A 57,671-nucleotide genomic window follows, 5' to 3' on the forward strand; every position below is an offset into this window, starting at 1 on the left:
CGGTCTGAGCTACACCACCTTTGACTACAGCGACATCACTCTGTCTTCTGACACTCTGAAGATGGAAGACGACGAGCTGTCTGTATCTGTTACCGTCACTAACTCTGGTGACTTCGCAGGCGAAGAAGTTGTTCAGCTGTACACCCGTCAGCTGGTTGGTTCCAGAACCCGTCCGGTTAAAGAGTTGAAAGGCTTCCAGAAGATTCACTTCGAAAAAGGTGAATCCAAAGACGTAACCTTCACTCTGACTGCAGAAGATCTGTCATTCTACCGTGGTGACATGACCTGGGGTCCTGAAGCAAGCAACTTCCACGTATTTGTGGGTACTGCTTCTGACAACGTTCAGAAGGCTGAGTTCAAGCTGGTTGACTGATTGGTCTTAAACCGGTTTTGAATGACTGGCCCCGGCATTGTTGATCAATGTTGGGGCTTTTTTTGTGGCATGTGGCACTTTCATGAAAAGAAAGTTGGTTCCTTTGGTGCAGGTTTCCCTGCACTTTTTTTTGACGACTCGTCAGGAGTTGGTCTGAAATTCCAGAATCCTCTGGAGCATTCCTCTAACTTCAGTTATATCCAGCTTCATAACCATTACGTCAGTCTCTGGTCTGCCCAATTTTTCAGAGTTCTGTATAGTTAGAAGATTTCTTCCGCGTCCGACAGCCTCTCAGACCGGTTTTGGCGAGGTGGTGTTGAAGTATCTTTTACGGAAAAACCAGCTTTATCAGAGAGGATGGGTATAGTTTCAAGGTGGCAGGCAGTCATGTCGCTCCCGCATCTTAATGCGAGAGCAACGACGGGAGAATGTCTTAAGGGATTGTAACCAGTCGGATATTACCAACTTTATACATCATTCCATGCAATGAGTGAGGCTTCTGTACAGGTTGAGGCTGCAGAATTAAACCGCGATCAACGTTTTTGAGTGAGTTGAAGTCAATTCTGCCATTGGCGTGAGTGAACAGGGATTTTAGAGGCACTATCGCTTTTACAGGCCCTTCTCCACCCATCCCAGGTGCCAGGGCAACGTTCTGGGAATTTGGCATGCCTGTAATGGTTTCCATCCGGACGTTCATAATCTGGGTTGGGTGGTTGGCGTAGTCTTCTACCTCAAACTCAATCTCCAGTGCACCGGTATTGATATATCGACTTAAATCTTTCGGCAGTTCATCTTTGGTCAGGCGGAATGAAATACCGGAGTTTTGTCCGGGCTCCGCTTCAGGATAATGAACCGTCTGCCTGACATTTGGGAATCCATAAGATTGTGCCGCTCCCCAGCGACCAACGTTGGTTGCCCAGCCGGTATTGTCTGCACCAGCAACAGGGGTGAAAACTTCTTTGTCTTCAGCTTTGTACAGGTCTAGTACATGGCTTATAGGCTCCACGCTATCGCACTGGAGATCAATATTGCTGTTTGTTGAGTTGCTGACAATACGAACATTGCCAAAGTCAAAGTTAATATCTTTATCGGACTCAAAAGAAAAGGCCGTCAGGGTCTCGCTAAAGTTGACACCTGCATCCTGGAAACAGGCAAGAGGTATTTTAACGTTCTGAAGACCGCTGCCTAGAGAGGTATGCGCAACACTGGAAATATCAACAGAGGCTGAGTGTATAGTTGAAGTAGGGCTGACAGAAAGGGAGTCAATGCTCAGTTCAACGGTTACTTTACCCAACTGATTGTTAAAGCGATGAACATGGAAATCAAACTTTAAAGTGGCATTGGCAGTACTGCTGCTGAGGTCGACGCCCAGTTCGTTAGCGCTTCTGGAAAATATTTTTGCAGGCTTGCCTGAACTGGTATTTACGTTAAGCACGCCCTGATGCGTACTGGTATCGACAGGATAAGTAGAAATATTGCCTTGTCTGACATCTTAGGGTGGACATTAAGCTCAAGAAAACAGCATCCCCGGAGGCAGAACTCACCTTGAGCAGCCAAAATACGTTTGAACTACAATATCAAAGCTGAACAAGATGAGTACTGCAAATAGTAGATTAGTTGAAAAAAACTGCTGGCCTGTTTCAACCAGTCAGAACTCTTCAAGATGGCTGAACAACTGAGGTTCACTATACGACAGCGACATATACATCCTTTGGATTTTATCCTGTCACTTATTGCTGCCCTTGGTGGTGATGGAAACTCTGACATCCAGGCTGATTTACACCGTAAATTTAACGAGTTGACTGGCCTGAACGTGTCCTATCGGTCTTGGGCAAATCAGGCTAAAAAAGATGTTCTGCCCGCCCTTATTCTATGGCTATGGCTGCAATGTCTGGAAATATTTTCCCGGAAGGTCATGGCATTTGATGAAAGTAGTCCATTTTCAGAGTTTGAACATATTCTTATTCATGACGGTTCCTCACAGGCTGTCTATGATGCGCTGAAGGAAGCGTTCCCCGGACGGTTTTCAGCGGTCAGTCCGGCAGCCGTAGAACTTCACACGACACTGGATTTTCTCACTAATAATCTGGTGCGAGTGCAGCTCACAGAAGATACCCGTTCAGAAAGGAACTGCCTGCCGCCATTGCCGAGCTCAATGGCTTACGTCCTAATGCTCATGGATGCCGGTTACTTTGAACTGGAACTTTTTGCGGCTATTGATGATCGGGAAGGCTTTTTTATCTGCAAGGCACCACAAAGCATCAATCCGACGATACTCAGTGCAGTAAGAGAAGATGGGAAAAACCTTAACCGTTACAAAGGTCAAAAGCTGAAGGATGTCCTGTCTGGCTTCCCTAAAGATCAATGTCTCGACCTTGATGTGGAATGGCCTGGCTACAAGCGCTGGCCATACCGCTTGGTTGTCCGCTGGAATGAGAAGAAACAGAAGTGGGCTTTCATTGTAACGAACCTGAATCGCGCTGAGTTTACTCTGAGTGAAGTGCTTCAGGCTTATCGCCTCCGGTGGCAGATAGAGTTGATCTTCAAAGAGATCAAATCCTACTCAGGATGGCATCGCTTTAATACAAAATCAGCCACACTGGTGTTCAGCCTGATTCTGATGTCTTTTGTGGTTGTGACGTTGAAAAGGTATCTTGCCCATGCTGCACAGGCAAATCTCTACGGAAGTGGAGCCATCGAGGAAATTTCGACGCACAAGGTCATGAAAAGCGGAACCCATTTATTTGGCAATATGGTTTTATCTTTGATGGAGTCAGGTAAGCGCCTGATGGCTTGTATAAGAAAGCTCCTTTTATTCTGGGAACAGAACGCTAAGCGTGAACACCTTGCACGGGATAGCTGTTCAGGGCGCATACGACTGGGATTGTGTTTAATGGGTGGGGCTTAATGTCTACCCTAAGTGTTAGGTTTCGCTCACAAATAGAAACGTTTCGATTCGTATTGACGGAGATCATGAAAGTTGCAGATTTGTTCTGATAGCATCCAAAGCTATCAATAAAGACATTAATTTGATTAGCGGATTGACTCCCCCCATGAAGAAGATTTTAGCTACCCTGCTGATGGGCGCAGCCCTGTCGCCCCTGGCCAGCGTTGTGTCTGCCAATACCTCCAAAACTGTTGAACAGGCCGTTATTGTTGAAAAAACTGACGCTGAGATTATCGAAAAGATTTTCAAAGGTAGCTACAAATTCTGGCAGCAATCCCGTAACGAAAACGGTTCTTACGAGGACAAACTGTACTTCGAGCACAGCACTAACCGTGGCTCAATTGCTAACTCCGGTATGGGTCTGGTTGCTCTGGCCATTGGTCATGAGATGGGCTGGGAGCCGGAAGCGGAGGAGCTGGCGCTGGTTTCCCTTCGTATGCTGGCTGGTAAAGGTCCGGGCATTTCTGTACCACGTAACCCAACCAATACTTACATCCACTTCTTCGATACCGACAATGGCGATCAGATTGGTGAAGACTGGAGTCCTATCGACAGCGCAATCATGCTGAGCGGCGCTCTGTTCATCAAACGTTACTTCCCTGAGAATAAGGAAATCGCTGAGCTGGTTGATGAGTTGTACGAAACCACTGACCTGACTCAGTACATCGCTGATGTTGAACAGGGCCAGATTTATCTGGTTCAGGACAACGACGGCAACATGGGTAAATACAAAACCAAGGCGTTCAATGAATACATGATCGTTGCTGCTATTGCCAAGCAGCAGGCGGTTGATTTTGATCGTGGCCAGCAAAGTAAAGACGCAGTTGCATTCTGGGATAAATGGTATGGGACCACTGAAAATCTGCCGGTAGCTTACTACAAGGACATCCCTGTTCTGTCCGAAGGTGATGACTGGTTTACGTCCATGTTTAACTTCGTGTTCAACCATTATCTGCTAAACGATTTCTCAGCCAATGAAGAATTTCAGCAGGCTGCGGCTAAAGCGGCAAAGGCTGATTACCGGTGGTTTCAGGACCAGACACAAATTGAAGGTCTGCAGGAATACGAGTGGGGGACGGGTGCAGGACACTGCCCGGGTGGTTACTGTGTAGACCGTATCCAGATCGCTGAGCCTGACCGTCCAAACATGAATGAGTTTATGGTGGTTTCCCCCCATATCATTGCCGGTTTTATTCCACAGTTTGAGCGCGCCAAAGACGATCTGGTGGCTCTGTATCGCGATGAGAGCCAGTCCGCTGTTTACCAGCTGCCTGAAGGTGGAACCGTTCTGTGGCGTTACAGCAAGGATCAGCCAAAGTGGCGTGCTAGTGCGATAGAAGGTGTGGACTTCTCAACTATGCTGTTTGGTCTGGCTTCTTTGCCAGAGAACCTGGGTACTGAGTTCTTTAACCAGTACAACGATTACTTCAACCCGAAACCTGCTGACTACAAACGTCCTGAATAATTTATCGAGTTGACCTGTAAGCCGGCCATTGTATCCACTCAATGGCTGGCTTTTTTTATGGGCATCGATAAGGTGCCGCTTGGCTGACGCTTACTCAGAGGCTGTCTGATTAACGGGAAACTGATCGATATAAATAGGTTTCACACTTTTTTGCATCCAGAAAACGAAGAGAGAAGGATATTGTTGCCACCAGACAAACAGAAAAAATAAGTCGCCCCCAGAAGATAGTTATAAAGTCAGCACCAGTCAGAAGGATTAACAATGTGTCTTCAACCATGCTGTGAGCCAGATTCAGTAGCATGATTGAGCAAAAGATATCCCTGGGTTTAATCAGGCCTTTTTTTGCCTCGTTAATCAGCAATCCCCCACCATACGACAATCCGAGTGTCATTCCTATAATGGTCAGGTTTGTAGCCGCTCTGCTGATTCCCAGCAACTTCAGAAACGGGCTTAGTATCGCGGCCATCAAAGTCTCTATCCCCAACTTTTTCAAAATTTTCAGCACAAGCATAAGCAGGGTAATGACGGTGTAAATAATGGCCAAATTCTGTATCTGGCCCAGAGCCCATTCCATAAGGTTCGCAGGATGACTGCTTTGCTGCCATAGAATCTGAGCAGTTTGCTGGTGTGTGCCTGTTGTCTCGTAAAGGTGGTGAAGTAGAAAACCGAATATAAGGCTGCCACCTACTCTTACTGATACCGTCGACCACAATGACACTCCTGCCTGACGGGCAATTGTGCCTTCCACAGGAATTGAGTGAGCCAGCAAGATCATACTGCCAAGAACCGAGACCTGGGCAACACTCAAATCCAGATTTAAATTGACCAGCACGATTAAGGCACTATAGATGTTTACGAGCAGTGCTGTTGCCCAGACAATCCCCAGTTCAGAAGGCAGTCCTACGACAGACATGAGAGGGTTCAGAGCATGACTTAAGTACGTAATACCTCCAAGTTCATCGATACCCTTGAGAACCAGAATGGTTGGAATCATGACGCGATATAAAGACCAGCTGGTCTGAACACTTTCTTCTAATAATTCCCTGATAAATGCTGCTGCTCTTTTCATAATGACCGGGTACCCAAAGCTATTTTGTGTGCTAATGCTACCTGAGAGCTATTATTTAAGATTTGAAAAAATGGCAAATAACCTATGAAAAATTTCTTATTTTGGTAATAAAATGAAATTTTTCATATCGTTAAACGCATAAATTGAATTATGAAGCTTGACCGCACAGATCGGAAAATTCTCTCCATACTGCAGGAAAACAATAAAATACCAAATATTGAACTGGCTTCTGAAGTAGGGCTCTCTCCGCCAGCCTGCCTGAAACGGGTTAAACATCTTCGGGAAAGCGGAATCATTGTCAGGGACGTTTCGCTGATCGACCCTGTATTGGCCGGTAATAAACTGACCATGATCGTATCCGTAGAAATGGAGAGAGACAGGAAGGATATTTATCAGCTGTTTCAAAGGTCTATACAAAAGGCACCTGAAGTCACCGAGTGCTACCAGACTACCGGAAGCTATGATTTCATGCTGATCGTGTGTGTGGAGGATATTCTGGCTTACGAGAAGTTTCTTGAGAGAGTGCTGCGCGCCGATCCAAACATACGAAAATTTCAGAGTTCGGTGTCCATAAGACGAATTAAATATGCTACCGCCATTGATGTATAAGAAGGCACATTTTCGCTTCTCTGATGTAAATTAAAGTGATGCCTGAGTCGAATAATAAACGTTTCTCTTACTGGGGCGCGCATAAACAGAGAGTTGTGTCCAGTTATCTGGAAAGTTGATTCTGATAGGCTGCTTTCTCTTAAATCGTTGATTTGGCTCATATCAACCCTTGTCGAAACTGGCTGAAAATGGCCGATCTTTTTCAGCTACCCCCCCCGGACTGCCATGAAATTAAAACGCCTGGCTTATGTCGTTGCTCTCAGCAGCTCCCTGTCGATGCCATTAGCAGCATCAGAAATAAAACAAACAGGGGCCGATGAAAGTCGACAGCCCAATATTGTGATCCTGTTCGCTGATGACCTCGGCTACGCCGATGCCGGTTTTCAGAATCAGAGCAAAGATGTTCATACTCCCAACCTTGACCGCCTGGCCGCTAACGGTGTTGTTTTTACAGACGGTTATGTCACCGCGCCGGTATCCGGGCCTTCAAGAGTGGGTCTGTTGACAGGGCGTTATCAGCAACGCTTTGGTTATCACGATAACGTTGCGCCTTTTGTTCTGGAAGAGGGTATTGAACAGGGGTTGCCACTGGATATTCCCACCATTGCCAACTTTTTTAAAGACGCTGGTTACAGAACCGGAATGGTAGGCAAATGGCACGATGGTGATGACCAGAAGTTCTGGCCTTACAACCGTGGTTTTGAAGCCTTTTACGGGTTTAACAATGGTGCGACCAACTACTTTGTCGGTGCCGACAATATCAAAACCTATGTCAAAACGCCGTATTACTCGATTTATCGTGATGATGAACTGGTGGATAACTTTGAAGAGTATCTGACCGACCGCTTTGGCAGTGAAGCCGTTGATTATATTAACCGGCACAAAGACGATCCATTCTTCCTCTACATGTCGTTTAATGCTGTGCATGATCCAATGGATGCTACGGAAGAGGACCTGAAGAAGTTTGCCCATATTGAAGACGAGAATCGTCGTAAGCTGGTCGCCATGGGGTATGCCATGGATCGCAATGTTGGCCGAATTATGGATGCCATTGATGACAATGGGCTGGCTGAAGATACCCTGATTTTTTTCCTGTCGGATAATGGCGGCAAGGCGACAGGTAATAACAGCGTTAACTACTCCCTTAATACACCCCTGAGAGACCAGAAAGGCACACTCTGGGATGGTGGCATTCGGGTACCGTTTACTGTGACCTGGAAAGGTACGATTCCTGCGGGACAAACCATGAATGAACCGGTTATTGCCCTTGATATTCTGCCTACGTCACTGGCGGCGGCGAATATTCAGTCAAAGCCTGAATGGAAGCTGGATGGTGTCAATATCCTGCCTTATCTCAAGGGTGATCAGGCTCAGCTGCAGGATCGCTCCCTGTTCTGGGATAACTGGCGTTCCAGTGCGGTACGTGATCGTGACTGGAAGCTGATTATTCCGAATAAAAACATGAAAAATGCCCGCCCACAGTTGTTTAAAATTTCTGATGATATCGGGGAACAAAGGAATGTGATGGCTGATTACCCTGAAGAAGCAGCACGTTTAATGCAGAGGTTTGAAAGCTGGAACCAGAACAATAAGCCTCAGAAATGGGGATGGAACCGAAAGGCTTTTCCGGTCAATAACGGCTATCGGCACTTTGGTGAAGAAGTGAAAAAGGGTAAAGAGGTGAAAAAGCAATGAAACGATTATCTCTTGCTCCTCTGGCTTTAGCCGCAGCGTTTATGGGAGCCACTGCTGCGAATGCGGCGACAACCTTTATAAATCCCATTGATATCGAATACCAGTACGGTGAACGTATTCCGGAACAAAGGCAGTTCATCAAAGCCGAAGGGCTGGTTACAAGGCAAAGTGCTGATCCGGTGGTCGTGAGTTATGAGGTGGAGGGCGAGCATAAGGGTTACTTTATGTTTGCCAGCCAGGGACGTGGTTACTGGATGTCTGAAGACCTGATTCACTGGGATCATATTCAGCCAATCGGTGACTGGCCTGTCAGTTATTTTACGCCGGGCTCAGAGTCTGATACCACTGATAAAGACCCGGACACAGGTATGGAGTGGAAAGATATGATCGCTCCGGCGGCACTGGTGAAAGACGGCAAAATCTATCTGCTGGCTTCTCACCGCAGGGGTAGCAAGACACCGTTGTTTGTGTCTGATGATCCAGCGTCCGGTAAATGGCGTGTTGCCGATGAAGACCTTGGCTTTCCTGTCGTAGGGGATACTAACCTGTGGGACCCTGCTCTCTATTTTGAGGATGACCAGTGGTATATCTACTGGGGCTCTTCCAACCTTCACCCTTTATGGGGTGCCAAAATTAACGAGAATCGTCGTTTTGGTATGCACGTAGACCGTTTTGCCAAACCGTTGATGGCATTGCATCCGGATGTGCATGGCTGGGAGCGAATGGGGTTTGACCATACTTCTCCACGAGCGCCTTACATTGAAGGGCCGGAGATGCTGAAGCATGGAGATACTTATTATCTGTCGTATGCTGGGCCGGGTACTGATGGCAACGTGTACGGTGATGGTATTTATGTAGGTGAGTCTCCATTAGGACCTTTTTCTTATCAGGAACATAACCCTGTCACCTACAAACCCGGTGGTTATGTTCACGGTGCCGGTCATGGTAATACCTTCAGGGATGCTTACGGGAACATCTGGCGCAGTGGCTCCAACTGGTATGGCGTGAACTGGGTGTTTGAGCGTCGGAATGTGCTTCTGCCTTCTGCTGTTGATGAAGACGGGGTTATGTACTCAACAGCCCGTTTTGCCGACTTCCCTCAGTTTGCTCCAACCGCAGAATACAGTGATCCGAATGATCTGTTTACTGGCTGGATGTTGTTGTCTTACAACAAGCCTGTGACTGCAACGTCTACGCTGGCTCCGGAAAACGACCGTACTTTTGATGCAGATTTTGTCTCTGATGAGAACCCGAGAAACTTCTGGGTGGCTGCTGAAAATAATGCGGACCAGCAGTTGGTGATTGATCTGGAAAATGAGATGACCATCAAGGCGGTTCAGATTAATTATGCGGACTACCTTGTGACTGGCGACGAATACCGGGCGCCTTTGCCGCGAGACAACCGCACGGATGAATACCGTGAGCGAATTTACACCCACTATCGTTTATCCGTTTCCAGTGACAACAAAAACTGGAAGGAAGTCAGCAACAATCTCGATAAGCAGGAAAACCGCTCCAATATTTATATTGAGCTGGATGGACCTGTAAACGCCCGTTATGTACGCTTTGAAAACGTACATATTGGCGTAAAGCATCTGGCTGTTAATGGGCTGCGGGTGTTTGGTAATGCGAATGGTGATGTGCCGTCGCTACCGGAACAGTTGAATGTCAGAAGGGATTATGATCGCCGTAATGCGTTTGTCAGCTGGAAGCTGGTTGATGATGCGGTTGGTTACAATATTCGCTTTGGCATTGCGCCAGACAAGCTTTATCACACTTACCAGATCTGGGCTGATGAGTTTCAAGGTGAGAAGCAAATCCGTTCATTGAACGTTCACAGCGAATACTACTTTGCGGTTGAAGCGTTTAATGAGAGCGGGGTATCAACACTGACCGAGGCGATGCATATCGAATAAAAGCGGGCGCTCTCACCAAAGCGTGGGAGCGTATTCATGGCAACCGTTACTACTTCTGCATCCATTGCCCCAACCACGGCAATGGTTTGATTTGCCGTGGCCTGCATGGAACAAAAAAACAGGGCAGATAGAAGTACGCTGCGTTTTTTCACTGAGGTGATTGCCTGTGCCTGTGAACAGAAGATCAGGGATTCTAATAGACATCACCACATGAACGAATAGGCGTTAATATCAATCCTGAAGCTTCTCGTTCAGTTCGGCTACATTGGTGCGCTTACCCTTTTGGTAGTCGTAGTTGCGATTTTTAAAGCGCTTTCCGGTGACGTTGTCAGGTAACTGGCTGTCCCATTCGTCAAAGGTATCCTGCATCATCTGGGCTTTTTCTGGATGAACATTCGCCAGGTCATGACGCTCGCCGGGATCATTCTCAAGGTCAAACAGGCGAATGGTTTGTGGGCCGCTTTTACTGTTTCTGGTCAGCTTCCAGTCACCAATGCGAATCGCATAATCTTCATCCCGGCGCCAGTGCAGGGTTTCATGAGGGCGTTCGTCCGCAGGTTTTTTACCAGTGATATAAGGCAGCAGGTCAACGCCGTCAAACTCCAGACCCTGGCTGGGTTGCTTCATTCCCGAGCGGGCGACAAACGTTGCTGCCCAGTCATAGCTGACGACAGGATGAGGGTAAGCCTGATTGGCAGGAATGGTTCCCGGCCAGTAAGCGACCATAGGTACACGAATACCACCTTCATAGGTGTCGCCTTTGAAACCATTGAAATCGCCGGGACTGGACATGGTCGTTGTACCACGCTCCTTGCGTCGGGGTTGCTCAAAGCCCTGACCTATTGGTGTTCCGTTGTCGCTTAAAAAAACCAACAGCGTGTTTTCATCCAGCTTGTGTTTCTCCAGCGTATCAACAATTCTGCCTATGCTGTCGTCCAGCGCCAGAGCCATACCAGCAAAGAACCGGCGCTCTTCATGGTGTACTTCCAGATCTTTAACCCTTTCAAGGTAGCGATCATGCACCTGCCATGGGAAATGAACGGCATTATGGGAAAGGTACAGAAAGAATGGTTCTTTTTTATTGCGCTCAATAAAATCAACCGCTTCGTCAGCATAAATCGTGGTGAGGTAATCTCCGCGTTCCTGAATAGGGGTATCAACCTCGCCATTGCGGTATACGGGGTAAAAACGCTTCCGTTTTTCATCGTCTTTGGCACTGGATCGGAAGTAATCATGAGAACCGGTGGGGGAACCGTAGTAAAAGTCAAAGCCCCTGTTCCATGGTAAATGGTCATCTGAATAGCCAAGATGCCATTTTCCGATCATTCCGGTTTTATAGCCCAGCTCTCTCATCATCTCCGGCAGGTTCTGCTGGTCATGGGGAATCACGCTTAGTGTTTCATGGTTGCCGTAGTAACCAAATTTCTGCTGATGCATGCCGGATAATATGCCGGCTCGTGAAGGCCCGCACACAGAAGCTGTTACATAAGCCTGAGGAAACCAGGTGCCGCCTTCAGCCAGTTTATCGATGCTGGGGGTCTTGATGTCGTCAAAGCCATGATAACCAACATCGCCCCAGCCCATATCATCTGCCAGTACGATAATAACGTTAGGCGGTTGTGCGGCGGCTACACCAACGCAGGTGGCCAGGGTGGTTGCGGCAAATAGTTTTGCAATTTTTTCCTGCATAAAAATCTCATTACCAAAAAAACAAAGGTTTTATTAAAAGTGAAAAGCCACCGGAAGGTGGCTTTTCGGGAGGATTAACTCTCCATAATCATCTGGCTTACAGAGAAAGTTCCTCGACGATTAGAGCTGAAATCAAAACGCCACAGCCGTGCTGCTTTGTTCACTTCAAAACCTTTATTGGCTTCGGAGGCAGGTAAAGTAGTGAACTTCTTCCATTCACCACTGTCGTCCATATAGCTGACGGTCATTTCCAGAGAGTTAAAATAATCGGTTTGGTTCAGGCGAGTCTCGATAACAGGCGTAATGGTGCTAACCTGTTGAGAAGATCCGTAATCGATTTCAAACCCCATATTGTCCTGATGACGCGGGCTTGGAATCCATCGTGTACTGGATTTTCCATCAAGCAGTTTGTCTGCGTAATGGGCGTCTGGTGCCTGACCTTTGTCTTCAAAGACAAAGTGGCTTCTGGCGATCGGGAACTGTACGCTCAGCGGTTCTTCGCTAGATGCGTAAAAGTCAGATTCGTACAGTTCGATACCATAGAAGTCAAAGGTGCCGTTAGCGGTGGTTTCAAAACGTACTTCGGTTGTACCGGATTCGGTCAGGTCGATTTGACCAATGTGCAGGTTAAGAGGCTCCGGAAACTCTCCGGTCGCTTTCAGGGTAAACGGATAAGCCTTGTCGCCTACATACATAGTGACCTGTTGAGGTTCTTCACTGCGATAGGTGGCTACGGCATCAAAGGTTCCGGTCTGACGGGTAATGGTCGTCTCCCAGGACAGGGTTTCTTTCTGCTGGTCCAGGAATCGACGTGCGCCACGATAGACGACGGCGTCACCTTCGTAGTCTGCACTCAGCGTGTGAAGCGCGATATTACCGTCTGGTCCCTGCAGTGCATCAATCAATGGCAGAATAGTCAGTTCCCCCATGTTGATCTTGCTAAAGCCTTCTTCAGAAGGTGTGAGGGTCAGTAATTGCTTACCCGCTTTGCTGATTTTAACTTCACCGATAATGCTGGGCTTTGCGTACTTGCGGCGCATGTTGGTATCGCCACTGGCAGGAATGATAAGACTGGTTTTGTCCTCACCTACCGATAGTTGCATATGGGATTCTTCCATATTGCCGTGGAACATCTGCACGGCGTAGCGACCGGGTTCTGCAAAATCCACTTCCCAGCTGGCGGAGCCGTTAGTGTCGGTCCAGTCCATCAGGCTGTTATGCCAGTCGTTGTACTCCACGCCCTCAGCTTCAGCATCCAGTGAGCGAAGTACCATACCGTTGGCGGTCATAACACCGGTAACTTCTTCCAGTTGCAGTTCACCTTTTACTTCCAGAACAACGGTAGAGCTGTACTGGTCAGGTGCCTGTTCAGGTACTGCGATGCGAAGTGTGTTTTCACCGTGTGTCACTTTTAAAGGAGTACGCTTTTCATCGGCAAGAAGGTAAGCGCCGACTTCTTTGTTGGTGACGCCCAGTACGGTCAGCTCACCATTCTTTGGCCACTCATAAACGTGCAGATAAAGTGTTACACCGTCGTCATGGATTCTCTGGGTTGTAGCACCTCGGAATGCCTGCTGAAACAGGAAAGGTGTTGCTGTAGTTCCGTGAATGGCTTCGCCATTGACTTTCATCCATTCGCCAATATCACGCAGGCGGTCAATAGAAGGCTGAGGGAAGCTGCCGTCTGCTTTAGGGCCAATATTCAGTAGATAGTTGCCGCCTTTACTAACGACACCTGTCAGATTGTGAATCAGCTCGGAAGTGCTTTTCCAGTCGTCGTCCGACACCCGGTAGCCCCAGGTGTTGTTCATGGTCATGCAGCTTTCCCAGTAGGTTTCCAGCTGTGGAACCGGAGGAATAGACTGCTCATGGGTATCGAAATCGCCGTAATCGAAGGTGGCGCCGGTTCTGGTTAAGCGACCATTGGAGACAATATTGGGCTGGTTGCCCCAGAGAATATCTGCCAGATCCTGAGCCTGACCGTCGGTGATATTCTTGGGCATATCCCACCAGAACATATCCACTTCGCCATAATTGGTAGTGAGTTCAGCTACCTGTGGCTTGGCGATGTCTTCCATATACTGGTTGAACCGCACAGGCCATTCACTCTTGTCGCGGGAATATTCGGTGTAAGAGCGATCCCAGTGCGTACCGCCTTCATCGCCGTGGTTACCCCAGTCCAGAGACTGTGAGTAGTACATACCAAAGCGCAACCCTTCTTCATTAGCCGCTTCTTTCAATGGGGCAATAACGTCTTTGCCCCATTCGGTGTTGTTAACCCCCCAGTCGCTGACTTCAGTGTCGAACATGGCAAAGCCATCGTGATGCTTGGCAGTAATCACCATGTAAGTCATACCGGCATCCTTTGCCATTTTTGCCCATTCCACCGGATCATAGGCGACAGGATTAAAGGCTTTACCCGTGTCCATATATTCCTTAGCGGGAATACGGGCGTTATTCCAGATCCACTCTGCATATCGTGGAGAGGGTACACCCTGGTATTCCCCTTCAAACATGGAGTACACGCCCCAGTGAATGAACATGCCGAACTTGGCATCGCGGAACCAGGCCATGCGATCATCGCGGGTGGCGTTCAGATCCTGACCACCTGCCATCAGAGGTTCCTGGTCTGCCTGAAGGGGCGATGGTTGCAAGAGCAGTGAGGCCAGGCAACTGGCTAATAAGGTCAGGTGAAAAGTCGATTTGGCAGAGCTTGCAGAAAGTACTGGCTTCATGGCTGTGGCTTGACCGGTATTGCTTTAGGAGGTAACGCATCTTAAAAGCATGAGGGGTGTGTCTTTACGACGCATGTCAATAAAAGAGAAAAGAAGGAGGGGGATGAAAGTATTTGTTACGGTTCCGCAGATTAAGTTAAGTATTATGACCTGATCTGCGGTGCCGCGTCGGTTTACTTATTTCCGGCTGTTGGAATGCAGTCCCCTGAGGGCGGAATCATATTCAGCGATACGTTATTGATGATGAACTCCATACCATTCAAGGTTTAGCCTTCATTGATCATGGCTGCTGAATCATCACTGGCCGGTTGATTGTTTGAATCGAGGTAATATCAATCGCACCGCTTTCGGTCATAAAGAATGACTTCAATGGAATGTGAACCGTTTTTTCTTCCCCTTCTGCCAGTCCTTTGATTAAGTATGTTGCTGAGTGACTTTCTTCAGAGCTACCGGAACCCATGTGAACTGACATTTCCCCGGAATGACTGCCAAAGCGAGCTACTTTGATATTAAAAGACAATGTACCGGTTTCAATGTAGCGGCTGATATCCCGTTGTTTTTCATCCGCTTTTATATTCAGAATCAGTCCGCCATTTTCGCCATAACCGTCATTTTTGTATGTGGCACCGATCCCTCCCTCTGAAGGAAAGTGTAATTCTGCGGGGTGGGTAACAGATGGGTTGTTGCCCCAGCCTGTCCTGACGAAACCGCCATCCTGTCCTTTCCAGCGTCGGTAAACGTCGGAGGTTAGCCCGGTCAGGGTTTCGCTGTCGTTCGTGCAATTTAATACAGGGCTTGCGTCCGTTGAAAATGGAATCATTTGTATATTGCCGATGTCAAAACTCAGGTTAGACTCAGAAGTCAGCGCGAAAGCGATTACGCTGTTCTTGAAATCCATTCCCTGTTGTTCCAGGCAGGTGATGCCTGTAGTTCGACTTTGTGGTTCTCGTAAGCTTTATCATGTACTCGCAGGTCAAACTGATAAATTCCATCCTGGTAGGCCGAGCCGGCAATGTTGACAGCCTGACCTGAAGAGCTGGCAGTCATAAACGTTGCCGGCTTGTTGCCTCTTATATTGATGCGAAGCAGGCCCTGTTCTTCTTTGTCAATAGAAGAAGTGGAGATATTACCGAGGCTGACACTTCCTCCTGAATCAATATCCGCCAGCTGACCATCACTGTCTTTTACTTTTGCCTGAAACAGCCCTTTGGATTCAGAACCGTAAAATACCGTTGTTTCTGTTCCCGGAACCGGGGGCTTCGGCTGCTCTACCGGGCTGTCACTTTTGCTGCTGTCGTTACATCCTGCCAGCAGGCCCAGTGAGAGCGTACTGAGGGCTAAGTACCGGGAAGTCTTATTCATTGAATTGCTCAGGAATTGAGGGTTATAAATAAAACGGGCCGCCAGAAGGCAGCCCGCTAGTCATAACAGAAAAAAAGGGTTCTGTTAGGATTGAGCCTGACGGTGCTTCTGGTAATCCTGCATGTTTTTCTGACGTTCTTCACGGCCCTGAGCGTTGCGGTTGCTCTTGAACAGATCAGCTTTCAGTTTCAGGATGGCATCAGCCTGCTCCTGGTTCAGACCCATTACCTGAGTCATTTCCACTACTTCTTTTCTGAAGCGAGCCTGTGGCTCAGCAGGCAGAGTGTCGATAGCTACTGCGCTGAAAGAAGCAGCCAGTGCTGCGGAAGCTACGATGCCAGAGATTACTTTTTTCATTTTGACCTCTTGTCAAAGTCTGAGGGAGAAAGGGCTGTTTAAAAGCAGGCTTTGCAATGAAAGCCTGCTGGTTGTTTGTCAGGCTTCTGGTGTGTAATCCCAGATGAGTTTTACTTCACCCACCTTGTAACTCATGTTTCTGAGATTGTGCTTATCTGAGATGGGCTGGGGTTGGATGACCAGGGCTTTTTCAATATTCTGAAGAACAACGTGGTCAATCTGACCATCCGCTTTGGTGAACAGTTTGTTCAATGGAATGGTGTAACTCTGCTGGCTGTTATCAGCAAAACCTTCAGGCAGGGAATAAGTCATGGAGTGACCAGCAGGGCTTTCCATTCTGACATTAAGAATTTGGGTTGGGTGTTCGGCGTAGTTTTCAACTTCCAGCAAAATCTCCAGAGCGCCTTTCTCGATATAGCGACTGAAGTCTTTGTTTTGTTCGCCATTGTTTAGCCCCAGAAACAGCCCGCCGTTCTGACCATTTTCAGCAGTTTCAGAAAATGTCACTTTGCGCTATTTATCCGGATGCCCGATAGTGGCAGGTCCCCAGACGTCTCCGACAGTTGCCCACCCATCAACGCCAGGCTCTGTACGAAAAGCAGAGAAAACGACAGTATCGTTTTGCATCAATACGTGGCCAGCAGGTGTACAGGACAGATCAGTTCTTTCATCTGAAGAATTGGAAATCAGTTGAATATTGCTCAGGTGATAATTGATATCCGCTGAGTTTGTGATCGCGAATTGTGTCAGGCTTGTGCTGAAGTCAATGCCCTGATTTGTGAAGCATGACAGAGGAATGCTGAGTGTTTGAGTATCTGCGCCGGTAGAAGCATGAATCGCACTGGAAATGCGGACACCGGCTTCGTGTACTGTCGAAGTGGGTGATGCGCTCAGGGAATCTGAGGTCATTGCCAGATGGACATTGGACCCCTTGTTGTTCAGAGCGTTAACCTTGATATCGAATTGCAGGGTGCCGTCTTTTACAACGCTCAGGAGGTCTCTGGACTGCCCGGTTATTGTCGAAGATGAAATCGTAATATTGTCACGTGACCGGGTAACAACGTTAATGCCATCATCATTGTAGGGGGTATTCAGTACTTTAACGGTTGCATTGGTGAGAGTTGCAGAGCCATTGGCAACAACGTTGGCAGTAGCTGGGTGCAATTAAAAGTGTTCCCCGGTCAGCAATTTCCCAGAACTTGGCCATAATGCTAAGAGTTCATTTTTCACCCGATGCGTTCCATGTCTACTTCCAAAACCCTTGCGGAAAAACTTGCTGCCCATCCAGAGCTTGAAAAAAGAGTATCTGAATTGATCAGTCTGGTAGAAGCCAAGTCCGGTCATCTTGACCGGGCTGATGAAGCAGAGGAAGCTGTCATTGAAAACCTTAAAGAACTGGGGAATGAGCTTCTGACGGACTGGGGAGCCCATAAAGAGAAGCAAAAGTTTGAAGAGGCCCACGATCTTCACTCTGAATCAAATACTAAAAAAAAGACCTCCACTGGATGACCACTTACGGCAAAGTTCGTCTCTGTGAGCGATGCTTGACCGTTGCAGGGCATCGTATACGCCCTTTTTCCGAGAATGCCCATATCCACTGTCGTGACTACTCTTTACCGTTACAACGGCGATTGGTGGATTTTGCATCAGACAGTTCTTTTGCAACAGCTTCACAGAAAATGGAAGAGCATTATGGCGTTATCGTACCTGAGTCATCAGTACGAGCCATTACCCTGGGTCACGCCCGCTGCATGAGTGAGCAATCTAAAGCTTCCCTGAAAAATTGTCAGGAATGTGTAGGAGAAGGCAAGCAGCTGATTGGTGAAATGGACGGCAGCATGATTCCAGTGGTTCTTTTTGATGAAGAAGCTGAAGGCGACAAGCGCAAGGCCAGAAAAGTTGACTGGCAAGAGGCCAAGCTTTGCTTGGTTTATGAACAAGGAAGTTGCGATAAGCGACATCGTGTAGTTATGGGAGAGCCCGGTGAAGCAGGCGATCAGTGGTTGAGTTGCGCTATTGAGCAAGGTTTGAATCGGCAGTCATCTATTCATTGTGTAAGTGATGGGGCTAAGTGGATTGCCAGCCAGGCAGACCGCGTATTCGCATCTCAGGGAAGTTTTCTGGTGGATTACTATCACCTTTGTGAGTACATCGCAGATGCTGCTAAAGAGTGCATTGGAAAAGATGAAAAAGCCCGTAAAAAATGGACTGATGAACAAAAAACAAGAATGAAAGCAGGTGAGTCAGAGAGAGTTCTGGCAGAGCTTGAGCCTTATCGTAACGGTAAGGTTGGAAAGGAAGCCAACAAATCGGAAGAGTGTCATCGCTATATCAGGAATCGTCCCGGACAATTTGATTATCAGGCGGCAGAAGCTGCCAATTTGCCTATCGGTTCAGGTGAAATAGAGAGCTCCAATCGTTCTGTTGTTCAAACCCGGTTGAAACTTCCCGGAGCATGGTGGAAACCAGAGCATGCTCACGATATGTTGAACCTTAGAACTTTAAGGGCTAATGGTGACTGGAATAAGTACTGGAAAGCCACTGGATAGAACACTTTTAATTGCACCCGGCAGTAGCTCCCTCCTTGTCAGTTGCCTGTAACAGCGAATGCAGGTTTGAGCCTTCGCCATAAGCGACAAAGTACTGGTTTTCAGTAGAGCCGTTGTTGCCGTCTTCGCCAGCCTGATCGTCTTGTGGTGGCTTCTGGCCATCCATGCCCGGAATACCTGGTTTTCCATCAACTCCCAAAAATGGATCATCTTTTTGTCGTCGCTGCAACCTGTCAATAGAGATAATGACAGGCTTCCTAGAATTATTGATTTTACAGCTTTATTCATGGCGTATTCCAGTTGGCTCCATTGACGGTTTTGTTGTTCGAGAATTTAGCAATAAATAATCAGCATTTCGTTACACTGTGCCTTCCAGAAACGTTTCGTTACCGGAGGGGCAAGATGCGATAGTTTCTACATGAGTTCAATAGTTCACAAATCTGGCTGAGTCTGCACAAAGAGGTTCGATGTGTTCAGGTGGAAAAAGGGGTGGTCTGCACTAATTCAGAAGGTTAGAGGAATTAGAAAGAGATTAAAGCGGTTGTTTGGTAGTCAAAGTAGGCTGTAATTGATTAAGTACTGTGCAGTTTATTGAAATAAAGCCTGATCTGTATCAATAAAAGAAATATGTTTGATTGTGGGAGAAAAGTGATTAAATGCTGTGATTGTCAGGGTTTTGTGTTTTGTTACAAAGATAGGTTGCGACGCATTTTGATTAGAAACGTTTGTATAATTGTTGTGTACAGAAGCCGAAAAGAGCTTGAAAAAGCCGTTTGTAATCTGCTCCCGATCAATGAATCGCACCATTCAAAAAGCTAGTATCCGGCATTATTTTTTTGATGAAAATATAAACAATTAATGAATCGGGTATCTATGAAACTGAGAGTTCTGCCACTGGCTATCTCCTGTGTACTGGCATCATCCATGACGATGGCATCAGGCGCGGGTTCTGTCCTGAATCCTGTTAAAGCTGAAGTGTCAGCGTCTGTTGCGCACTGGAATGACGACAAAGCGGAAATGGATGCGTTCATCTCTGAACTGATTTCCAAAATGACTCTGAAAGAGAAAATTGGTCAGCTGGATCTTCAGTCCGGTAATCGTAATGTGACCGGTCCATTTATTAACGAAGCTTATGAACAGCAGATTCGTGATGGTCATGTTGGTGCAGTGTTTAATGCTTACGGCGCAGACTTTACCCGTCACCTGCAAACCATCGCGACTGAAGAAACCCGTCTCGGTATTCCTCTGATTGTTGGTCACGACATCATTCACGGTCACAAAACCATTTTCCCTCAGTCTCTGGGGGAAGTGGCCTCCTGGGATCTGAATGTTGCAAAAATGGGAGCGCGTGTAGCGGCTCGTGAAGCAACGGCTGATGGCATCTCCTGGACATTCGCGCCAATGGCAGACCTGACCCGTGACCCTCGCTGGGGTCGAGTGTCTGAAGGTGCCGGTGAAGACGTTTATCTGGCCACCAAAATGTCGGTTGCCCGGGTTCAGGGCTTCCAGGGTGAAGACCTGGGTGAAAAAGACACCATGATGGCGACCGCAAAACACTTTGTCGGTTACGGTTTGAGTCAGGCTGGTCGTGATTACCACACCACTGACGTCTCCGATTACGAGCTGTGGACCACCCAGATGCCTCCGTTCAAGGCCATGGTCGATGCAGGTGTTGCTACCTTCATGACTTCCTTTAACGATCTGAATGGTATTCCAGCTACCGGCTCTAAATTCCTGCTGACCGATGTGCTGCGTGATCAGTGGGGCTTTGAAGGTTTTGTTGTTACCGACTACACCGCTGTTAACGAACTGGTACCACACGGTTTTGCCCGTGATGACAAACACGCTGCCGAGATCGCTTTCAATGCCGGTGCTGACATGGACATGGTAGGTCTGTCGTACATTACCTACATGGAAGAGCTGGTAGCAGAAGGTAAGGTGTCTGAAGAGAAGATTGACGAATCCGTTCGCAAGATTCTGGAAATGAAATGGCGTCTTGGTCTGTTTGAAGACCCGTTCCGTTATTCCGATAAGGCGCGTGCAGAGCGTGAAATTCTGAGTGAAGACAACCTGGAGCTGGCGCGTGACGCTGCCCGTCGTTCCATGGTTCTGCTGAAAAACGACAGTCAGACTCTGCCGCTGAATGCTGACAAGATTAACTCCATTGCCCTGATTGGCCCGCTGGCTGACAACAAGAGCGACATCATTGGTAACTGGGCAGCTGCCGGTGACCGAAAGACTATTCCTGTTTCTGTGAAAGAAGGTCTGGAAGCTCGTCTGAATGACGATGTAACCATCAACTACGCGACAGGTGCCACCCACAGCTACATCGCTGACGCTGAAACCGTTGAGATGAAGACCAAAGTGGGCATGGTGGCTTACACCACTGCTGACAACCCTCAGTTGGAAAAAGACTTTAAAGCAGCGATTGAAGCCGCGAAAAAGTCTGACGTTATCGTACTGGCGATGGGCGAGCAGGAACGTATGTCCGGTGAAGCGGCTTCCCGTGTTGAACTGGGCCTGCCTGGTAATCAGGTTGAGCTGATGAAGGAGCTGAAGAAGCTCAACAAGCCAATGGTACTGGTGCTGATGTCTGGCCGTCCTAACGACCTGCGTTGGGAAGACGCTAACATGGATGCCATCCTGCACACCTGGTTCCCGGGAACTTCTGGTGGGCATGCGATTGCTGACGTACTGTTCGGTGACTATAACCCGTCCGGTAAGCTGCCAATGACCTTCCCGCGTTCTGTTGGTCAGGTGCCTCTGTACTACAACATGAAGAACACTGGTCGTCCATACGATGCAGAAAACGAGAACCAGCGTCAGGAACATTACAAGTCCCGTTATGACGATTCTCCAAATACGCCACTGTATGAGTTTGGATTTGGTCTGAGCTACACCACTTTCCACTACGGTGATGTTGTTCTCTCTTCTAACGAACTGAAGATGAACGACGATGAGCTGAAAGTAACCGTCAAAGTTACCAATACTGGTGACTACGCTGGTGAAGAAGTGGTTCAGCTGTACACCCGCCAGTTGGTGGGTACAACCACTCGTCCGGTTAAAGAGCTGAAAGGCTTCCAGAAGATTCACTTCGAAAAAGGTGAGTCCAAAGAGGTGACCTTCACTCTGACGGCTGAAGATCTGGCGTTCTATCGTGGTGATATGAGCTGGGGCTCTGAAGCGGGTGATTTCCACGTGTTTGTGGGTACATCGTCTGACAAGGTTCAGAAAGCTGAGTTCAAACTGGTGGACTAAGCATTAACCTTCTATTGGACTGACACGGCGGCATCGTTTGATGCCGCTTTTTTTTGGAAAAACAACGTGCTGTTAGCGTAACCGGTTGGTGGGATTCTGATATGAGTCAATAAAACAGAACTTTTTAAAATCGCTTATTCAGGCTTTAAGCAGGCATTGGCAAAGGAGCTGAGCGCTTTTTGCTGCCTGCCGTGGTGTTTTGTCATCCATTGATAGGGTTTGTAGAAACGTTTATATTTTTATCCGTTACAATATCTATGCTGGTTCTATGGAACTAATACCAGCATAAGCTTAACATTTCATTAGTAAGTTGATGGCACCTGACGGGTAGGAAAATGACATTGCCAGCAGTAAAAAAAGGGTTGATAGCAGCAGCCTGTTCATTCGCTATAACCGGTATCACTCCTTCCTTTGTGGATGCTGCACCTGTTGAGGCAATTAAAGAATCCCGTCAACCCAATGTACTGCTTATTTTTGCTGATGACCTGGGTTACGCCGATGCGGGCTTTCAGAACCAGAGCAAAGATGTAGAAACGCCCAATCTTGATCGTCTGGCAGCAGATGGTGCGATTTTGACCGCCGGTTATGTAACTGCTCCGGTTTCCGGACCATCCCGTGCCGGGCTGATGACCGGACGCTACCAGCAGCGTTTTGGTTATCACGACAACATCGGCCCTTTTGTTCTTGAGGAAGATATCGTTCAGGGTCTGCCACTGGATCTGAAGACCATGGCTGACTACTTCAAAGAGGCTGGCTATCGAACCGGCATGGTGGGCAAGTGGCACGATGGCGACCCGAAAGAGTACTGGCCCCATAACCGTGGTTTTGAAGACTTCTTTGGTTTCAATAATGGTGCTGCAAACTACTGGGTGGGACCCCGTAACCTGAAAAAATACAAGAACAAGCCTTACGCCGCCATTTATCGCAATGATGAGCTGGTGCCGGAGTTTGATGAATACCTGACAGACCGTTTTGGTACTGAGGCCGTCAATTACATTGAAAAACGAAAAGATGATCCTTTCTTCCTGTTTGTGCCATTCAATGCTATCCATGGCCCTCTTCAGGCAAAGAAAGAAGACCTTGAGCGCTTCGAGCACATTGAAGACGTAAAACGTCGTACGTCTGTCGCCATGAGTTACAACATGGACCAGAATATCGGGCGTATTCTGGACAAGCTGGAAGAACACGACCTGATGGAAGATACCATTATCTTCTTCCTGTCGGATAATGGTGGCAAGATTGAGGGTAACTATTCCTATAACTTCCCACTGAGAAGCGAGAAAGGTACTTTATGGGATGGCGGTGTCCGTATCCCGTTTTCTGTTACCTGGAGAGGCACAATCCCTGCAGGCCAAACACTGGATGAGCCGGTTATCTCGCTGGATATTCTGACAACATCCCTGGCTGGTGCGAAGATCAAACAACAGGAAGAATGGCAACTGGAAGGTGTGAACCTTTTGCCCTACCTGAAAGGTGAGAAAACGCAGCTGGAAGATCGCTTCCTGTTCTGGGAAAACTCTCGTTCCAGCGCTATTCGGGATCGTGACTGGAAATTGATCGTTCCCAATAAACACCATAAAAACGCCAATCCTCAGTTGTTCAATATCAGTGAAGATATTGGTGAGCAAAACAACCTGTTCAGAAAGCATCCTGGAGAAGTAAAACGTTTACAGCAGGCATTTGATAAATGGAATGCCGACAATGAACCTTCCAAGTGGGGATGGGGACGTGACCTTTTCCCGTTTACCAATGGCTACCGTGGTCGCAATGATTAATCATCATTATTGCTGAAGCTAATTAATTCACTCTTGAAAAATGCCGGAGAAAATCTTCTCTGGCATCCTCAATTATGCATTACCTATGAAAAAATATCTGTCTATATTGTTAGCTGGATTTATGCTTTCAACGCAAGTGATGGCATTTGAATCCGATGAAGAAATTATCCATAAGCTGTATCGCAACAGTTATACATTCTGGCAGGAAGTTCGCAATGATAATGGCACTTTTCAGGATGGCTATCATTTTGATCAGATCAGTGAGCGGGGATCAATCGCTAACGTCGGGATGGGGTTGATTGCCACTGCCATTGCCCATGCCAACTGCTGGGAGCCTGACGCTGAAAAAATGGCTCTGCATACACTGAATGTGGTTGCAGGCAGGGACTCGAAAATTTCCGTTCCAAGGAATAAGAACGGGACGTACATTCATTTTTATAATACGACAACCGGTGAACAGGTTGGTGATGACTGGAGTCCGGTTGATAGCGCCATTATGTTGAAAGGCGCACAGTTTATTAAAAACTATTTCAGTGATAATAAAGAGATTGCTGAAGTTGTAGATTACCTGTTTGAAAGCACTGACCTGACATCATTTATAGCTAGTGTAGAAAAAGGTCAAATATGGTTGTCAGCGTATGAAGATGGCAGTTTTGTTGATGAAGACGGTACTGAGAAGCACAAAACTCTGGCCTTCAATGAGTACATGATTGTCGCCTCAATCGCTTATCAACAGGCGTTACGTGGTATGGGGGCTGATGCTGCTCCTGATAATGACCCGATTGCGTTCTGGAACAAGTGGTATGAAACCACTGATAATGTGCATAAGCCGGTTTATGAAACCAGTAGCGAGCGCATTGAAGTGCTAGGTGTTAACCCGAACTGGTTTATCTCTAAATTTAATTTCCAGTTTAATAACTACCTGGTACACCATTATTCAAACTCTGATGTCTATCAGAGTGCCTCCCACAATGCCGCACGTGCCGACTTTGCATGGTGGAATGATCAGGCTTCCAGTGAGCGTGAGTCTTATGAGTGGGGAAGCGGAGCGGGCTCCTGTCCACAGCGCAGGCCGGATGGCAGTCCTCAGGGAAATGATAATAAATACTGTGTTGATCGCATTCGCAAGAATGGAGATCGCAGCCAGAATGAATCCATGGTGGTCTCGCCGCATATTCTGGCTGGCTTTATGCCGCAGCTTGACAGTGCCCGTGATGACTTGATTGCTATGTATCGTGATGATCAGCAGCAAGCTCATTATCGCTTGGAAGACGGTAGTGTCATTTTGTGGCGTTACAGTCTGGATCATCCGGAATGGAGAGCTAAAGCCATTCAGGCTGTCGATTTCTCAACCATGCTGTTCGGCCTTGCGGCGCTGGAAGAAAATCTGGGCATGGAATTCTTCAACAAATACAACCACTATTACGACTTTTAATTCGTCCTGCCTCGCAGCCTTGTAAGCTGGGCTGACCGGGCTGTCAGTGATTCTGATGGCCTGGTTCCTGAACCAACTCTTTCTATCACTTGTCCAACATTTTAACGACTTGGGTTAAAGGGTCACGCACATCTCTGTTTTTTTGATCTGGCAGGCAGTTTTGCCGTTGTAAGGTCGGGCTGACAGGGCGTGACTACAGGGAAGTTTATGGAGGTCAGGTATGAATAGTTCCAGTAACCAGATGTCAGTGTCCAGCGCTATCGGGCTTTCGGCAGTGACAGCTGCGGCTGCCAACGAAACAGCCAGAAGCTCGATTATGTCAGGTGTCTCCTGGCTTGGCAGGTCTTTATGCAGTATACCGGGGCAGTTGGCAAACAACGCTGAATGGTTTACAGATGGAATCAGAAATCAGGTTTTTAAAGCTACTAGTTATTTAATCCCGTCTCTGAAGCCTCTGGCTGAACGTGAGGTGGCGGTTAACACTCTGATTCGTCCTTTCAGCTCAATGGTTGGCGAGTCCGGCGCAAAGGCAACAGGCAGTATCAGTGCAGGTTCATTGGGATGGGCTGGCATTACGCCATTGTTTTACCTGACAAAGACAGGGGTAAATACCTGTCGGCGTTATTTAAGAAGCCATCAACAATATAAACTGGCTAATGGAGCTTTGAACGACTACTCAGAAAATGCGTCAGCGGCTCTTGACCATGCAAACGATGTTCTGACAAAGGATGCCGAGCGATACCGGAAACTGTCTGAACGATCAGTACTACCGGGGTGGAAAGGCTTATTGATGGCTGCTGTTCCCGCTATTCTGCTGGCTCCTGAGCTGGGTGCCGCTGCTATAGCGGCCGGAGTGGTTGCAGGCGTTTCCCAGATTACCAGTAATGCCTGGGAAAAGTGGGCAAACAGCAGCATGCTTAATCAGACGCAGGAACATATTCAGCATGTAAGAACCAGGCGTAAACAGTTAGAACTTGAAGCAACTAATTATATTCTTGAAGGTCGACTTGCCCGTCTGGAAAGGACTGTTCTCGGAGGTGAAGCATGATCGACTCTCACCACCAAATTTCAGCGCCGACTGTTATCGGGCTGGCCACAACCTGTTCAACAGCAGCAGCGCTAGCCACCACCCCTTCAGGCAGGAAGGCGGTCAGTACCTTGGGAAGACTCGCTTACAATCAGCCATCACTACTGGCAGGGTATGCTGCAGGATGTCTGGAGGGAATCAGGACTCAGGGGCTTAATGCCGTCAGCTACTTTATTCCTTCAGCCAAAGCTCTGGCCGGGCGGGAGATTACTGTTGGAATCCTCGGGTCAATAACCGGCAGGGCGGAAATCAAAGCGGCTGGTCGTATTAGCCTGGGAGCTCTGGGCTGGGTGGCTGTAACACCGGTTTTCCAGCTGGTAAAAACCTTTATGAACGCATGCCACCGCTCCATAGAAAGTGGACAGCAGAATCAGCTTATTGAAATGATGCGTAATAAAGCTACCTTTGGAGCGCTGGAGCTTGGAAAACGGAGTCTGGAAAGAGATGCGGAACATTACAAAGCATTGTCAGAACGCTCTGTCATACCGGGCTGGAAAAGCTTGCTGCTCACCACTGTGCCAACAGTCCTGCTGGCTCCTGAACTGGGAATAACGGCGTTGGCAGCCGGAGCCGTTGCGGGTGCAGCCCAGATTGCCGGTAATGCATGGGATAAATGGGCAAACTGCAGTATGTACTCTAGTACGAATGAGCGTATAAAAAGCCTGGATATTACTCAAAGGACGATACAGCTCAAAAGCAAGAGTGAAGAGTTGGTTATGCACTATGAGACTGCCGAAGAGGCATCACAGACTGTTCAGTCAAAAAACTTGCCGGGCGCTGTTCCGAAATAGTTTTTGAACAGCCGGTTAAAAGCACTCAGACTGGCAAAACCTACATTCATCGCCACACTGGTCACCGGTTCGCCGCTGGCCAGTCTTTTTAACGCTTCCACCAACCGTACCTGTTGCCGGTACTGTACAAACGACATGCCCAGTTCCGACTTGAACAGGCGGCTTAGTGTACGACTGCTGATGTGTGCCTTGTCGGACCATTGCTCAAGTGTTTCATTGTTATGGGGGTGTTGCAGAATTGCCTGACAAACAGGCAATAGTCGTTTATTGCCGCAATTGGGAATACTGAGCTTCACAGAAGGCGACCGTTTCAACTGGTCAATAGTAACCAGCAGCAGGCGTTCGATGCTGCTGTCCGGGTTCAGGTCTTCCGGCAGGTCTGACAGATGCACAAGCAGTTCCCGCAGTAAGGGCGATACGCTCAGAACACAGCTTGTTTCTGGCAGACCCGGATAGTCTTCAGCCCGGATATACAGGCTTTTCATCTCTGCCCGCCCATGCATCGTCACCCTGTGTGGCACCCGTGGTGGCACCCAGACGGCGCGTTGGGGGGGACTCACCCACAGGTTGCCAGGCACATTCACAACCATGACACCACTGCAGGCATAGAGCAGCTGGGCGTAGTTGTGGCAATGCCATTCATTCACATGCCCGTTGGGGTGTTCCACAGAGTAGGCAATGAAGGGCGTGTTTAACTGCGAGGGTAAATGATGAGGCTTGATCATGGTCGGCTTTTGTCTGAAATGGGCATGTGGTCGTCATATATGAGGCTATTCGCCAGTTTAAAACAAAGTAAACTGCGACGGCATCGTTACTACTTCGAGAAGAGTTACTGATCCGAGCCAGATATGGATAAACGCAAGTTTCATTTCCAGGTGATGAGCCTGGGTCATGCCCTTGACCACTTTTTTGTTTTGATTTTCCCGACTGTTGTTCTGGTGTTGCAGAAAGAATGGGGTCTCAGTTACGCAGAGCTGCTCAAATACGGAAGCCTTGGAGTGTTGGCCTACGGTTTGGGCTCTCTGCCCTCAGGTTGGCTGGGGGATCGCTGGAGCCAGCGCGGCATGATGAACGTCTATTTCTACGGAATGGGGTTGTCTGCCATCTTCAGTGCATTTGCACAAACCCCGGAACAGCTGGCGGCAGGGGTAGCGGCTATTGGTCTGTTTGCCTCTGTTTATCACCCGGTAGGTACTGCCCTGGTGTTCAGTACCGCTGAAAAAACCGGACGAGCCATTGCCATGAACGGGGTTGCAGGGAATATCGGGCTGGCGTCAGCTGCTATTGTCACAGCCTTTATCTCCGAGCTGATTAACTGGCAGGCGGCGTTTATTATTCCCGGTGTCATCTGCGTACTGACCGGGGTCGCCTACTCCTGGGTATCGGGAGATGTGTCTGCCATTCATCGAAAAAGCAGTAGAGACACAGAAGCTCTCGACAGAGGTGCCATGATCAAACTGTTTATTGGTATTGCTGTTATTGCCTGTCTTGGAGGGCTGGTGTTCCAGAGCATGACAACAGCCCTGCCGAAAATGGTGGAGTCTGCCTTTACCGGGTCTCTGGGGCAGACAGGTATGATCGCCACTACTGTCTTCCTGGTGGCTGCTACTGTGCAAATAGTCATTGGTGAGCTGCTTGACCAGATTCCAGCCCGCTCCCTGTTGCTGGTCATTGCACTGGGACAGGTGATATTCCTGATTCTGGCGTCTATGGCTTCTGGCTGGTGGTTGATTCTGGTACTGGTTTGCCTGATGTTTTTTACCTTTGGGCAGATTCCAGTTAATGACTGGCTGATTGGTCATTATGCGGCGGATGAATGGCGTTCACGTTTCTATGCCATGAAGTACACTCTGGGCTTGAGTGTAGCAACCGTAGCGTACTGGTTGATCGCTGTCGTACACGACAATACCGGTGAGTTTACGCTCCTGTATCTGATTCTGGCAGCGGTGATGAGCCTTTCTGTTATTGCAGCATGGTTTATGCCAGGAACACAGGTGCAGCAGGAAGCACTTGCCTGATTTCAATAAAAGCTGTTTGAAAATAAACAACAGAGGGGTTATTCAGCCCCTCTGTTGTTTGTCTCACGCCATTAAATATTTTGTTCGATTAATGTTGTTGAGCGCACTGGCAGCCACGCAGTCGACCCATTACTCAACCTGACTTCCTGCCAGCGGGCATGCTCCTGCAACAGTACAAATTCCGTACCCTGGTTAAGCGGACTGGTGAAAGCCGGAGCAAAGACCAGGCCGGGGCCTTTGCGAGCTGTGACATCCATGGCTGTGATCACGCCAGTGCTGACTGCCGGTGTATAGGCGACTCTGAAAAGCGTCATCACACTGGTCAGCAGCATCACGCTGGCCGCCACAATAATGCGACTTTTCTCGGTTCGGTCTGAACGGATAAACACCCATACCTGCCACCAGAACAGACAATAGATGGCAATGGCAAACAGCAGCCAGACGCTGGAGCTGACGACGCTGTGAGAAAGCGCCAGCCACTGGGTGCCAAAACGGTCAGGCAGGTTATCAAGGCGCTGTTTGCGTACATGGCTCAGGTTGTGGGACAGTTCCTTACTCTTATAGCCCAGCTCCTCTGCCCGGCGATACCAGAGCACACTTTCACCATAACGCCCGGCGTGGAACCAGCTGTTGCCAATGTTGTAGGCAAGGGCTCCGTGGTTAATGCCTTCGGACTGCCACAGGGCTTCCAGTTTGCCAGCCACCAATGTGTGGGCTTCGCGTCCGCGTGTCGGGTAACTCTGGCTCAGTTGCAGGGCTTTGAGGTGTTCTTCCCGCAGGGATAACAGCTGCTCGTTAAGGCCAGAGCCTTCAGCCAGACCAGAGCCTTCAGCCAGACCAGAGCCTTCAGCCAGACCAGAGCCCGGCAGAGACAGAAACAGACTCAGGGTAAAAATAAGAAAGCGTTTCATGACAGCACTCCATTGGCTGGTAATGCTTTATCCAGTTGCTGCATCAGATCAATCAGTGCTTTACGACCGGATGGCGAGTGAGAAGTCGGCTTTGTTGCATACTGCTGTTGCAGCAGGCTCAGCTGCTGGCTTATTGCCTGAATCAGAGCCTGATCCACATCAAGGGAAGACAGTTTTGCTGTCAGAGACTGTTCGTTTAATCTGGAAGGCTGCAGACCAATACGACGGTGAAAGTATGCTCCCAGCGGTGCCAGAGGATCATTAGTGTTTGTCAGGTCAGCACGCAGCCGGGCAATGGCACTGCTGCTGCGGTAAGCCTGCCATTTTTTCCTGATCGCCGGGTACAGACCAAACAGAACGACAGCGGGTGGACAGATCAGCAGTGCAAACAGCAACCAGGGTGTTAATGGCCCCTGCTGACTGTCAGTATCGATCAGCTGTCTGGTCCAGTCATGCTCCCAGATGCCATCCTTGTCAGGCTTCACAGGGTTGCTTAACTGAACATCGGCAGACAATTCACTGCTGCTGATATTAAAACGCTCAACCGGAATCACTGTCAGTGGCACAGGCTCGGTCACATAGTCGCGGTAATGACCGGTTTGCGGATCAAAGTAGTTGATCACGAGGGGCGGGATTTCGGAAGTCTCCGCCAGTTTGGGAAACAGGCTCTGGCGCACAATCCGGACATCTTGCTCGTAAACCGCAGGAGACGCGGAACCGGGAATGTCAAAGCTGTGGATAAACGCTCTTTCATTTTGTAAATCAGGCAGTTGAGCAATTTCTGAATGTGGATGAATAACATCAAAACGCAACTGCATGGGCTCACCCTGTCGTACGGTTTCCGGTTCAGCAGTAACTGTAATGTCCGGACGACCCACCATGCCGGTAAAGTGTTCCGGTACACCGGAGGGGAGCGGCTTAACCTCAAAACGAACCGGTTCAGACAGGGTCATCAGCCGCACGGGCGCTTCATCTTTTGCCACTCGCTCAGCTTCAAAGAAGTTGTTATCGAAGTGAGCCGGGAAGCGGGAGCCTCTGAACTGCTGAGAGCCGTGCTTCCAGATTTGCTGATCCACGCTGGCCATCAGAACACCGGGCTGCAGGTCAAAAGTGCCTGCTTCCAGCGGCTGAATCTTGTAGTGAAAATGGATGCGGTACTGATTATCAGGCAGACCATGCCAGCGGGCGATAATACGACGGTTGCCGACTGGCAGGCCGATGGCGTTAGCGTCTCTGGATGTAAACGCATCCCAGGGTTCTACCGGCCTGATGGCGGCACTTTCAAACTCAGGCAGAAGAATGTTAACCGCTTTCAGCGCGTTTGGCTGAATGGAGGTAATCCATTCAAACTGTACGTCAATGGTCTGTCCAAGATAAATGCTGTCGGTCGTGTGGCTGACATTGATGCTCATCGCATCCGTCACTGTCGGCATGGTGACCGTGATAGATTCTGATGCATCGGTCTGCTGCTCACCGAGGGTAAAGACAGGCAAAGTCAGTTCACCGGACTTTAAGGGTGTCAGGCGAACCGGATAGCCCATTACCGGTGTGCCGTCCCGTTGCAGTCTGACCGCCGGGCGCTGTGTCACCATAAAGTCGCTGGTGGCGGCAATGGACAGCTTCAGGTCATCAGAGGGCGGATTCAGGGCCAGTACAACAAAGTCGGCAGGTTGCCCCTGCCATACTGTCTCATCTGGCTTCTCAAGAATAAGTTGCCAGTCTGTATCACTGGCGTAGGCTGTCGGAAACACCAGAAGTGCCAGAAATCCGAACAGAAATTGTTTAAAGTAGCTTGTCATAAAACCTTACCAGTCCCGATCAACCGTATTCTGTCGTTGCTGATCCAGTTGTTGTAATTCGCCCTCAAGTTGCCGGGCCTGATCCAGAATCTGTTTGGCATTGGCAGACGGGGTCGGTTCCAGTAAATCGCCAAACATTGTGTCCATGTCGTCAAATTCCGCGCTGTCACTTTCATCGACATCGGAATCTGTTGACTCGTCACCTTCCTGCTCAAGGCTTTCTTCACCCTCTTCACTTTCAGAGTTGGCTTCAGTCTCACTTTCTTCTTCCTGATCGCCCTGTTGCTGTTCCTGCTGCTGAACCGTGTCAATGTCCTGATGCAGGCGATACTGTTCCAGAGCCAGCCACTCCAGATTACGCTTGCTGGGCTCATGCTCCGGGTCGGTCAGCAGAATATCACGGAGGACTTTTCTGGCTTCGCTGAGGTAGATTTCCGGGTCAACGTACTCGTCGGACTGCATCGCTTCTTCAAAGAAAGCTTCTTCTATGAAATCAACCGGACTCAGGAAATCGTCGTAACTGCTGTTTGCCAGATGAATCAGAGACGTGGCCAGGTTGTAACTGGCTGCCACAGCGGTTGGCTGATCATCCGCCAGATCGGCTACCTGCCGGTACAGGCTGGCAGCGTCGGCATACAGCTTCTGCTCTATCAGGTCGGAAGCGCGCTGTTCCAGTTCATGAAGGTCAACCGGATCCTGGGCGTGGCTTGCGCTGACTGCCAGCAGCAACAGGCAGGGCAGCACCGCAGAGGTGGACACCCTGACAGGCCACTGCATCAGTGACAGAACCAGCAGCAAAGCGGCCAGTGCCATCAGGTAGGGGTAGCCTTCGGTGTACTCAAGCACTTCCCCCTGCTCACGACTGTCTGCTGGCCAGAGTACTCGCAGCTGGTCGAGAATACCGGGCAGGTCGAGCCAGGCAGTGCCAACCGGAAAGTAAATGCCCTGGTCTGCCTGCTGTGCCAGAGATCGGAGACGAGTGCCGTCCAGTCGACTCCAGTGCTCCCGACCTTCATCCATTGCCCAGTCTTTGCCATCACGGGTTGGAACCCTGGCACCAAACTGAGTGTCGCCCAGACCAATAATCAGCAGTCGTGTACCCAGCTGGTTCATTAACGCAATGGCTTCTTCAGGGTTTTCGCCCAGGTCTTCACCATCGGTAATCAGGACAATATCAGCGGCTTCAGGGTTACCGGAGTTACCGCTGTCCAGCATTTTTTCAAGCACTGTCATCAGGGCGTCGCCAATCCGGGTACCACCCGTTGCCACGGTTCCCGGACCGATGTTATCCAGCAGGGTATTCAGGAATACCCGGTCACGGGTCACCGGAGACTGGATGGAGGTTTCGCCGGCAAAGGCCGCCAGACCAATCCGGTCATTCGATGAGGTGTTAACCACCTGTCGTATAGCGGTACGGGCAACTTCCATGCGGTTCGGGCGGGCATCATCCGCCAGCATGGAACGGGACACATCCAGCAGAAATATGATGTCTCGTCCCTGGTCCTGTAACCCTTTAGGTTGAGGATTCCAGGCCGGGCGGGACATGGATACGGACAGCAAAGCAATGGTGACCAGCATCGTCGCCGAGCGACGACTGACCGCTGGCAGGGAAAGATGTTTGCTGAACTGCTTCAGGTCGCTGCGGCTTTTCTGTTGCTGGTAAACAGCCAGAAAACACCATGCCGGTATCAGTGCCAGCAGCCAGAGCCACTGGGGTGCTAACAGGGTCAATTGATTCATCCCAGTCTCCTCAGCCAGGTGGCACTTAACAGAGCTGACAGCATCAGACATAACAGTGCCAGCAGGGCGAAAGGCTGGAAGGCTGGTACCTGGTCGGTAAAGACGACGGTTTGCAGCTTTGAGGTTTCCAGATCATTAATTGCCTGATAACCGGCTACCAGGGACTCATAATCATACGCCCGGTTATAAACGCCTCCCGTCGTTTCTGCCATGGCTTGCAATACCCAGTCCACACGGACGGCTTCATTGCGGCTGTCGAGCATATCGGTGGGTTCATTACCAATAAAAATGGTATAAATTTTGATGTCCCACTCTTTGGCCAGGGCAGCTGCCATCATGGGGGAGTAAGTGCCGGAGTTGTTTTCACCATCTGTGATCATGATGATGACCTTGCTTTTAACCTTTTCATCCAGACCGTACTCATTCTCATACTCGCTGAGCTGTGCTGCCGCCAGGGCCGTTGCATCGCCAATGGCGGTACCGTCTTCTTCCATACGGGTGGGTGGATGAACATGGCGTGCCATACTGACCAGTGCATCGTGAGAGTCAGTCAGCGGGCTGATAACTCTTGGAAAACGGGCAAAGGTGATCAGGGAGATCAGGTCTGCCGGACGCCCTTCCAGCTGGTCATCATCGCCAATAATAAAGGCTTCCAGTACTTCCTTGGCAACGGTCATACGGTTGCTGCGCTTGCCGTCCAGATCCATACGAATGTTCATGGAGGAAGAAACGTCCAGCACTACGGCAATCGCAATGCCTTCCTGTTGTTCCGTTGATTCAGATACTTCACGCCGGGGCTGCGCCAGAGCCACAATAATCAGTGCCAGCGCCAGCAGTTGCAGGGCAGTGGTCAGCCATAGCCATTTCTGGCGATAGCTGGCTGGCAGGTCTGTGACCAGTGGCAGATGGGAATAACTAATTCCCTGTCGTCTGTTTCGACGCCAGCAATAAAAAGACAGCAGTGGTATAAGAGCCAGTAACCACAGCAGCATCGGGTACTTCACACTCATCCCCATTTCTCCTGACAGTGGTGGCAGTAGTCAATAAAATCTGGTAGCTGGGTCTCTCTGCCAAAACGCAGGGACTGATAGCGATGCAGCAGGGGATCATCGGTTGTCAGCTTGCCGGTGGGGTCTGCACCGGTGGTGACCATGAGCCATTGCCTGAGCGCTTCCCAGTCCATGCTGTCTGTCGCGCCTGCTTGTTCGGCAAGGTCTTTTGCAGAGAGCAACGGGCTGGAACCAACCAATGCCGGTTGTCTGCGCTGGCGAATAAACCAGGCTGAAGCCAGCACCACCAGTGCAGCCAGCGCCAGTAACAATGACAGATTGTAGGTTGATGCTTCCTGTCGTCCGGGCAGTTCGACAGTGTCCTGAATGTCCACAGGGTCTTTGTCGAAAGAGGACAATACCTCAACAGGCAGTGATGGCGTTTGCATTTGCCAGTGTTCGGAACCCCGGAAAACATCCACTGTAAAGACCGGGGTCTGGTGCTGGTCTGGTATCAGAAAGGCGGTGTCCATATACACGGTGTACTGCCACTGTCCGTCAACCCATCGTGGCAGCGCTGTATGACTGGTCAGCAGTTCCATCGCTCCCCAGTTCTGTTGTTGAGGGTTGAAAATAACCTCGACCCCTTCGTTGTAACGAGCGGTCAGAGCCAGCTCAATTTGCTGGCCGGCGGTGGTCACTTTGACAGAGGGTTCAAGATGGATCGTTGCAAGATGGGTCGTCGCCTGTTCTTCTTCTGCATAAGCAGAAAGGCTGCCTGACAATACGGCTAATACGAGAAGAGCGAGCAGCAGCGAAGAAACAAACGAAGAAACAAGCGATGTTCTGATTGTTTTAACCACCGGTTTCCCCTTCAATCCTGTCTCTGCGGGCATGGAAAAACGACAGCAGTGTTTCCACCGGATCGTCACCGACGTTATGAACCAGCAGGTCAAGCCCCCACTGGGAAAAGGCCTGCTGGCGGTCTTTCAGGCGCTTGTCCATGCGACGGCTGAACAGTTTCTGTACCGACTGGCTTGCCAGGTCGAGCCAGCGGGTTTGTCCTGTTTCCGCGTCACGCAAATGGGTCAGGCCGCCACCGGTCAGTGTCGCCTCTCTCGGGTCGTCTACTGCGATGGCAATGACTTCATGATGACGCCCCAGCATGGCAAGGTTTTCCATATAACCTTCCATAAAGAAGTCTGAAATGACGACAATGATCGAACGCTTCAGCTTTAACTGGTTCAGGTGATCCAGTGATTCAACGACACAGGTAGAAGAGACCGTTTCAGGTTCTTCCAGTACTGATGACAGGCAACGCATTAACTGGTTACGACCTCTTGCAGGTGGCAGGAAGTCATCCATGCCGTCGCTGAACCTGAGCAGGCCAATGCGGTCGTTGCTGTCCAGTGCTGCTGTACCCAGCAGACCGCATAATTCTGCGGTTGCCATCTGGCGTCCACTGTCCTCGCTGGACCAGGCAAACGACGGGGAATTATCGACGACAAAGATCAGGTTAATTTCCCGCTCTTCATGGAAGCGTTTGATATGAACCTGGCCGCTGCGTGCCGTAACATTCCAGTCAATGGTGCGAACGTCGTCGCCAGGGCAGTACGCCCTGACTTCGTCAAACTCCAGACCCTGACCTTTGAAAATCGAGCGATACTGCCCTGTCAGCAGGTGGTCAACCCGGTGCTTGCAGAACAGCTGCAACTGATGCAGTCGCTGGGTTAAATGGTCGTGCATATCAGTTCGGGATGGTCACTCGCTCAAGCATCTGTTCGATCAGGGTTTCCGAGGTAATCCCACGGGCTTCTGCCTTGTAGCTCAGGGCAATACGATGACGCAGAATGTCTGGTGCCAGACTGCGAATGTCTTCAGGCAGAACATGGTCGCGCCCCTGAATCACGGCAGCGGCCCGGGCAGCCAGTGCCAGGTTGATGGTGGCTCGTGGCGAGGCGCCAAAACGAATCAGGTCAGCCATCTCCAGGCCGTAGTCCTCAGGGGATCGGGTCGCCGTGATCAGGTGAACAATGTATTTTTCAAGGCTCGGGTCCATGTGAACGTGCTCAATCCGGGCGGACAGCGCTTCCAGGTCTTCTCTGGTCAGTACACTGTTCACATCCACCTTTGTTTTTGGGCGGGACATACGACGCATTACTTCCAGCTCTTCATCAAAAGCCGGGTAATCCACTTTCAGCTTGAACATGAAACGGTCTACCTGTGCCTCTGGCAGTGGATAAGTACCTTCCTGTTCGACCGGGTTTTGTGTAGCCAGAACCAGGAACGGATGAGGCAGGGGGCTGATATCTTTACCAAGGGTGACCTGCTTTTCCTGCATCGCTTCGAGCAGGGCAGACTGAACCTTGGCAGGGGAACGGTTGATTTCGTCCGCTAAAACGATGTTGGCAAAGATCGGGCCTTTTTCAGCCGTAAACTCACCGGTTGACGGGTTGTAAATCAGGGTGCCGGTCACGTCGCCGGGCAGCAGGTCCGGGGTAAACTGAATTCGGCTGAAATCCAGTCCCAGGGCTTTGGACAGGGTATTAACCGTCAGGGTTTTTGCCAGTCCCGGAATACCTTCGATCAGTACATGGCTTTTGCACAGCAGGGCAAGAATAAGACGATCGACCAGGTCTTCCTGGCCAACGATGACTTTAGCCACTTCTTTACGAAGAATGGCGACTTTTTTTAAAGCCTCAACAGGCTGGCTAACGACGACTGACATACGATTATTTTCTGGATTTTAAATGTGTTGATTACTGGCTGCTTTTAATAGCGGCTGAAGTTGAATGATTTTGTTACATAACGTTTAATTAAGAAACAAAATAGACATCAGAGATGAATGAATTGTCTCAAAGAATGACAGGTATAAAAAGCAAAGAGGTATTGATTTGAATCAAGTTAATAATCATTAGCTTTAAAAAACAAATAACCAATTAATTGAATTGATACTGGTTATTAATTCAGGTTATTTTTTTTAATTTATCAATTTTATTAAAGACAGTATTTGAACGAATTAAATAATGATTGTTGTTTTAATTTAGTCATTAATGGAGAGGTTAATGAAAAGTAAGTTCAGCTAATCGCCATAAGCGGTTAGCTGATTACACTTTTTGAGCTTTTACGTTTAAGGCAGAAGTTTATTTTTTAGTCGTGTTGCCAGAGAACTGAAAGCTGATGGCTTTTGATGCCTGCTTGTTTTTTGCACATCTGACGGGCAGTCACTGCAATCTGACAGTGCCTTGTCGGCGGGCTCAGTAATGCCATGTTCAATCAGGTCAACAACATCGGCTGCAACCTCTCCCGTCAGTCGTATGCATTGTCTGATATGCTCCCTTGAACCAAACTCCACATGTTTGATGAGCTTTCGACAACAGGTTGAACCGTTACGTTTCTGAAACCGGTCGTGCAGTTCGGACGACAGTGGAAATATATCATCCGATAGTTTTTCCCCTTTCTGTTCCCGTCCATGCTCCAGACCCAGCGCCATAACCCCACCGGCGACTGCACCACACAGGCAGCCTGACATACCAATGCCGACCGGAAAGCCGGATGCCATTTTCACCATACGAGGGTCAGCGGGTTGCCCGAGGTGGTCGTTAACGGTGGTGAAAACGGCTTCTGAACAGAGAAACTGGCGTTTTCTATACAGTGTTTCTGCTTTTTTTCGAGCGGTTTCACTGATGTCATCGTACTGACGCATACGTTCAAGACGACGGTCTTCGATCGCCTGCTCACGTTTTGAGAGTGATGAGGCTGGTTTGTGTTTTTTTGGCAAAGGCATAGTTTACTCCACGGGCTATCAGGACCCGCGCTACGTTCAACAGGTAGCAAATCCGGAAATTTTTCATATTAAGTACGACTATTGTTGTATTCAAATGCAAAGAGCGTTTTGACCGGATAATACCTATCAGGTTGCGCATTTTTCCTATATCTCAGCATTTTGACTTTGCCTCAGAATGATCTCTTCATTTATACGCTGTCTATTGAACACAGCTGAACTGAGGTTTTCATGCAACACCAACACACTCTGGATGCCCGGGGCCTGCTCTGCCCACAACCTTTGATACAAACCCGCCGTCTGTTAAAAACTTTGCAGGAGGGTGAGTATTTTCAGGTGATTGTGGATAATGAGATAGCTCACCTGAACCTGATGACTTTTTTTGAAGATCAGGGTATGAATCCGGAGTATGTTGCTGAATCGGGCGAGTGGGTGATCACTGCGACCTGCCAGACTTCTGGCAGACAGTCTGGTACTAAAGAAAACACTGCCGGGGATGACGTTACCCCGGTCACAAAAAATACACAGCCGCCAGCCCGGAACTCTGATGATCTTGCTTCTGATTATATAGTTGTACTGAACAGCGACCGTATGGGGCTGGGGAATGACGACCTTGGTAGCATACTGATTAAAGGTTACCTGAACACTCTGAAAGAAATTGAGCGCAAACCATCGACCATTATTCTGTACAACGGCGGAGCCCGGCTGGCAGCGGAAGGTTCGGGCGCTGATTCTGCGTTGCAGGCGCTTGAGGCTCTGTCGGTTGATATTATTGTCTGTGGTGCCTGTGTTGACTTCTTTGAGTTACAGGGGAAGCTTGCAGCGGGTCGTATTTCCAATATGTATGAAATTGCGGAAAAAATCGCCGCCGCTGGTCATGTGGTGTACCCATGAACAGTGCTGACCCTTTAACCTACTTTGATAACAGTGCTACCAGTTTTCCCAAGCCAGTGGAAGTCACAGAAGCGATCAGGCACTACCTTTCAGAGATGGGAGGCAGCTATGGTCGTTCATCCCATGCCAGGGCTTTTGAGTCCAGCTCTGTCGTTGAAGAGTGTCGTGAAAAGCTGGCAGGCATGATGAATATAGAACAGGTTGAGAACCTGTGTTTTGCCAGTAATGCGACACATGCCGCTAATACGGTGTTACTGGGTTTCTCTTTTCCTGAGGGGGCTGAAGTACTGGTATCGCCACTGGAGCATAATGCAGTGGCCCGCCCCCTGGCGATGCTGGAACAACAGGGACGAATCTCTTTAAAAACTCTGCCGGCAGGCAGGGATGGTCGGGTTATTCCGGAACAGATAAGCGATCTGGTCAACAGCAGTACGGCGCTGGTGGTGGTAAACCATCAAAGTAATGTGAACGGTGTGATTCAGCCCGTTACCAGTATAAAAGAGGCGGCTGGTGAGGTGCCTTTGTTGGTGGATGCTTCCCAGTCTCTGGGGAAATGTCCGGTGCATGTGGATCAGTGGGGTATTGATTACCTGATTTTCACCGGACACAAAGCCTTGCTGGGGCCAACCGGTACCGGCGGATTTTATATTCGTGAGCCTAACTCTATAAAGCCACTGTTGCTGGGTGGTACGGGCAGCAACAGCGAACACCTTGATATGCCAACGGTAATGCCGGATCGCTTTGAAGCTGGCACACCGAATATTGCGGGCATTTTTGGTTTGCTGGCGGCACTGGAACATGCCCCGGAACCACGACACAGTCGTGAAGATTTTCTTACGCTGCTGGAGAATATTCAGGGTATTGATGGTTTTACTGTTAACAGGGCGATAAACGCTGAAGCCCAGGGCGAAGTGATATCCTTAACCCACAATGCGCTGGACGCTGCTACGCTGTCGTGGCATCTGGAAAAACAGTTCGGTATCAGCTCCCGTTCCGGTCTGCACTGTTCGCCACTGGCGCATCAGCACCTGGGAACCTACCCTGAAGGCACCTGTCGACTGTCGCCTTCTGTTTATCATTCGCCAGACGATTTTGCTTATTTGTTGGATGCTTTAAGAAGCATTACGATGGAGGTGGCTGCATGAAGCGGGCATTTATTCTGCTGAAAAATATGCGTGCTGCCATTAAGGCTGAAGCCTGGTGCCGGGAGCAGGGCGTTGCCTGCGAAGTGGTTCCCGTACCCCGGCAGTTATCTTCAGAATGTGGCATGTGCCTTGAAATTGATAACAACCATGCCGACACTGTGCAGCAACAATTGCAATCCGCAGGTTTTATTTTGACGCTTGCCCGCATATAAGGCGTATGATTGATGTCTGAAACTACTTCTGAAACAACGCATGAAACCCTTCACGAGACTCTTCATAAAACGAGAGCTGAACCGGCCATTGATTTGCTGAAAACTGTAGAGTATGGCGGTTGTTCAGCCAAACTCTCACCGACAGAACTGGCTGGCATACTGGATAAACTGAACTTTCCAGCTCATCCCGACCTGCTGGTGGATGTTTCGACCCATGATGATGCCGGTGTTTACCGGATCAACGATGAAACCGCTTTGATCTTTACCACCGATTTCTTCCCCCCTGTGTGCAGTGACCCACAGGAGTTTGGCGAAATAGCGGCTGCCAATGCCCTGAGCGATGTGTTTGCCATGGGCGGCAACGCCCTGATGGTGCTGAACCTGATGATGTACTCGACTAAAGATTTGCCGGTCGAAGGGTTTGCTCAGATTCTGCAGGGTGGGCAGAACAAAGTCATGGAAGCGGGGGCGCTGGTCGTCGGTGGACACACTATTGAAGACCATCCACCCAAGTTTGGCCTGGCCGTCATTGGTACGATTCACCCCGATAAAATTGTCAGCAACAGCGCTGCTCGTCCGGGGGATAAGTTGATTCTGACCAAGCCGCTTGGTACTGGCGCGTTAATTGCGGGTCAACGGGAGCAGCTTGCCAGCCGTGAAGCCTATCAGCAGGCGCTGAAACAGATGAAACTGTTGAATAAAACCGCAGCGGATATCATGGTGAAATACGGCGCTCGTTGTGCAACTGATGTCACGGGTTTCGGCCTGTTGGGTCATGGTCGTGAAATTGCCAAAGGCAGCGGTGTGACGCTGAGAATTGATACAGAAAGTCTGCCGTTGCTCGACGAAGCCTATGAGCTGTTTGATGATGGTTGTATTCCGGGAGCTGCCTTCCGTAACCTGCATTATGTCGGCAAAGACGTTCAGTTCAAGTCGGGTATTGATTACAACCTTAAAATGCTCACCTGCGACGCCCAGACATCGGGCGGGCTGCTGATCTGCGCCCCGGCTGAAACCGCTGAAGCCATGCTGGCTGACCTCAGGGCTACGGGATTGCACGACCAGGCTGCAATGATTGGTGAAGTGCTGCCAAGGATGGATGTTGCCCTTCTGCTGGAGTAATGTGGGCCTTGAATAGTTGGTTCCTGATTCAGGGGTCCTGAGCCATGCCTGTACCGCTTTCAAAAGAAACCCTGGATAAGATGCATTCCAGGGTTTTAAATGGGAAATTAAAGCTGTTTACGTACGACCGATTTGGCTTTGATGTTCAAAATCTCATCATTCTCGCTCATGGAGGTGCTCACAACCAGAATGGGCTTCCCTGTGCTATTCAGCGTTTAATGGGAACCTATTATTTTAAAAGCCCCGTATGGACGACGTTATTCTTCTACTCCCCACATGGTACTGTCACTTTCGGAGGCCTGCTTTCATTCATGGATGGTACGTACCGGCCCTTTGAGGCCTATATTCCCGGAGAGCCTGTCATCAATTATGCGCTGTTTCACAGTGTCGATCAGCGGCCATCAGGCAGCGATGAACATATTCAGTTCTGTCTCTACCAGAGTCGTTGTGGTTCAGGGCCGGATTTCATTCATCACCCGTTTCGTATTTTCGACATTGTTACTGTGGAACCGTCAGGATCATGGGGCATATCCCTTAAAGACGTACTCGACACTCTGTTCCTGACAGGAAATCTGTACCCCAGAGTCCATTGCACATTCTGTCGCAACGAGTATCGAACAGAAAAACGTTACTATGAGCCGACTTATGATTACATGAAGAGATACCGTGTTACTCATCCCCTTTAGGGGGAGTAACGTTGAGGAGGCTTATAGGGTTGTTACCGCTTGGCTGTAGTGGTTATTTCCGCAGGGGATCTGTATGTTTTTTGATGCCATAAAAACAGCTGACAATACTGAGTTCAAACATGAAGCATCCGGTATGGTATTTAAATACAGTCGTTCCAGTGCAGAAGATTTCCTGAGTCTGAAGCTTTTTGAGAAAACTGCAGCTGAGGAAGTCGGATTCGCTTTCGTTGAGTACCGAAAAGGCCGTCTCCTGGATAACTGGTCTTATCTAGAGTATGACAACCCGAAATATCCGGAAGGCACTTATGGTTTGCGGTCAATGGAGGTCTCCAGGCCCTTCCGTAATAAGTCTCTTGGAGTGTTATTGCTGTTTATAGCGGCTGGTGAGGTTCATATTAACACCGGTACGCACTTATATCTGGTTAACCCGCTTACAAAGGCTTTGGGATTTTATATTCAGTTTGGCTTTCATCCTGAGCCTCGCGCTGTGGAAGGAAGGCGAGAGCACAGACTTAGCCATCTGAGGCCGGGTTACCACCCTGATGCCGACTATATTTTTGCGGAAAAAATTGCGATGACCAGAAATTACCTTGTCTGGCGAGGTGACATTAATATAAGTCTGAGTCTCCTTACGAAAAAAGTAACCTCCCGTTTTTCATTTTCAAATCCCTATGCAGAATCAGAAATTTAACCAACTACCGTCGTCAGAAAGTTTGATATAAGCCCATGACCCGGCAAATTCAGTTTGCTAATCTCTTTACTTCGATTTGGTAGATCAACACGAAAGTCACTGCCATGTACCTGTAATTATAAATGTAACTACGGGCGCATGGTCGGGTTTTTACACGACATTCGCCCTAATAATGTGAGCGTATGTTATGACAGGACAATCTGTTTTATGGATTAAGTCGCCTCTTTCGAGTTATACGGCAAATAACGAAGATGCCGCCAATGGCATCCTGATTCAGGGTGACACCATTCTGGAACTGGTGCCTGAGGGACATAGCCCCAGACACCAGTACGACCGAACTTTTGATGCCAGCCAGCATGTATTGATGCCGGGGCTGGTCAATACCCACCATCATTTTTATCAAACCCTGACCCGTGCCTGCCCGCCTGCTTTAAATAAAAAACTCTTCCCCTGGCTGCAAACGCTTTATCCGATATGGTCTCAGCTAACACCCGAACAGCACGCCCTGGCCACGGAGCTTGCCATGGTGGAATTACTGCTGAGTGGTTGTACAACAGTAAGCGACCATCACTATCTGTTTCCGGAAACGTTAACCGAAGGCATCGATCAGCAGGTTGAAGTCGCCCGGCGTCTGGGGATGCGGGCAACCTTTACCCGTGGCTCCATGAGTCTTGGACAGGATCAGGGCGGCCTGCCACCAGAGTCGGTGGTACAGAGTGAAGACACAATTATGAACGACAGCGTTCGATTGATTCAGGCATACCATAAGAAAGATGATCTGATTGAAATCGCCCTGGCTCCCTGCTCTCCGTTTTCTGTTACACAGGACCTGATGAAAAGTACGGCTATTCTCGCAGAAGAATACGACGTTAATATTCATACGCATCTGGCGGAAACAGAAGATGAAAATAATTTTTGCCTGAAAATGTTCGGCGAGCGACCTCTTGATTATCTGGAAACGGTGGGTTGGCTCCATAACAAAACCTGGCTGGCTCACGGCATTCATTTTAACGATGACGAAATTCAACGTCTGGGTCAGGCCAGAGTGGGTATTTGTCACTGTCCGTCTTCTAACATGGTACTGGCTTCAGGTATTGCCCGGGTCAAAGAACTGAAAGCGGCGGGTGTCCGGGTGGGGCTTGGCGTGGACGGTTCGGCGTCCAATGACCATAGCAACCTGATTCAGGAAGTTCGTCAGGCTCTTTGTATTCAGCGTTTGCGCTATGAGGCGGATGAGTTTACCCACCTTGATGCACTGAATCTTGCTACAAAAGGCTCGGCTGAAGTGTTGAACCGTCCTGATATAGGTCAGCTGTCTGTTGGCATGAAAGCGGATCTTGCCCTGTATAAACTGGATGAGCCCCGATTCAGTGGCAGTCATGACCCTCTGGCAGCCCTGGTGTTATGTGGCGCTCATAAAGCCGATGCCGTAATGGTCAATGGTCAGTGGAAGGTGAAACAAGGTATCTGGCTGGAAGGTGATATTACTGAACTGATGCAGAAGCATACGGCGGCAGCGAAGGCCCTGTTTGAATCGGCAGGCTATTAGGCTGGTTAATTTCAGGTTGTTCCGCACTGCCGGACAACCTGAGTCAAAGGCTGGAAGATTCGATTCCATATAGTGGGACAATCAGTGGTTCAGGGATTAAACGCCAATGGTAGTTTAGTGATCAGGGAGTAACGAACAGTCATAGAAAGAAACTAACTCAAGCTTGTCAGTATCTCGAAAAATAATAATAAGCGGAGCAACAACGTGAGTAAGACTATCCAGCCAGGCAATGATAAAAATGACCTGATCTACCGCCTTAATGATAAGCCAGCCCCCCACAAAGCACTGTTTGCTGCCTTTCAGCATATTCTGGCAAGCTTTGTCGGCATTATCACACCTGCCTTGATTATCGGTGGCGTATTAGGGCTGGGTGAACACATTCCTTATCTGGTCAGCATGTCGTTGATGGTGTCCGGCGTGGGTACTTTTATACAGGCAAGAAGAGTTGGGCCAATTGGTTCCGGCCTCTTATGCGTACAAGGGACCAGTTTTGGTTTTTTGAGTTCGATCATCGCGGCCGGGTTTATCGTTAAAGGGCGTGGCGGTAGCCCGGAAGATATACTTGCCATGATTTTCGGTGTGTGCTTTTTTGCCGCATTTATTGAAATTGTCCTGAGTCGCTTTATGCATAAACTCAAGCGCATTATTACTCCTGTGGTGACGGGTATTGTGATCACCACGATTGGCTTATCACTGATCAAAGTGGGAATGACCGATATAGCCGGTGGCTTTGGGGCAGAAGACAAGGGGGCTCTGCATTATCTTACCGTGGGTGGCATCACTTTAGGCACCATCATCTTCTTAAACCGCTTCAGTAACCAGGTGCTGCGTCTTTCTGCCATTATGATCGGCATGACGGTCGGTTATATCTGTGCCGCTTTCATGGGCATGGTTAACTATAACATTGCTGATGTAGCTTTAGTTACCGTTCCAACACCCTTTAAGTTTGGCTTTGATTTTGACATCGCTGCCTTTATTCCTGTGGCTATTATTTGACTGTTGTAACGGCGATAGAAACAACCGGCGACCTCACCGCTAACTCAGTGGTATCAAATGAGCCGGTTAAAGGGCCGGTTTATATAAATCGAATTAAGGGCGGTGTTCTGGGAGATGGTACGAACTCCGCAATTGCCGCTATCCTGGGCAGTTTCCCTATGTCGACCTTCAGCCAGAACAATGGTGTGATTCAGTTGACCGGAGTAGCCAGTCGTTATGTTGCCTACTTTATCGCCGGTCTGTTAGTTCTGCTGGGTCTGTTCCCTGTGATTGGCGCTTTCCTGCAAACCATGCCTAAACCTGTATTGGGCGGTGCAACGCTGGTGATGTTTGGTACGGTTGCAGCCGCTGGTATTCGTATTCTTGCCTCAGCAGAGCTGGGCAGACGGGATCTGCTTATCATGGCTGTGTCGTTTGGTTTAGGGCTTGGGGTCACGGCAGTACCTGAAGTCGCCAGCCAGCTTCCTCCCTTATTGAAAAGTCTGTTCAGCTCTTCTATTACCGTCGCGGGTCTTTCTGCCATCTTTATGAGCCTGTTTTTACCTATGGGTGAGCAGGCATCGGTAGAGAAGGAGGCGCAAAATGAAGCTGAGCCAGCGTCAGGCACCGTATAGTTAAATGCTTTTTTCCACCTTCAAGCCGCCCTTAACCTGAGGCGGTTTTTTTTCATCCGCTTCTCCCTGAAACTGGCTCGACAGCGGCAGAGCCACCTCAATAAAAGCATTGGTCATTGGGGTGTGCCTCTGGGCATTGTGGCAAATGACATAGGAGCAGGAGAATTCGTCCAGGTCCGCAATGGAGATTGCCTTGATATCGGGATGTGACAGATATTCTGTGGCACCGACATAGCTTAACCCCAGCCCGGACGCTGTCGCCTGTCTGACGGCTTCACGACTGCTGACTTCCATAATGATCCTTGGTTTTATATTCCGTCCTGCAATATTTTGCTCTGCTATGGCCTGTTCGAAAATCTGGCGGGTGGTAGAGCCTTTTTCCCGCTGGATCATCGGCTGATTATGCAGCATGGACAGAGTCACCTGACGGTGTTGGACAATGGGATCATCTTTAGGTGCCATAAGAATGATGCGCTGTCTGCTGAACTCAAAGCTGAACAGTCGTTCATCGGGTTTGCTGTAGGCAATCATACCGGCGTCCAGCTGGCCGTTTAATACTTTCTGTGTGATCAGCTCTGAACCGCCGGTTTCTACTTCCAGCTTTATACCGGGGTAACGGGCGTGGAATTCTTTCAGTATTGGCATGAAAAACGGGGGGCTGACCGCTCCGATTTTCAATGTACCCGTTAACAGTCTGCCATCAGAACGCAGTATCTGTTTTGCTTTCTTTTCCAGGGCAAAAATCATCTGGGTTTGCTGGTAAAGAGCAGCCCCTGTTTCTGTCAGCTGATTGTTACCCCTTTGTCGTCGCAGAAGCTGAACGTTGTAATAACTTTCCAGCTCCCGAATCTGTGCCGTAATGGTGGGCTGGCTGATATGCAGTTGTTCCGCAGCTTTGGAAAAACTGCCGGTACGGGCCACTGCATGAAAGGAACGAAGCTGGCTGAATTTCATGGTTTGGGTGTTCGTTCTGTTTGTATGTCGTTTTATTGTTTAGAGCAATATAGCTTTTTTCTATGAACAAAATATGAAATTAGTATTTTCAAGTCACCCAACAGTCACAAAGCCCTCTTAAACTGATGAACATCAACTGATTGGGATGCACTCAACATGTGGCGTTTTCATAATCCGGTCGATGTGCAGTTTGGCCCTGGCTGTCTGGAAACATTACCAGAGCGGTTAAATGGCAGACGATACGCACTGGTGACCTATAACGAACCATTTTTTACAGAACTGACGGAAACCATTACCACTCTGGCGGGAGCGCCGCAGGTGGTAATCAATAACGTTGAGCCTAATCCGGATATTGCTAACCTCGAACCCCTTTGTCAGCAACTGTGTAGCAGCGGACAGCCTGAAGTCATCGTTGCCCTGGGCGGTGGCTCGGTGATGGATACTGCCAAGTTTCTTTCGGCAGCAGGCAGTGATTTCGAACAGACAAAGTCTTATCTCACAGAAGGTGGCCACAAAGGGCAGCTGTTGTGTACACCAATCATCGCGATTCCCACTACCGCCGGAACCGGCAGTGAAGTGACCTGCTGGGCGACCATCTGGGATAAACAGGCACAGAAGAAATATTCACTGGCAGATGCCGGACTCTACCCCGAATCTGCGCTGTGTGACCCTGATTTAACGTTGCAACTGCCCGTGGTCCTCACGCTCACTACCGGCCTGGATGCACTGTCCCATGCCCTGGAAAGTATCTGGAACAAAAACCGTAACGGGGTGTCTTCAGCCCTGGCTGTCGAGGCGGTAAAAACCATTCTGGACACTCTGCCCCATCTTGTCCGGCAGCCGGACCACGCACTCTTTCGGACGGATATGATGAAGGCGGCGTTGAAAGCCGGGTTGGCGTTTTCCAATACCAAAACATCCATTGCCCACAATATTTCTTACGCCGTCACTCTCCAGTCTGGTACGCCTCATGGCATCGCCTGCTCCTTTACTCTGCCGCAGGTGCTGCGCTCTGTGATCGGGCTGGACCGGGGGGTGGATTCAGATCTGAAAGCCATTTTCGGGCATGACCTGGACAAAGCATGGGATCAGTTTGATGGCTGGTTCCGTGAACTGGGCGTTAATACTGACCCTGAGGCGTATGGTTATAACCAGGAGAACTGGAGGCAACTGTTGCTTGATGCCCTGCAGGGAGAACGAGGTAAAAACTTTATTGGTCAGCAGGAAGCGTTGCTGGCGTGCTACTAAAACTAAAAAACTAAATGGAGAGTTAAACAATGATAATAAAAAGGATTGCCCGTCAATGCCTGCTGGCCGCTGCACTGGTTGTGTCGTGTACCAGCGTTCTGGCCATGGACAGTTTGAAAATCGCCCTGATTCCTTCCGAGGATTCCAGAGCGATGCTGCGTCAGACGGAAGCCTTGATGGATCAGCTGTCTAAAAAGCTGGATACCAAAGTGACAGGTTTTGTTGCTACCGATTACAACGGTGTGATTGAGGCACTGCGTGCCGGGCATGTTGATATTGCCTATCTTGGGCCTTTTTCTTATGTAAAAGCGACTGAAGTGGCGGATGTTGAAGCGTTTGCGGTAGCCGAAACGAAAAAGGCTGGTTCAGTCGCTTATCACAGCCAGATTATTGCCCGTGCTGAAGCTGATGATATTAATGAACTGAAAGACCTGAAAGGCAAAAACGTTGCTTTTGTCGATCCTACCTCAACCTCTGGTTATGTATTTCCCATGGTGGGACTGAAAGCGGAAAGTATTAATCCGACCGAAGACTTCCGGAACGTTGTCTACACAGGGGCTCACGACGCCAATATTCTGGCTGTAAAGCATGGGCGGGTTGACGCAGCGACCGTGGCTGACCGGATTGTTAATGCAGCTGTCGAAAAAGGACTGATTGGACGTGACGAGTACAAGGTGATCTGGCGTTCCAGCCCGATTCCCGAGTCACCCATGGTATGGCGCAACAACCTGCCGGAAGAGAGCAAAAAACGTATTCGTGAAGCCTTCCTGAGCATGGAGTCTGTACAGTTTGGCGACCAGGGCATTGTTAACCGTTATATGCCCACTAACGATGATGCGTACGACATTGTTCGTAAAGCGGCGAAGATGTAAAACAGCCATAACAACCGGGGGGACGGACTGTGATTGAAATAAAGAATCTTCATAAAAGCTACGGCGACAATACGGTTCTTAGCGGCGTTGACTTTGAATTGACTGCGGGTGAATTCGTGGTGGTTCTGGGGCCATCAGGAGCAGGAAAATCGACCCTGTTGCGCTGCATCAATCGTCTGACAGACCCGGACTGTGGTGAGATTGTGGTGAACAGGAAAGATGTTGCCAATGTTCAGGGGGGAGATCTGCAGCAGTTACGCCGTAACGTTGGCATGATCTTTCAGCACCATAATCTGACCAAACGGCTCTCGGTGTTGAAAAATGTCTTAATGGGGCGAATGGCCGAGCTGCCGTTCTGGAGCTGTGCTCTGCAACTGTTTCCCAAAAAAGATGTCGAACTGGCGAAACGTTGTCTGGCCCAGGTGGGTCTGGATGCCAAGGTGTACGAACGGGCTGACAGTCTGAGTGGTGGTCAGCAGCAGCGGGTGGGTATTGCCAGAGCCCTTGCCCAGCAGCCGCAGCTGATTCTTGCCGATGAACCCGTGGCCAGTCTGGACCCTCAGTCGTCCCGGAAAGTCCTGAGCTATATCCGTAAAAGCTGTAAAGAGCAGGGTATTGCGGTGCTCTGCAATCTGCACCAGATTGATTATGCCATGGAATTTGGTGAGCGGATTATCGGTTTGTCCGGTGGCAAGGTGGTGTTCAATGACCATCCGGAGCATCTGACGCCTGAAATGGTCGAGAAGATTTACCCCGGCCTTGAAGATGCCAGCGTCAACAAGCTGGTGTCGCGCATGGCCGCTGAGCGTCGTGAACTGCGACAGTCTGAATCCCGGTTACAACGGCCTGTATGGAAGGTGGCCTGATATGCGAACATCACTGCAATTTGTTGCAAATCCCCCCAGGGGCGGCTGGTGGGTTCTTTTACCTGCGATACTGGCGGTTTACCTGATTCTTGCATGGGCGGCAGAAGGCGCCCGGCTGGATTTGTCTGAACTGATTTCCGGCCTGCCCTGGATTCAGGATTTTATTGTACGCATGTTGCCGCCCAATCTTGGCTACATTACTGAACGACTGGTGCAGCCTGCCATCCAGACCCTGCAGATTGCTTTGTGGGGAACGGTTCTGTCGGTCATTCTTGCGGTGCCTGTGTGCTTTTTCGCGGCGAAAAATCTGACTCCACACCCTGTTGTTTATCATGCCCTTCGGCAGATTCTTAATGTATTAAGGGGCATTAATGAACTGATTCTGGCATTGATCTTTGTTGCGGCTGTTGGTCTGGGACCTTTTGCCGGTGTGCTGGCCCTGGCTCTGCACGGTGCTGGTATGATGGGCAAGTTCTTTGCGGAAGCCATTGAAGAGATTGATCAGGGGCCTCTGGAAGCCATGCGGGCATCCGGTTGCTCCAATGCCCAGACCATACTGTTTGCGGTTTTGCCACAGGTAATGCCAGCCTGGATTGGCGTGGTTCTGTATCGTCTGGAATGTAATATCCGTATCTCGGCGGTGCTGGGTATGATTGGTGCGGGTGGCATAGGCTTTGAACTGATCACATCCATGAAAATGTTTGAGTATGAGAACACCGCCGCCTGTATTCTGGTGATTCTGGCACTGGTCTTTGCTACGGATATTATTTCTGCACGGTTGCGGCAGATGATTCGTTAAGGCCGTTGGGGCATGGGGAGCTTTAAAGGTGGCGTCGATGGCTGTGTTCATTCCGACAAAGCGTAAACTTTTCTCTCTGCACCCCACTCGTCAACGGATTTAAGGCAGATATCAAAGCCCCAGAGGTAATGCAGGTGTTTTATGATCTCCTGTGCGCTTCCCGGCTCCAGCGGACGCCCTTCGTGCATGGTATGAATAAGCGTCAGTGAACGGTCACCACGAATATCCACGTTATAAATCTGAATATTCGGTTCTGTGTTGCCCAGATTGTACTGGGCAGCAAGGGACTGCCTTAAAGTCCGGTAATCTGGTTCATCGTGGATGCTGGCGACTTCAAGGAATGAGTTGACTTCGTTGTCTTCGATGCAGAACAGGTGCATATCCCGCATAACCTTAGGTGACAGATATTGCAGAATAAAGCTTTCATCCTTAAAGTTATGCATGGCGAAGTGCAGAGTGTCGAGCCAGTCGGAACCTGCGAGGTCGGGAAACCACTGCCGGTCTTCGGGGGTCGGGTTTTCACAGATACGGCGGATATCCCGGTAGATATTAAAACCCAGGGTGTAGGGATTTATGCCGGTGTAACGTGAATCGTCAAAGTCGGGCTGAAACACGACACTGGTGTGAGAGTGCAGTATCTCAAGCATATACCCCTCATTAATAAATCCCTGTTGGTATAGCTCGTGGGTCAGGGTGTAGTGCCAGAACGTTGCCCAGCCTTCATTCATCACCTGCGTTTGTCGCTGGGGATAGAAATACTGGGCGATTTTGCGCACGATACGGATGATTTCACGTTGCCAGTTTTCCAGCAGGGGGGCATTTTTCTCTATAAAGTACAGCAGGTTTTCTTCCGGCACTTCAGGAAAACGCTGTTTGTCTTTGCTTTTAGGTTCCTCCTTAGCCGGGATCGTTCGCCACAGATCATTGAGGTTTCTCTGAATATACTCTTCGCGCTCTTTGGCCAGAGCCTCTTCTTCGGCAGCAGAAACGGGCTGAGGGCGTTTGTAACGATTCACCCCCTGGTTCATCAGGGCGTGGCAGGCGTCTAGCAACTCTTCAATTTTGTCGATACCGTATTTCTCTTCGCACCGGGTAATGTAGTTCCGGGCAAACAGCAGGTAGTCGATAATGGCGTCGGCATCCGTCCATTGCTGAAACAGATAGTTACCTTTGAAGAACGAATTATGTCCGTAGCAGGCATGGGCAATAACCAGTGCCTGCATCGCCATGGTGTTTTCTTCCATCAGGTAGGCAATACAGGGATTGGAGTTAATGACAATTTCGTAAGCCAGCCCCATACGCCCGCGCCGGTAGTTTTGCAGGCTGCCCAGAAAATGCTTGCCAAAACTCCAGTGGTTATACATAAGGGGCATGCCGACTGACGCATAAGCGTCAATCATCTGCTCGGAATTGATGATCTCAATCTGGGTCGGGTAAGTATCCAGCCTGAACTGTTTTGCCAGACAGCCTATGGTTTCGTCGTATCTTTTCAGCAGTTCAAAGGTCCATTCAGAACCGGTTGATAAAGGTTTCTGGTCAGACATTCAGCCACTTCTCCGGGCAAATAAACGACGAAAAACCGGATAAATATCCGCGTGGTTACGAATCCGCTGCTGGGCAAAATAATCGGCGAACTCATCCTGTATCTGCTGGTAGGTGTGCCAGAGGTTCTGGGGGCGATCGGCAATTTCAACGTAGGCAAAATACTGAACCCTTGGCAGGAGTCTTTCCGAAATAATCTTTCGACAGATGTCCGTGTCGGTCTCCCAGTTGTCACCGTCAGAAGCCTGGGCAATATAAATGTTCCAGTTGGAAACCGGGTAACGCTCATCAATAATCTGGCTGGTCAGGTCCATGGCTTTGGATACCAGTGTGCCACCGGTTTCTCGGGCATAGAAAAACTCCTCCTCATCGCACTCTCTGGCTTCAGAGTGGTGGCGGATAAACACCACTTCCACTGCTTCATAACTGCGTTGCAGAAACAGGTAAAGGAGCAGGAAAAAACGCTTGGCAATGTCCTTGATCTCCTGCCCCATTGAGCCGGACACATCCATAATGCAGAACATGACCGCCTTGCTGGACGGTAAGGGGATTTTGATCAGGTTGTTGTATTTCAGGTCAAACTCATCAATAAACGGCATGCGTTTTATGGCTTGCTGAATTGCCCGGATTTCCAGCTTTAACGTTGCAGCTTTTTCCTGATCTTCCGGGTCATCGCTGTTTTTTAGCGAGTCCAGCTCTGATTGCAGTGCTTTCAGCTTTTTTCTTTTCTTTGCTGACAGAGCTATACGACGGGCATAAGCTGAGCGCAATGATCGTACGACATTAATCTGATCCGGCGAACCGGCAGAAGTAAACCCTCCCCGTCGTAAAGTGTATTCAGTGGTGCTTTTCAGGTTTTTGCGCAGCATGTTCGGCAGTTCAAGGTCTTCGAACACATACTCCAGAAACTCTTCGCGACTGATTTGAAACACAAAGTCATCGACCCCGGAGCCTCGATCACTGGCGGCTCCCTGTCCGCTGCCCTGACCCTGCCCGGCTGGTGGACGGGAAAAACGGTCACCTTTATGAAATGCCTTGTTGCCCGGGTGTACCCGCTGGTTTTTGCCACCCTGACCATGATGAAAGATCGGTTCGGAAAGGTCCTTGTTGGGAATATGGATGTTGTCGCCGCGGTCAGTGTCGGTGATGGAGCGCTGGTCAACGCTGTCCTGAACGGCTTTTCTGATGATGTGTTTATAACGCCTTAGAAAGCGCTGCCGGTTAACCGTGCTTTTCTTTCCTGTGCTGCTTCCGGCACTCTCACGCCGGTCAATGATGACACTCATTGATGGCCGCTCCCGGTCATTGGGATTTTCTTACCCGGATGTACCATTCGGATAACAGTCGTACCTGCTTTTCGGTGTAACCATGCTGCACCATGCGTTCGACAAACTCGGCATGTTTGCGCTGTTCTTCCTGGGAACCCTTGGCGTTGAATGAGATAACAGGCAACAGGTCTTCTGTGTTGGAGAACATTTTTTTTTCAATCACCAGACGCATTTTTTCATAGCTCAGCCAGCTCGGGTTATTACCCTGCAGGCTCGCTCTGGCACGGAGTACAAAATTAACGACTTCATTGCGGAAATCTTTGGGATTGGCGATACCAGCTGGTTTTTCAATTTTCTCCAGCTCGTCATTCAGGGCGCTGCGGTCAAGTATCTGCCCGGTATCCGGATCCCGGTACTCCTGATCCTGAATCCATAAATCAGCATAGGTAATATAACGGTCAAAAATGTTCTGGCCGTATTCAGAGTAAGATTCAAGGTAGGCTGTCTGAATTTCCTTGCCCAGATACTCTATATATTTAGGCGTCAGGTAGCCTTTGATAAAACCCCGGTACCTGTCTTCGAGTTCCTGTGGAAACTGTTGCTGTTCAATCTGTTGTTCCAGTACATACAGAAGGTGAACCGGGTTGGCAGCGGTTTCAGTGGGGTCGAAATTAAAAACACGGGACAGTATTTTGAAGGAAAAGCGGGTCGACAGCCCTTCCATTCCTTCATCAACTCCGGCGGCATCTTTGTATTCCTGCAGGGATTTGGCGTTAGGGTCGGTATCTTTCAGGTTCTCTCCGTCGTATACCTTCATCTTCGAGTAAATCGAGGAATTTTCAGGCTCCTTGATTCGCGACAGAACCGAAAACTGACTCAATAGTTGTAGTGTGTCGGGAGCGCAGGGAGCGTCGTGTAATGAACTGTGACGCAACAGTTTCTGATAGATATGCGTTTCCTCACTGACCCGGGTGCAGTAGGGTACTTTGATGATATTTACGCGGTCGATAAAGGCTTCATTGGTTTTATTATTCTTGAAAGCCTGCCACTCCGACTCATTGGAGTGGGCCAGCACAATGCCTTCAAAAGGCAAAGCCCCCAGCCCTTCGGTACTGTTATAGTTACCTTCCTGCGTTGCCGTCAGGAGTGGATGCAGCACCTTGATAGGCGCTTTGAACATTTCCACAAACTCCATAAGACCCTGGTTAGCACGACAGAGTGCGCCTGAAAAACGGTAGGCGTCGGGGTCATTCTGGGCAAACTCTTCCAGTTGGCGAATGTCTACCTTGCCTACCAGGCTGGAGATATCCTGGTTGTTTTCGTCACCGGGTTCTGTTTTGGCAATCGCGACCTGATGGAGACGGCTGGGGTAGAGTTTAACCACCCTGAAGCGGGTGATATCTCCACCAGACTCCTGCAGTCGTTTAGCCGCCCAGGGCGACATGGTGTAGCGAAGGTAGCGTTCGGGTATGCCGTATTCATCCCTTAACACCTGCCCATCGTCGTCGGGATCGAACAACCCCAGTGGTGATTCGAAAACAGGCGAGTCTTTCAGGGCGTAAAAGGGTATCCGTTCCATCAGAGCTTTCAGCTTTTCAGCCAGCGAGGATTTACCCCCGCCAACGGGACCCAGCAGGTAGAGTATCTGCTTTTTCTCTTCCAGACCCTGGGCTGCATGGCGGAAGTAGGACACAAGCTGCTCAACAGGCTCTTCCATGCCATAAAACTCGTCGAAGGTCGGGTAGCGTTGAATCAGTTTATTGGAAAAAATCCGGCTGAGCCTTGGGTCACGGGATGTATCGATAACCTCTGGCTCTCCAATGGCCTCCAGCATGCGCTCAGCGGCACTGGCATAGGTATGCGGGTTGTCACGACAAAGCTCCAGATATTCCTGGAGGCTCATCTCTTCCTGCTGTGTGGACTCAAATCTTTGCTGGTAGTGCGTGAACAGTGACATTGTTTTTTCTCTCTCATTAGCTGAGGCTCTGGCAGTGGTTGAGGCTCTCTCATTAGCTGAGGCTCTCTCAGTGGCTTAGAAAAAGTCTGTCGTTTATTGGTTGTTGGACGCCGGATGATCGCTAGGTAATGATAGACACACAGCAAAAAACCTTCCTGCACTTCTTGTGCAGGAAGGCCTGTCGTTATTTTTTCCGGAGGTATTGCCTCAAACCAAGGCAGCACACCGGGTGTTCGCCAATAAGATTCTGGTAAATTGTCAGGTGGTCTGCTGAAGAGTGGGTAGGGACAGACTCTGTGCCGGACAGTTCGGTACGCAGAGTTTGCTCAATCAGTGATGAAATATTAATGCCATGATTTTCTGCCTGCTGGAGCAGCAATGCGTCTACTTCGAGATGAACAGGAGACCGTGGCACAGAAGGCTCATAAAGAGTAGTCATATCCAGCCGCATCGTGTTGTGGACGTTTTGTGGAGTAGCTGTCTGAAGGAAACCGTTCAGGGTTTCCAGCCAGACCAATGGATTATAGTTGTAATTCAGCGGTTGCTTACGGCTATTTGAACATTAATATCAAGGCTTTCAGGCTGTATTCATGATCGGCGTAATAGCTGCTGTATAAGCACCCGAATTTAACATTGGCCTCAGGAAGTAGTTCTTGTTGCTAAAGCCAGGCTGATTCCTTCCAGCTTAAAATAGTACCAGTCCCAACGATTTTTATTCCCTAATGTTTCATTCCAGCCTACGGCGCCGATAGTAGAGTTTGTGTCAAAACCAATAGACTGTAACGGCAGTGTGATGCCTCTTCCATCGGCTTTCAGTGTGGCTTCTTTCAGGCTCCACGCCCGATAAAAATAATCTTGCTGATGCTCGCAGGGTAATTGTCTGAACCGTGTTAACTCACTGTTAGAGAGTACCGACTCTGCAAGGCCTGTGAGGTTTTTTCTGGGTTTGTGGGATTCTATATCGACACCGACATCTACCAACTGACTGATGGCAAGGGCGTATTGGTCTCTTGTTCCTGAAAGATTAAAGAACAAACAGTCATTATTCAGTAGTATTGGTTTTCCCTGCCTGGTTGAGCTCAGGTTTATTGTTTCAGGAGCAATGTTTAAATAAGAGGAGAGTATAAGTCGTACAAAAGGGTGATGAGCCAGATGCGTTGATCTCGTATATTTCATAACCACACTTCAGTGGTAGTCTGTACATTTGTTCTTATGGCAGTCATTAAAGTCGTTTGTGTTCACTGTGATACCACAGATGGTGTCGTGAAAAATGGAAAAGCTCCCTCAGGCATACAACGTTTTCTGTGTCGAAACTGCAGACAAAGCTTTCAGCTTGAGTTCGTCTACAACGCCAATAAGCCTGGAGCTCACGCACGCATAGTAAATATGGCTATGAATGGCTCTGGAGTCAGGGATACATGGCGAGTTCTGGGCATCAGTCCAACAACGGTTATCAGCCATTTAAAAAGCTTGTCCCTCCACAAGTGACCCAGCTACCTTTTGATAATGAAGAGCTGGTTCTGATCTGCCAGATGGATGAGCAATGGTCTTATGTTGGCAACAAAAAGAATCAGCGCTGGCTATTCTATGCGTGGGAACCCCGCTACCAGAGAGTAATCGCCCATGCCTTTGGTCGCAGGACAAAGAAGATTCTGAAGAAGCTTATAAAGTTGGTCAAGCCCTACAAGTTCAGGTTTTACTGCACCGATGACTGGAAGCCCTACGGTTCAGAACTGCCAGAAGATACCCATGTTTTCAGCAAGAAACTGACGCAAAGCATCGAGAGAAACAACCTGACATTGCGTACGCGTCTTAAACGATTGCCCCGTAGAACCATCTGCTTTTCTCGCTCTGTAGAACTACATGACAAGGTCATCGGAGAGTTCATCTCAAGAATGTGGTA

General features: G+C 49.2%; 54 protein-coding genes (3 of these 54 cut by a window edge). 28 read left to right on the forward strand and 26 right to left on the reverse strand.

Annotated features, from left to right (window positions below; translation table 11 throughout):
• On the forward strand, positions 1-373 hold the 3' portion of the coding sequence (gene bglX, locus V5J35_RS15145; RefSeq protein WP_354007943.1) for a beta-glucosidase BglX. The gene continues 1,937 nt to the left of window position 1, outside the view; the window shows 373 of its 2,310 coding nt (coding positions 1,938-2,310); its start codon lies beyond the left edge, outside the window; its stop codon occupies positions 371-373.
• A 433-nt stretch (positions 374-806) separates the two neighbouring features.
• Here the strand turns inward: bglX (V5J35_RS15145) and V5J35_RS15150 are convergent, their stop codons facing one another.
• Positions 807-1,847, reverse strand: coding sequence for a putative glycoside hydrolase (locus V5J35_RS15150; protein ID WP_354011306.1), 1,041 nt, complete (start codon positions 1,845-1,847; stop codon positions 807-809).
• Between the two features lie 156 nt (positions 1,848-2,003).
• Between V5J35_RS15150 and V5J35_RS15155 the strand changes: the two genes are divergently transcribed.
• Positions 2,004-3,281 (forward strand): IS4 family transposase, encoded by a 1,278-nt coding sequence (locus tag V5J35_RS15155; RefSeq protein WP_354011307.1) that lies wholly within the window; start codon positions 2,004-2,006, stop codon positions 3,279-3,281.
• Between the two features lie 145 nt (positions 3,282-3,426).
• Positions 3,427-4,785 (forward strand): hypothetical protein, encoded by a 1,359-nt coding sequence (locus tag V5J35_RS15160; RefSeq protein ID WP_354007944.1) that lies wholly within the window; start codon positions 3,427-3,429, stop codon positions 4,783-4,785.
• 109 nt (positions 4,786-4,894) lie between these two features.
• Here the strand turns inward: V5J35_RS15160 and V5J35_RS15165 are convergent, their stop codons facing one another.
• Positions 4,895-5,854: a hypothetical protein gene (locus V5J35_RS15165; protein WP_354016426.1), complete on the reverse strand. Its 960-nt coding sequence runs from the start codon at positions 5,852-5,854 to the stop codon at positions 4,895-4,897.
• 150 nt (positions 5,855-6,004) lie between these two features.
• On the opposite strand from V5J35_RS15165, the gene V5J35_RS15170 reads away from it, so the two are divergent.
• From V5J35_RS15170 to V5J35_RS15180, 3 genes are all read left to right on the forward strand, one after another.
• A complete protein-coding gene (locus V5J35_RS15170) occupies positions 6,005-6,463 on the forward strand; it encodes an Lrp/AsnC family transcriptional regulator (RefSeq protein WP_354007946.1) in 459 nt (152 codons plus the stop codon).
• A 225-nt stretch (positions 6,464-6,688) separates the two neighbouring features.
• Positions 6,689-8,158 (forward strand): sulfatase-like hydrolase/transferase, encoded by a 1,470-nt coding sequence (locus tag V5J35_RS15175; RefSeq protein ID WP_354007947.1) that lies wholly within the window; start codon positions 6,689-6,691, stop codon positions 8,156-8,158.
• Complete coding sequence (locus V5J35_RS15180) at positions 8,155-10,074, forward strand: family 43 glycosylhydrolase (protein ID WP_354007948.1); 1,920 nt, start codon at positions 8,155-8,157, stop codon at positions 10,072-10,074. Before V5J35_RS15175 ends, V5J35_RS15180 begins: the two co-directional genes overlap by 4 nt.
• Positions 10,075-10,305: 231 nt before the next feature.
• Here V5J35_RS15180 and V5J35_RS15185 read toward each other — a convergent pair whose 3' ends face one another.
• From V5J35_RS15185 to V5J35_RS15215, 7 genes are all read right to left on the reverse strand, one after another.
• Positions 10,306-11,763 carry a sulfatase family protein gene (locus V5J35_RS15185; protein ID WP_354007949.1) on the reverse strand — a complete coding sequence of 486 codons (1,458 nt, stop codon included), beginning with the start codon at positions 11,761-11,763 and terminating at the stop codon, positions 10,306-10,308.
• A gap of 74 nt (positions 11,764-11,837) precedes the next feature.
• A complete protein-coding gene (locus V5J35_RS15190; RefSeq protein WP_354007950.1) occupies positions 11,838-14,498 on the reverse strand; it encodes an alpha-L-fucosidase in 2,661 nt (886 codons plus the stop codon).
• 280 nt (positions 14,499-14,778) lie between these two features.
• Positions 14,779-15,396, reverse strand: a complete 618-nt coding sequence (locus V5J35_RS15195; RefSeq protein WP_354007951.1) for a hypothetical protein — start codon at positions 15,394-15,396, stop codon at positions 14,779-14,781.
• A complete protein-coding gene (locus V5J35_RS15200; RefSeq protein WP_354007952.1) occupies positions 15,375-15,860 on the reverse strand; it encodes a hypothetical protein in 486 nt (161 codons plus the stop codon). Before V5J35_RS15200 ends, V5J35_RS15195 begins: the two co-directional genes overlap by 22 nt.
• An 84-nt stretch (positions 15,861-15,944) precedes the next feature.
• On the reverse strand, positions 15,945-16,217 hold the full coding sequence (locus V5J35_RS15205; RefSeq protein ID WP_354007953.1) for a hypothetical protein: 273 nt from the start codon (positions 16,215-16,217) through the stop codon (positions 15,945-15,947).
• A gap of 78 nt (positions 16,218-16,295) precedes the next feature.
• Positions 16,296-16,724: a hypothetical protein gene (locus tag V5J35_RS15210; RefSeq protein ID WP_354007954.1), complete on the reverse strand. Its 429-nt coding sequence runs from the start codon at positions 16,722-16,724 to the stop codon at positions 16,296-16,298.
• 6 nt (positions 16,725-16,730) lie between these two features.
• Positions 16,731-17,381 carry a putative glycoside hydrolase gene (locus tag V5J35_RS15215; RefSeq protein ID WP_354007955.1) on the reverse strand — a complete coding sequence of 217 codons (651 nt, stop codon included), beginning with the start codon at positions 17,379-17,381 and terminating at the stop codon, positions 16,731-16,733.
• 78 nt (positions 17,382-17,459) lie between these two features.
• On the opposite strand from V5J35_RS15215, the gene V5J35_RS15220 reads away from it, so the two are divergent.
• Together V5J35_RS15220 and V5J35_RS15225 are read left to right on the forward strand one after the other, a co-directional pair.
• The gene (locus tag V5J35_RS15220; RefSeq protein WP_354007673.1) at positions 17,460-17,726 is read left to right on the forward strand and encodes a hypothetical protein; all 267 of its coding nucleotides are present in this window, start codon (positions 17,460-17,462) and stop codon (positions 17,724-17,726) included.
• A complete protein-coding gene (locus tag V5J35_RS15225) occupies positions 17,723-18,766 on the forward strand; it encodes a UPF0236 family transposase-like protein (RefSeq protein WP_354007956.1) in 1,044 nt (347 codons plus the stop codon). Before V5J35_RS15220 ends, V5J35_RS15225 begins: the two co-directional genes overlap by 4 nt.
• Before the next feature lie 7 nt (positions 18,767-18,773).
• On the opposite strand, the gene V5J35_RS15230 is transcribed toward V5J35_RS15225, so the two are convergent.
• Positions 18,774-18,932 (reverse strand): hypothetical protein, encoded by a 159-nt coding sequence (locus tag V5J35_RS15230; protein WP_354007957.1) that lies wholly within the window; start codon positions 18,930-18,932, stop codon positions 18,774-18,776.
• A gap of 707 nt (positions 18,933-19,639) precedes the next feature.
• On the opposite strand from V5J35_RS15230, the gene bglX (V5J35_RS15235) reads away from it, so the two are divergent.
• The 5 genes from bglX (V5J35_RS15235) to V5J35_RS15255 all read left to right on the forward strand — a co-directional run bounded on the left by bglX (V5J35_RS15235) (position 19,640) and on the right by V5J35_RS15255 (position 27,112).
• Entirely contained in the window at positions 19,640-22,024 is a 2,385-nt protein-coding gene (bglX, locus tag V5J35_RS15235) for a beta-glucosidase BglX (RefSeq protein WP_354007958.1), read from the forward strand.
• 335 nt (positions 22,025-22,359) lie between these two features.
• Positions 22,360-23,799, forward strand: coding sequence for a sulfatase-like hydrolase/transferase (locus tag V5J35_RS15240; RefSeq protein ID WP_354007959.1), 1,440 nt, complete (start codon positions 22,360-22,362; stop codon positions 23,797-23,799).
• Between the two features lie 121 nt (positions 23,800-23,920).
• The gene (locus V5J35_RS15245; RefSeq protein ID WP_354007960.1) at positions 23,921-25,234 is read left to right on the forward strand and encodes a hypothetical protein; all 1,314 of its coding nucleotides are present in this window, start codon (positions 23,921-23,923) and stop codon (positions 25,232-25,234) included.
• Between the two features lie 220 nt (positions 25,235-25,454).
• Positions 25,455-26,282 (forward strand): hypothetical protein, encoded by an 828-nt coding sequence (locus V5J35_RS15250; protein WP_354007961.1) that lies wholly within the window; start codon positions 25,455-25,457, stop codon positions 26,280-26,282.
• Entirely contained in the window at positions 26,279-27,112 is an 834-nt protein-coding gene (locus V5J35_RS15255; protein WP_354007962.1) for a hypothetical protein, read from the forward strand. Before V5J35_RS15250 ends, V5J35_RS15255 begins: the two co-directional genes overlap by 4 nt.
• Here V5J35_RS15255 and V5J35_RS15260 read toward each other — a convergent pair.
• Positions 27,076-27,837, reverse strand: coding sequence for an AraC family transcriptional regulator (locus V5J35_RS15260; protein WP_354007963.1), 762 nt, complete (start codon positions 27,835-27,837; stop codon positions 27,076-27,078). The genes V5J35_RS15255 and V5J35_RS15260 overlap by 37 nt on opposite strands.
• Before the next feature lie 123 nt (positions 27,838-27,960).
• On the opposite strand from V5J35_RS15260, the gene V5J35_RS15265 reads away from it, so the two are divergent.
• Positions 27,961-29,130, forward strand: a complete 1,170-nt coding sequence (locus tag V5J35_RS15265) for an MFS transporter (RefSeq protein WP_354007964.1) — start codon at positions 27,961-27,963, stop codon at positions 29,128-29,130.
• 71 nt (positions 29,131-29,201) lie between these two features.
• Here the strand turns inward: V5J35_RS15265 and V5J35_RS15270 are convergent, their stop codons facing one another.
• The 8 genes from V5J35_RS15270 to V5J35_RS15305 all read right to left on the reverse strand — a co-directional run bounded on the left by V5J35_RS15270 (position 29,202) and on the right by V5J35_RS15305 (position 38,356).
• Complete coding sequence (locus tag V5J35_RS15270; RefSeq protein ID WP_354007965.1) at positions 29,202-30,041, reverse strand: SH3 domain-containing protein; 840 nt, start codon at positions 30,039-30,041, stop codon at positions 29,202-29,204.
• Positions 30,038-31,840: a hypothetical protein gene (locus tag V5J35_RS15275; protein WP_354007966.1), complete on the reverse strand. Its 1,803-nt coding sequence runs from the start codon at positions 31,838-31,840 to the stop codon at positions 30,038-30,040. The genes V5J35_RS15270 and V5J35_RS15275 overlap by 4 nt, the downstream gene beginning before the upstream one ends.
• Positions 31,841-31,846: 6 nt before the next feature.
• Positions 31,847-33,580 carry a VWA domain-containing protein gene (locus tag V5J35_RS15280; RefSeq protein ID WP_354007967.1) on the reverse strand — a complete coding sequence of 578 codons (1,734 nt, stop codon included), beginning with the start codon at positions 33,578-33,580 and terminating at the stop codon, positions 31,847-31,849.
• Positions 33,577-34,590: a vWA domain-containing protein gene (locus V5J35_RS15285; protein ID WP_354007968.1), complete on the reverse strand. Its 1,014-nt coding sequence runs from the start codon at positions 34,588-34,590 to the stop codon at positions 33,577-33,579. The genes V5J35_RS15280 and V5J35_RS15285 overlap by 4 nt, the downstream gene beginning before the upstream one ends.
• Positions 34,587-35,432: a hypothetical protein gene (locus V5J35_RS15290; RefSeq protein WP_354007969.1), complete on the reverse strand. Its 846-nt coding sequence runs from the start codon at positions 35,430-35,432 to the stop codon at positions 34,587-34,589. The genes V5J35_RS15285 and V5J35_RS15290 overlap by 4 nt, the downstream gene beginning before the upstream one ends.
• A complete protein-coding gene (locus V5J35_RS15295) occupies positions 35,425-36,315 on the reverse strand; it encodes a DUF58 domain-containing protein (protein ID WP_354007970.1) in 891 nt (296 codons plus the stop codon). Before V5J35_RS15295 ends, V5J35_RS15290 begins: the two co-directional genes overlap by 8 nt.
• 1 nt (position 36,316) lies before the next feature.
• Positions 36,317-37,297 carry an AAA family ATPase gene (locus V5J35_RS15300; protein WP_354007971.1) on the reverse strand — a complete coding sequence of 327 codons (981 nt, stop codon included), beginning with the start codon at positions 37,295-37,297 and terminating at the stop codon, positions 36,317-36,319.
• Between the two features lie 402 nt (positions 37,298-37,699).
• The gene (locus V5J35_RS15305; RefSeq protein WP_354007972.1) at positions 37,700-38,356 is read right to left on the reverse strand and encodes a C-GCAxxG-C-C family protein; all 657 of its coding nucleotides are present in this window, start codon (positions 38,354-38,356) and stop codon (positions 37,700-37,702) included.
• A gap of 228 nt (positions 38,357-38,584) precedes the next feature.
• Between V5J35_RS15305 and yedF the strand changes: the two genes are divergently transcribed.
• The 9 genes from yedF to V5J35_RS15350 all read left to right on the forward strand — a co-directional run bounded on the left by yedF (position 38,585) and on the right by V5J35_RS15350 (position 46,262).
• The gene (gene yedF / locus V5J35_RS15310; RefSeq protein WP_354007973.1) at positions 38,585-39,247 is read left to right on the forward strand and encodes a sulfurtransferase-like selenium metabolism protein YedF; all 663 of its coding nucleotides are present in this window, start codon (positions 38,585-38,587) and stop codon (positions 39,245-39,247) included.
• The gene (locus tag V5J35_RS15315; protein WP_354007974.1) at positions 39,244-40,392 is read left to right on the forward strand and encodes an aminotransferase class V-fold PLP-dependent enzyme; all 1,149 of its coding nucleotides are present in this window, start codon (positions 39,244-39,246) and stop codon (positions 40,390-40,392) included. Before yedF ends, V5J35_RS15315 begins: the two co-directional genes overlap by 4 nt.
• Positions 40,389-40,604 carry a putative Se/S carrier protein gene (locus V5J35_RS15320; RefSeq protein ID WP_262564507.1) on the forward strand — a complete coding sequence of 72 codons (216 nt, stop codon included), beginning with the start codon at positions 40,389-40,391 and terminating at the stop codon, positions 40,602-40,604. Before V5J35_RS15315 ends, V5J35_RS15320 begins: the two co-directional genes overlap by 4 nt.
• Before the next feature lie 12 nt (positions 40,605-40,616).
• Entirely contained in the window at positions 40,617-41,726 is a 1,110-nt protein-coding gene (gene selD / locus V5J35_RS15325) for a selenide, water dikinase SelD (RefSeq protein WP_354007975.1), read from the forward strand.
• Positions 41,727-41,770: 44 nt separating this feature from the next.
• Positions 41,771-42,412, forward strand: coding sequence for a putative adhesin (locus V5J35_RS15330; RefSeq protein WP_354007976.1), 642 nt, complete (start codon positions 41,771-41,773; stop codon positions 42,410-42,412).
• Positions 42,413-42,485: 73 nt separating this feature from the next.
• Positions 42,486-43,103 (forward strand): hypothetical protein, encoded by a 618-nt coding sequence (locus V5J35_RS15335; RefSeq protein ID WP_354007977.1) that lies wholly within the window; start codon positions 42,486-42,488, stop codon positions 43,101-43,103.
• Positions 43,104-43,290: 187 nt separating this feature from the next.
• A complete protein-coding gene (locus V5J35_RS15340) occupies positions 43,291-44,652 on the forward strand; it encodes an 8-oxoguanine deaminase (RefSeq protein WP_354007978.1) in 1,362 nt (453 codons plus the stop codon).
• Positions 44,653-44,856: 204 nt separating this feature from the next.
• Positions 44,857-45,648, forward strand: a complete 792-nt coding sequence (locus tag V5J35_RS15345; RefSeq protein ID WP_354016427.1) for a uracil-xanthine permease family protein — start codon at positions 44,857-44,859, stop codon at positions 45,646-45,648.
• Complete coding sequence (locus tag V5J35_RS15350) at positions 45,645-46,262, forward strand: solute carrier family 23 protein (RefSeq protein ID WP_354016428.1); 618 nt, start codon at positions 45,645-45,647, stop codon at positions 46,260-46,262. The genes V5J35_RS15345 and V5J35_RS15350 overlap by 4 nt, the downstream gene beginning before the upstream one ends.
• Here the strand turns inward: V5J35_RS15350 and V5J35_RS15355 are convergent, their stop codons facing one another.
• Complete coding sequence (locus tag V5J35_RS15355) at positions 46,263-47,216, reverse strand: LysR substrate-binding domain-containing protein (RefSeq protein ID WP_354007980.1); 954 nt, start codon at positions 47,214-47,216, stop codon at positions 46,263-46,265.
• A 156-nt stretch (positions 47,217-47,372) separates the two neighbouring features.
• On the opposite strand from V5J35_RS15355, the gene V5J35_RS15360 reads away from it, so the two are divergent.
• From V5J35_RS15360 to phnE, 4 genes are read left to right on the forward strand one after another with little or no spacing between them, the layout of a single operon-like run.
• Positions 47,373-48,464 carry a phosphonoacetaldehyde reductase gene (locus tag V5J35_RS15360; RefSeq protein ID WP_354007981.1) on the forward strand — a complete coding sequence of 364 codons (1,092 nt, stop codon included), beginning with the start codon at positions 47,373-47,375 and terminating at the stop codon, positions 48,462-48,464.
• A 29-nt stretch (positions 48,465-48,493) separates the two neighbouring features.
• The gene (locus V5J35_RS15365; RefSeq protein WP_354007982.1) at positions 48,494-49,336 is read left to right on the forward strand and encodes a phosphate/phosphite/phosphonate ABC transporter substrate-binding protein; all 843 of its coding nucleotides are present in this window, start codon (positions 48,494-48,496) and stop codon (positions 49,334-49,336) included.
• A gap of 29 nt (positions 49,337-49,365) precedes the next feature.
• Positions 49,366-50,202, forward strand: a complete 837-nt coding sequence (gene phnC, locus V5J35_RS15370; protein ID WP_354007983.1) for a phosphonate ABC transporter ATP-binding protein — start codon at positions 49,366-49,368, stop codon at positions 50,200-50,202.
• Position 50,203: 1 nt separating this feature from the next.
• A complete protein-coding gene (gene phnE / locus V5J35_RS15375) occupies positions 50,204-51,001 on the forward strand; it encodes a phosphonate ABC transporter, permease protein PhnE (RefSeq protein WP_354007984.1) in 798 nt (265 codons plus the stop codon).
• A gap of 47 nt (positions 51,002-51,048) precedes the next feature.
• Here phnE and V5J35_RS15380 read toward each other — a convergent pair whose 3' ends face one another.
• The 5 genes from V5J35_RS15380 to V5J35_RS15400 all read right to left on the reverse strand — a co-directional run bounded on the left by V5J35_RS15380 (position 51,049) and on the right by V5J35_RS15400 (position 56,803).
• The gene (locus V5J35_RS15380; RefSeq protein ID WP_354007985.1) at positions 51,049-52,545 is read right to left on the reverse strand and encodes a SpoVR family protein; all 1,497 of its coding nucleotides are present in this window, start codon (positions 52,543-52,545) and stop codon (positions 51,049-51,051) included.
• Positions 52,546-53,829: a YeaH/YhbH family protein gene (locus V5J35_RS15385; protein ID WP_354007986.1), complete on the reverse strand. Its 1,284-nt coding sequence runs from the start codon at positions 53,827-53,829 to the stop codon at positions 52,546-52,548.
• 16 nt (positions 53,830-53,845) lie between these two features.
• Complete coding sequence (locus V5J35_RS15390; protein ID WP_354007987.1) at positions 53,846-55,768, reverse strand: PrkA family serine protein kinase; 1,923 nt, start codon at positions 55,766-55,768, stop codon at positions 53,846-53,848.
• A 184-nt stretch (positions 55,769-55,952) separates the two neighbouring features.
• The gene (locus V5J35_RS15395; RefSeq protein WP_354007988.1) at positions 55,953-56,207 is read right to left on the reverse strand and encodes a type II toxin-antitoxin system CcdA family antitoxin; all 255 of its coding nucleotides are present in this window, start codon (positions 56,205-56,207) and stop codon (positions 55,953-55,955) included.
• 200 nt (positions 56,208-56,407) lie between these two features.
• Positions 56,408-56,803, reverse strand: coding sequence for a 4'-phosphopantetheinyl transferase family protein (locus V5J35_RS15400; protein WP_354016429.1), 396 nt, complete (start codon positions 56,801-56,803; stop codon positions 56,408-56,410).
• A gap of 177 nt (positions 56,804-56,980) precedes the next feature.
• Here V5J35_RS15400 and V5J35_RS15405 point away from each other — a divergent pair.
• Positions 56,981-57,671 (forward strand): IS1 family transposase gene (locus tag V5J35_RS15405; RefSeq protein ID WP_354007990.1). Its coding sequence is split into 2 segments (ribosomal slippage): positions 56,981-57,224 and positions 57,224-57,671, totalling 705 coding nucleotides; it runs 13 nt beyond the window's last position; the frame shifts between segments, so codons are not numbered across the junction.
• A protein-coding gene (locus V5J35_RS15410) for a beta-ketoacyl synthase N-terminal-like domain-containing protein (protein WP_354007991.1) crosses the window boundary here: on the reverse strand, positions 57,653-57,671 show its final stretch. It continues 1,073 nt past the right edge of the window; the window shows 19 of its 1,092 coding nt (coding positions 1,074-1,092); the start codon falls outside the window, past its right edge; it ends in the stop codon at positions 57,653-57,655. The two genes, V5J35_RS15405 and V5J35_RS15410, sit on opposite strands and share 32 nt — an antisense overlap.

It is taken from the genome of Endozoicomonas sp. NE40 (assembly GCF_040549045.1).
GTDB lineage: Bacteria > Pseudomonadota > Gammaproteobacteria > Pseudomonadales > Endozoicomonadaceae > Endozoicomonas_A > Endozoicomonas_A lisbonensis.

What these genes read in the sequence shown, in the direction of transcription:
- V5J35_RS15360 (WP_354007981.1), top strand. Translation starts at nt 47,373, where the DNA reads ATGTGGCGTTTTCATAATCCGGTCGATGTGCAGTTTGGCCCTGGCTGT.
- V5J35_RS15250 (WP_354007961.1), top strand. Translation starts at nt 25,455, where the DNA reads ATGAATAGTTCCAGTAACCAGATGTCAGTGTCCAGCGCTATCGGGCTT.
- V5J35_RS15340 (WP_354007978.1), top strand. Translation starts at nt 43,291, where the DNA reads ATGACAGGACAATCTGTTTTATGGATTAAGTCGCCTCTTTCGAGTTAT.
- V5J35_RS15225 (WP_354007956.1), top strand. Translation starts at nt 17,723, where the DNA reads ATGACCACTTACGGCAAAGTTCGTCTCTGTGAGCGATGCTTGACCGTT.
- V5J35_RS15165 (WP_354016426.1), bottom strand. Translation starts at nt 5,854, where the DNA reads ATGAAAAGAGCAGCAGCATTTATCAGGGAATTATTAGAAGAAAGTGTT.
- V5J35_RS15230 (WP_354007957.1), bottom strand. Translation starts at nt 18,932, where the DNA reads ATGGATGGCCAGAAGCCACCACAAGACGATCAGGCTGGCGAAGACGGC.
- V5J35_RS15295 (WP_354007970.1), bottom strand. Translation starts at nt 36,315, where the DNA reads ATGCACGACCATTTAACCCAGCGACTGCATCAGTTGCAGCTGTTCTGC.
- V5J35_RS15240 (WP_354007959.1), top strand. Translation starts at nt 22,360, where the DNA reads ATGACATTGCCAGCAGTAAAAAAAGGGTTGATAGCAGCAGCCTGTTCA.
- V5J35_RS15180 (WP_354007948.1), top strand. Translation starts at nt 8,155, where the DNA reads ATGAAACGATTATCTCTTGCTCCTCTGGCTTTAGCCGCAGCGTTTATG.
- V5J35_RS15205 (WP_354007953.1), bottom strand. Translation starts at nt 16,217, where the DNA reads ATGAAAAAAGTAATCTCTGGCATCGTAGCTTCCGCAGCACTGGCTGCT.
- V5J35_RS15275 (WP_354007966.1), bottom strand. Translation starts at nt 31,840, where the DNA reads ATGACAAGCTACTTTAAACAATTTCTGTTCGGATTTCTGGCACTTCTG.
- bglX (WP_354007958.1), top strand. Translation starts at nt 19,640, where the DNA reads ATGAAACTGAGAGTTCTGCCACTGGCTATCTCCTGTGTACTGGCATCA.
- V5J35_RS15305 (WP_354007972.1), bottom strand. Translation starts at nt 38,356, where the DNA reads ATGCCTTTGCCAAAAAAACACAAACCAGCCTCATCACTCTCAAAACGT.
- V5J35_RS15285 (WP_354007968.1), bottom strand. Translation starts at nt 34,590, where the DNA reads ATGAGTGTGAAGTACCCGATGCTGCTGTGGTTACTGGCTCTTATACCA.
- V5J35_RS15280 (WP_354007967.1), bottom strand. Translation starts at nt 33,580, where the DNA reads ATGAATCAATTGACCCTGTTAGCACCCCAGTGGCTCTGGCTGCTGGCA.
- V5J35_RS15200 (WP_354007952.1), bottom strand. Translation starts at nt 15,860, where the DNA reads ATGAATAAGACTTCCCGGTACTTAGCCCTCAGTACGCTCTCACTGGGC.
- V5J35_RS15195 (WP_354007951.1), bottom strand. Translation starts at nt 15,396, where the DNA reads ATGGATTTCAAGAACAGCGTAATCGCTTTCGCGCTGACTTCTGAGTCT.
- V5J35_RS15380 (WP_354007985.1), bottom strand. Translation starts at nt 52,545, where the DNA reads ATGTCTGACCAGAAACCTTTATCAACCGGTTCTGAATGGACCTTTGAA.
- V5J35_RS15160 (WP_354007944.1), top strand. Translation starts at nt 3,427, where the DNA reads ATGAAGAAGATTTTAGCTACCCTGCTGATGGGCGCAGCCCTGTCGCCC.
- V5J35_RS15175 (WP_354007947.1), top strand. Translation starts at nt 6,689, where the DNA reads ATGAAATTAAAACGCCTGGCTTATGTCGTTGCTCTCAGCAGCTCCCTG.
- V5J35_RS15320 (WP_262564507.1), top strand. Translation starts at nt 40,389, where the DNA reads ATGAAGCGGGCATTTATTCTGCTGAAAAATATGCGTGCTGCCATTAAG.
- V5J35_RS15395 (WP_354007988.1), bottom strand. Translation starts at nt 56,207, where the DNA reads ATGACTACTCTTTATGAGCCTTCTGTGCCACGGTCTCCTGTTCATCTC.
- V5J35_RS15260 (WP_354007963.1), bottom strand. Translation starts at nt 27,837, where the DNA reads ATGATCAAGCCTCATCATTTACCCTCGCAGTTAAACACGCCCTTCATT.
- V5J35_RS15190 (WP_354007950.1), bottom strand. Translation starts at nt 14,498, where the DNA reads ATGAAGCCAGTACTTTCTGCAAGCTCTGCCAAATCGACTTTTCACCTG.
- V5J35_RS15265 (WP_354007964.1), top strand. Translation starts at nt 27,961, where the DNA reads ATGGATAAACGCAAGTTTCATTTCCAGGTGATGAGCCTGGGTCATGCC.
- V5J35_RS15255 (WP_354007962.1), top strand. Translation starts at nt 26,279, where the DNA reads ATGATCGACTCTCACCACCAAATTTCAGCGCCGACTGTTATCGGGCTG.
- V5J35_RS15245 (WP_354007960.1), top strand. Translation starts at nt 23,921, where the DNA reads ATGCTTTCAACGCAAGTGATGGCATTTGAATCCGATGAAGAAATTATC.
- V5J35_RS15365 (WP_354007982.1), top strand. Translation starts at nt 48,494, where the DNA reads ATGATAATAAAAAGGATTGCCCGTCAATGCCTGCTGGCCGCTGCACTG.
- phnE (WP_354007984.1), top strand. Translation starts at nt 50,204, where the DNA reads ATGCGAACATCACTGCAATTTGTTGCAAATCCCCCCAGGGGCGGCTGG.
- V5J35_RS15170 (WP_354007946.1), top strand. Translation starts at nt 6,005, where the DNA reads ATGAAGCTTGACCGCACAGATCGGAAAATTCTCTCCATACTGCAGGAA.
- V5J35_RS15335 (WP_354007977.1), top strand. Translation starts at nt 42,486, where the DNA reads ATGTTTTTTGATGCCATAAAAACAGCTGACAATACTGAGTTCAAACAT.
- selD (WP_354007975.1), top strand. Translation starts at nt 40,617, where the DNA reads ATGTCTGAAACTACTTCTGAAACAACGCATGAAACCCTTCACGAGACT.
- V5J35_RS15390 (WP_354007987.1), bottom strand. Translation starts at nt 55,768, where the DNA reads ATGTCACTGTTCACGCACTACCAGCAAAGATTTGAGTCCACACAGCAG.
- V5J35_RS15185 (WP_354007949.1), bottom strand. Translation starts at nt 11,763, where the DNA reads ATGCAGGAAAAAATTGCAAAACTATTTGCCGCAACCACCCTGGCCACC.
- V5J35_RS15355 (WP_354007980.1), bottom strand. Translation starts at nt 47,216, where the DNA reads ATGAAATTCAGCCAGCTTCGTTCCTTTCATGCAGTGGCCCGTACCGGC.
- V5J35_RS15220 (WP_354007673.1), top strand. Translation starts at nt 17,460, where the DNA reads ATGTCTACTTCCAAAACCCTTGCGGAAAAACTTGCTGCCCATCCAGAG.
- V5J35_RS15270 (WP_354007965.1), bottom strand. Translation starts at nt 30,041, where the DNA reads ATGAAACGCTTTCTTATTTTTACCCTGAGTCTGTTTCTGTCTCTGCCG.
- V5J35_RS15385 (WP_354007986.1), bottom strand. Translation starts at nt 53,829, where the DNA reads ATGAGTGTCATCATTGACCGGCGTGAGAGTGCCGGAAGCAGCACAGGA.
- V5J35_RS15315 (WP_354007974.1), top strand. Translation starts at nt 39,244, where the DNA reads ATGAACAGTGCTGACCCTTTAACCTACTTTGATAACAGTGCTACCAGT.
- V5J35_RS15300 (WP_354007971.1), bottom strand. Translation starts at nt 37,297, where the DNA reads ATGTCAGTCGTCGTTAGCCAGCCTGTTGAGGCTTTAAAAAAAGTCGCC.
- V5J35_RS15330 (WP_354007976.1), top strand. Translation starts at nt 41,771, where the DNA reads ATGCCTGTACCGCTTTCAAAAGAAACCCTGGATAAGATGCATTCCAGG.
- yedF (WP_354007973.1), top strand. Translation starts at nt 38,585, where the DNA reads ATGCAACACCAACACACTCTGGATGCCCGGGGCCTGCTCTGCCCACAA.